This is a genomic window from Streptomyces kaniharaensis (assembly GCF_009569385.1).
In the GTDB taxonomy this organism is placed as follows: Bacteria; Actinomycetota; Actinomycetes; order Streptomycetales; family Streptomycetaceae; genus Kitasatospora; species Kitasatospora kaniharaensis.
Genome location: NZ_WBOF01000003.1, coordinates 338425 through 395164, shown reverse-complemented (window position 1 = coordinate 395164; position 56740 = coordinate 338425). Strand labels below are relative to the sequence as shown.

Here is a 56740-nt window from a genome sequence, read left to right as displayed (position 1 = left end):
CCCGCGCGCCGCCAGCGCGACCAGCGCGGCGATGGCCAGGGCGATCGGGGAGCCGACCAGCGGGATGAGGGTCGCGACGAACTCCAGCACCGTCAGCGGCAGCACCAGCGGCACCCCCAGGAGGGCGAGCGCGATGCCGACCAGGACGGCGTTGGTCGCCGCGACGATCAGCACCCCGCGGGTGTAGCCCGCGAACGTGCGCCACGCGGCACGCCCCGCGCGGTACCAGACCGGCCGCCCCCGGGCCGGGAGTTGCCGCTGCGCCCAGTGCCACATCCGGTCGCCGGAGTGCAGGAAGAACACCGAGCAGAACACCGCGAGGGCCAGCCCGGTGACCAGCTCGACGGCCCGGCTCGCCCCGCTGAGCGCGGTGCTGATCAGCGTCGACCGGTGGGCGGAGATGAACGCGCCGATCTTCGCCCGCAGGTCGGTGACGGTGCCGGGCCGCAGGTGGAAGGGGGCGCCGGTGAGCCAGTGGTCGATCCGGCCGAGGCCTCCGCGCAGCTCGGTGCCCAGGCGGCTCCACTCGTCGGCGACGGTCGTCCCCACCAGTGCGAGGACACCGCCGACGACCGCGATGCTGAGGAGAAAGGCGAGCAGGACGGCGAGCGAGCGGGGCAGCACCCGGGCCAGCAGGTCGACGGCCGGCCGCAGCACGGAGGTGATGACCAGCGCCAGGAACAGCGCGATGACCGGCAGTTCGAGCTGGGTGAGAATGGTGACGGCCAGGTAGGCGGCCACTCCTAGCAGGACCAGCCGCCAGGTGTACCCGGCGGCGGTCCGCAGCCCGGGCGGCACCCGGTCCGTGGCCGCGCCGGGGCGCGCCCGGGGTGGCATCACCCTGGGCCGGCGGCTGCCGAGCGGCCGGTGCCGCCGGTCCGGTCCGGTGCCGTTCAGTTGCACGGGCCTCCTCCTCGGCGTCGGCCGGACGTCGTCCGGTCCCGCGCGGCTGCCCGGGCGGGGTTGTGGGAAGCGGTCGCGGTCACAGCTGCGCGCCGATCGCGGCCAGCAGGAGTGCCAGGCCCACCGTGAGCCATGCCACGTAGTCGCCGAGCAGTCCGGAGTGCAGGCGGCGCAGCGGCAGGACGGTCGCCCGGTACAGCCCGCCCGTGCCGCGCCTGGGGTCGCGGCGGACGGCGGCGGTGGCGAGGCCGGCGGCCAGCAGGGCGGAGAGCAGGCCGAGGGCGACTCCGGAGGCCGTCCACCACGCCTTTGGCACGATGGCGGCGGGCGCCCCGGGCTGTCGACGCCCCGGCTGCCCGAGGACGTCGGCGAGGTAGTCGGCGCGGTCGGTGAAGGCCGCCGCCCCCGCCGCGAGTGCCCGCCCCACCCCCGGCAGGACGCCGATGGCCAGGCAGCCGGCCAGCAGGAGTCCGGGCACGAGGAGCATCGGTGCGGGCAGCCGGCGGCCCGGTTCGCGGATCTCGGGTTCCTCGCCCTCGCCGGTGGTCGCGGCCACCTCTGGGTGCTCGGTCGGCGGGGTGCCGACCCCGCCGAAGACTCGCAGGCCCGCGCGCAGCACCGCGCCGCCCGTGAGCGCGGACACCAGGACGAACACCGCTGGGAGCCAGCCGAGTTCGTGTCCAGCGGCCTCCTCGGTGATGGCCTTGCCGAGCCCGGTGCCGAGTGGTGGCAGCCCGGCCAGGGCGAGCCCGCCGAGGACGAACAGCAGCCCGGGCAGCCGGAGTTCGCGGGCCCGGCCGTACAGTCCGTGCTCGTCCACCGAGCCGTACCGGTCGAGCAGGACGCCGGTGAGGCCGAACAGGGCTGCCTTGGCGCCCGCGTGGCCGGCCACGTACACCGCCGCACCGGCCAGGCCGGCCGGGGTGAGCAGGGCCGAGCCGATCAGGAAGAGGCCGACGTGGCCGACGGTGGAGAAGGCCAGCATCCGTTTCAGGTGCCGCTGCTGCCAGCACATCACGCCTCCGATGAGGGCGGTCAGGACTCCTGCGGCCAGCAGGGTGTCGCGGACGACGGTGTCCGGCAGCCCGCCCGTGCCGGCGAACACGATCCGGTGGATCCGCGCGACGCCGTAGACGCCCAGCTCGACCATCACCCCGGACAGCAGCATGCACACCGGGCTGGGCGCCACCGCGTGCGCGTCCGGCAGCCAGAAGTGGAAGGGGGCCGTCGCCGCCTTCACCAGCGGGCCGGCCAGGACCAGGACGAACGCGACGACCACCAGGGCGTCCCGACCGTGTCCGGCGGCGGCCCGTTCGTCCAGGGCGGCCCCGATCTGGGCGAGGCCGAGCTCCCCGGTCCGGGCGTAGAGCAGTCCGATGCCGAGCAGGGAGAGGTAGGCGGCGGCCGAGTTGACGAGGCCGAAGGCGAGTGCGCCGTGCAGCGGGCGCGGATCCTCGATCCGGTAGCCGGTCACTGCGTAGGCGACGGCGCCCATCAGCTCGAAGAAGACGAAGGCGTCGAAGAGGTCGCCGGTGAGTGCGAATCCGCACATGCCGGCCTCGAAGAGCAGGAGCAGGGCGGGGAACATGCCGCCGTGCTCGCCCGACGGTTCGTCGAAGTACCGCCAGGCGTAGCAGAGCACGGCCAGGACCAGGACGGCGGCGACCAGTGCCAGTCCGCTGCCGAGGCGGTCGGCGACCAGGACGATGCCGACGCTGTGGCCGTCGTGCGGAACCCAGCCGCCGAGCCAGGACACCGCCCGGCCGTCCGGGCTCGTCCGTGCCCACAGCAGCGCCAGGCAGGCGACGTCGGCGGCGGCCCAGGCGGTGGCGAGCGCGTCGCGGCCGAAGCGGGGCAGCCACCGGCCGGCGATGGCCAGGACGGCCGCGCCCAGCAGCGGGATCGCGACCGCCAGCGGCAGCAGATCGTCGGTGTTCACCAAGCGTCACCCCCGCAGCCCGGTGAGTTCCTCCGGGTCCACCGTGCCGTGGCGCTTGCGCAGTTGGATCACGAGGGAGAGGAGCAGCGCGGTGACGGTCGCGCCGACGACGATGTCGGTGAGCGCCAGGGCCTGGACCACCGGGTCCACGACCGGGGAACCGGGTGGCAGGTCGGAGAAGACCGGTGCCGTGGCGTCCCGGCGGTAGCCGACCGCGAGCAGCAGCACGTACGTGGAGGACTGCGCGACGGCCAGGCAGCCGACCGCCTGCACCAGGTCGCGGCTGGTGACGAGGCCGTACAGTCCGGCGAGCAGGATCCACCCGGCCACCAGGTAGGGCAGGACGCTCAACGGCTCCTCCTTCGCGGGACGACCTCCACGGCCTGGTCCAGGAAGTGCGCCAGCAGCACCACCACGCCCGAGCCGACCTCCACCCCGACGGTGGCGTTGACCACCGCCACCAGCCCGCTGGAGGAGAGCTGGTTGAAGGTGCCGAGCGGCAGGGTGTTGGCGAGGTAGCCGGCGCCGGAGGCGAGGCCGATCAGTCCGAGCGCGGCGAAGGCACCGGCGGCGAGGGCGTCCGCCACGTCCAGCACGGCCAGCGGACGGATGCGCTTGAGCACCAGGTAGTCGGCGGCGACGTAGGCCAGGTGCAGCGCGGTGGCCAGCACGACACCGCCCTGGAAGCCGCCGCCGGGGCTCAACTGGCCGTGTGCCACCAGGTATCCGCCGGTCAGCAGGGTGATGGGCAGCAGCGTGGCGCCGAACAGCCGGGTGGTGGGCAGGACGGGTTCGGCGGCGGGCCGGCGCTTGCGCTCGTCCCGGGCGAGGCGCAGCAGCATGCCCGCGCCAAGCACCGAGGCGAACAGGATCGACTCCTCGCCGAGCGTGTCGAAGGCCCGCTGGTCGAAGTTGACGGAGGACACGATGTTGGCGGTCCGCTGGGCCAGTCCCGCCGCCACCGCGCGCTCCCCGTACGGGTGTTGGGGTCCGCCGAAGCCGGGCAGCTCTCCGGCGGCGGCGATCAGCCCGGCGGCGAGGACGGCGGCGGCGGTCAGGAAGAGCCGGAGCCGGGCGGTCCGGCTCACGCGGAACGGTCCGGGCGGTCGTCGGGGTGCTCTTCGCGACGCACCCGGCGGACGGTCAGCAGGATGAGCAGCGGCGTGATCGCGCTGCCGACACCGAGTTGGGAGAGCGCGACGTCGGGCGCCTGGAGCACGGTGAACAGCACGGCCAGGCAGAGCCCGAGCAGGACGAGGACGGCGGCCTGCCGGACCGGGTCGCGGGTGAGCGCGGCGGTGGTCGCGGTGACGGCGGTGAGCAGCAGGGCGATCACGATCAGGGTGTCGGTCACCGGCGCGTCTCCCGTCCGGCACGGACGGTCGCCCGGGCGACGGCCATCGTGGTGACCGTGCCGCCGGCCGCCAGCAGCAGGCCGATCACCAGCAGCTTGGCGGCCGCCCGGCCCGGTCCGGTGTCGACGGCGAGGGCGAGCGCGACCAGCGGCGCGCCGAGGGTGGCCGCGGGGGAGAGGGCGTGCAGCCGCAGGTACGGGCCCGGGAGCACGACGAGCCCGGCGGCGGCGAGCAGCAGGGCGGCCGTGCCCGCGCACAGCAGGACCAGCGCGACGACGTGACGGTCCATCAGTGCTCCTTGCCGGCGAGGAAGCGGGTGAACACCAGCGTCCCGGCGGGGGCGAGCACGGCGAGGTCGAGGGCCAGGTCGGTGTACGAGGTGCGGCTGAAGCCCTGGGCGAGCAGGAGGAGGACGGTGGAGGCCACCGTCGCGGCGAGGTTGAGCCCGGCCAGGCGCTCCTGCGGCTCGCCGCGCAGCCCGCGCAGCAGGCACGGGCCGAGCCCGCCGACGGCGAGGACGGCCGCCGCGAGCAGCCAGGCGTTCACCGGGTGCCGTCCGTCAACGCGCGCTCCAGCGAGGAGATTTCGCCGCCGCCGAGCGCGTGCACGGTCAGCGTGCCGTCCTCGGCGGAGACGACGTATGCGCCGGGCGTCGACGACAGCAGCGCACCGGCCCAGGCCGCACCGGTGTCGGCCGCGAGTTGGACGGTGCGGAATCCGCTGCCTCGCCGGTGCCGCGGCGACAGTACGGCGAGCGTCAGCCGTCCGGTGTCGGCCAGCAGGGTCCACGGGAACGTCCGGAGCGCCTGCGCCAGCCGGGCCGGACCGCCGGGCGTCGCCCCGGACGCGCGCCGGACCGCGACGGCGCCCACCGCCGCGAGCAGGGCGACACCGCCGCCGACCGCCATCTCCAGCGGCGTCGCCGAGCTGATCAGCACCGTGTTGAGCAGCAGCAACAGCCCCCACCAGAGCAGGAGTTCGATTGCCGTCCGCATCGCATCACCCCCCGTCTCGGCCGCAAGGGCAGCCCGCCGCCGTGGCGAGCGGCCCCAGGTGTACCGTCCGGCCGGCGACCGCGTCCCGCGCGCAACGCCGCCGCGCGCGGGATCGCCGCGCCGGACCACCCGTTCGTCGCAGCGGGGCGCAGGAAACTGTGATGATCGGCCCGGCCGGGTCAGTCCGGCGGCTCGTGCGGCTCCGGCTCGTGGGCGGGTTCGGTCGTCTCGTACTCCGGGCCGTCCTCCGGCCCCTTCTCCTCCTCGTGTTCGGGCGGCGGTCCGCCCTCACCGGTCATCCGGGACTCGGGCGTCTCGACGGCGACCGGCGGGTCCTTCGGCACGTGCTCGTCCTGGTTGCTCATGGGCTCGTCTCCTCAAGTCGGGAGCAGGGAAGGCGTGGTCGCGCGGTGGCCGTTCGACAGAACGGCCACCGGGCGTCGGATCAGTGCTTCCCCGCGTCCTTGACCTTCTCCGCGGCCTGCTTCAGATCGCTCTTGATCTGCTTGCCCCGTCCCTCGGATTCGATCGTGCGGTCTCCCGTGGCCCGTCCGGCGGTCTCCTTGGCCTTCCCTAGGGCCTTCTCGGCGACGTTGCGCATCTTGTCGGCGGTACCCATCGTGTGCACTCCTCTCGTCGCTGGGCGGCGTCTGCCCGGGATCCTTGGTTTCATGCCCCGGCCAGGGGAAGTCCGCCGTCGGTTGCGCCGTTGCCGCCCTGCCGGAGACCGTCAGGACGCCGTCGGCTCGTTGTGGGCCCGGCCGGCCCGGCGCCCGAAGGCGGTGAGCCGGTGGACCGGACCACCGGGCCGGTGTCGGGCGGCCGCCCGGACGCCGGGTACGCCGTGCTCGGGGGCGCCCCCGGCCGGCGGGAGCAGTCGGGCCGTCAGCGCGAGCACGCGGTCCGTGGTGGCCGGGGCGATCCCGTGGGCCAGCACGGCCGCCCTGGCGAGGGGCGTCAGCACGAGCTCGCGGCGGCCGTCCTCGACCGCTCGGACGATCCGGCGGGCGGCCCGCCCGGCGTCCATCGACACCAGCGGCAGCGACGCGGTGGCGGCGAACCAGGCGTACTCGCTCCCGGCCTGCCCGGCGAACTCGGCGGCGGTGTGCGAACCGGTGCGCATCAGCCCCGGCAGGACGGTGGTGACCCGGATCCCGTACTGCGACAGCTCCGCGCCGAGCCCTTCGGAGAGGCCGGTCAGGGCGAACTTGGCGGCCACGTACGGCAGCAGGTGCGGCGCCGGGAGCCGGCCTCCGATCGAGCTGATCATGACGATCGAGCCGGCGCCGCGGGCCCGCATCGAGGGCAGCACCGCCTGGACGAGTCGCAGCGGCGCCATCGCCATCAGCTCGTGGGCCCGACGGAAGTCCTGTTCCTGCATCGCCGCGACCGGGCCCACCTGGATCAGGCCGGCGTTGTTGACCAGCAGGTCCACGTCCGCGTGGAAACGGTCCCGTACCGCCGTGAGCAGGCGGTTCGGCGCCTGCGGGTCCATCAGGTCGCAGGCCGTCGCGGCCACCTCGCCGGGGCGGTCGCGCAGCCGCCGGAGGGCCCGTTCCAGTGCGAGCTCGTCCCGGCCGCAGAGCATCACCCGGCAGCCGCGGGTCGCGAGTTCCTCCGCGATCAGCAGGCCGAGTCCGCGGGAGGACCCGGTCACCAGAGCCGTACGTCCGGCCAGCACGCTCCTGCCGCGCATCGGCGCACCTTCCTCCGATCCGGGGAGTCCGACGCCCGGGCGTGTGTCCGCCCGGAGCACCGGCAAACGTCCGGCACGGATTCCGCCCGGTGGCCGGGTCCGTGATCAGCCGCGGGCGCCGGCCCGGCCCGCCCACGCCAGCAGCCGGTCGCGCGGCCAGGTGGTGACCACCCGCTCGGGGCCGAGGCCGAACCGGGCCGCGCGGGCGTACCCGGACGTGTGCCACTGCAGTTGCCCGGGCGCGTGGGCGTCGGTGTCGACGGCGAACAGGCAACCCGCTTCGGCCGCCAGGCCCAGCAGGTCGTCGGGCGGGTCGCGGCGCTCGGGGCGGCAGTTGATCTCCACCGCCGTCCCGGTCTCGGCGCAGGCCGTGAAGACGGCCTCGGCGTCGAAGCGGGACTGCGGCCTGCCGCGACCGGTGACGATCCGGCCGGTGCAGTGCCCGAGGACGTTCGTCTGCGGGTTGCGCACCGCCGCCACCATCCGGGCGGTCATCGGTTCCGGCTCCGAGCGCAGCTTGGAGTGGACCGAGGCCACCACCACGTCGAGCCGCCCGAGCAGTTCCGCCTCCTGGTCGAGGTGGCCGTCCTCCAGGATGTCGCACTCGATCCCGGACAGGAGCCGGAAGGACCCGGTCCGGGCATTGTAGGCCGCGACCGCGTCGAGCTGGAGCCGCAGCCGTTCGGCGCTGAGACCGTGGGCGATCGTGAGCCGGGGCGAGTGGTCGGTGAGCACGGCCCAGCGGTGCCCGAGCGCGCGGGCGGCCTCGGCCATCTCCTCGAACGGGTGGCCGCCGTCGGACCAGTCGGAGTGCAGGTGGCAGTCGCCCTTCGCCGCGGCGAGCAGCTCCCACCCGGACCGCGCGGCGGGCCCCGCCGCCGCCTCCAGCCGGGCCAGGTAGGACGGCGTTCCGCCGGCCGATGCCTGCGCGATCACCTCGGCGGTGACCGGGCCGACCCCCCGCAGGCTTCGGGCCCGGACGGCGTCGACCGGACCGGGCGGCAGGACGTGGACCGCCTCGGCCGCCGTGTGGAATGCCCGGACCCGGTAGGGCGAGGCCCCGTTCCACTCCAGCAGGAAGGCGATCCGCCGCAGCGCTTCCACCGGTTCCATGGCTCGGGCAGGCCTTTCGGTCAGGGCACCGCGGCGGTGACGGCGGCGAGTTCGTCGACCACGGCGGTGAGTCGCCCGTGCCGGCGGTAGGCACGCCGCTGCCGGGTGGCACCGGTGCCGAGACGGTGCAGGCGGGCGAGCCCGGACTCGACGGCGGCGAGGTCGCCGGCCGCGGCCAGCCCGGGGGCCGCCCGTTCGACGAGCCGGTCGGCGAGTTCGGCCATCGGGGCGCGGCGGCCGGTGAGCGGATCGACGCCGACGCCTGAGAGGCCGGTGCGGGCGGCCTGCCAGTGGGCGGCGCCGACCAGGCCGGACGGGAGCGCGGGGGCCGACCGGCCGGCCCGGATCTCCCCGAGCAGGACGGCGGCCAGTCCGCGCAGCAGCGCGGCGAGCAGAACGACCGTCTCCAGGTCCGCGTTGACGTCGGCGATCCGCACCTCCAGCGTCGGGACGTGCTCGGACGGGCGGGCGTACCAGTAGATCATCCGGCGGTCGAGCAGGACCCCGCACTCAACCAGGGCGTCCGCGAGTGCCTCGTACTGCTCCTCGTCCAGGACCGGGGCCGGGCCGACGGTGGGCCAGCGCGACCACTGCACGGTTCGCCAGCTGGCGAAGCCGCTGTCGCGGCCCGCCGTGAACGGGGAGTTGACGGCGAGCGCCTGGACCACCGGTAGCCACGGCCTCAGGTGGTTGCCCAAGGCCAGCGCCAGGCCGCGTCCCTCGGCGCCCAGGTGCACGTGGCAGCCGCACAGCGCGCCGTCGTAGCCGTCGAGCACGCCCGCGTAGCGGGCCGCCATCCGCCGGTAGCGCGGGTCGTCGGTGATGCGGCCGGGACCGGGACCGGAGAGTACGGGAGTGCCGGAGGCCACCAGCAGGCAGCCCGCGTCGGCCGCGGCGGCGGCGACCACCGAGCGCAGGCGGGCGAGGTCGGCGCGCAGCTCGTCGAGCCGCGCGGCGGGATGGCTGCACACCTCGACCTGGACGGGGAAGAACTCGGCCTGGACCTGGTCGCCCAGGACGGCCGCGGCGTCCGCGATGACCTGCGGCGCGCGCTCGGCGGGCAGTCGGTCCTGCCGGTCGACCAGCAGGAACTCCTCCTCCACGCCGAGGGTGGGCACGATCGGCGGGGCACTCGGCCTGCACATCGCGGCTCACCGCCCCCGGGCCAGCGCACCGGCCGCCGCGCCGAGCACGCCCGCGGTGCCGGCCACGAGCAGGCCGTGGTGCTGGGAGGCCCACAACTGGAGGCTCCGTTCGCGGGCCTCGGCGTCGAAGCGGCCGTGCGCGCCGTGGTCCTCGCCGGTGTCGAGCGGTGCCCAGAGATTGGACCGGTCCTCCGTGCGCTGGGCCAGCCCCTCCTGTTGGGCGTCGATCCCCGTGCGGGCGAGGTAGCGGTCGAGCAGCCCGGGCGCGACGGCGTTGGCGAGCAGTGTGGCGGCGGTGCTGGCGCCCACCCAGTACTCCCGGCGCCCGGGGTGGTCGGCCGCGTACCGCACCGCGCGGGCGGCGATCTCCGGCTGGTGGACCGGCGGGACGGGCCGGGCCCGGCCGCGCAGCCGGTTGAGCACCCAGTCGAACTGCGGGGTGTTGACCGCCGGCAGCTGCACCATGGTGACCCGCACGCCCGATCGGGCGGCCAGCAGCTCGCAGCGCAGCGCCTCGTGCCAGCCCTGGAGGGCGTGCTTGGCGCCGCTGTACGCGGTCTGCAGCGGGATGCCCCGGTAGGCGATCGCCGAGCCGACCTGCACGATGGTGCCGTGGTCGCGCGGCAGCATCCGGGCCAGCGCGGCCCGGGTGGCGTTGACGTAACCGAGGTAGGTGACCTCGGTGACGCGGCGGAACTCCTCCGGGCTGATCTCGGTGAACGGTGCGAAGACCGAGACGAAGGCGTCGTTGACCCAGACGTCGACCGGCCCGAACTCCGCCTCGGCACGGGCCGCGACCGCCTCGCAGGCCTGCGGGTCCGCGACGTCGGCCACGATCGTGCGCACCGGTGATCCGGCCGTCTCGGCCTCGGCGGAGGCGGCACGCAGCCCGGCCGCTCCGCGGGCGACCAGCACGAGGCGGTTGCCCTCGGTGGCGAAGGCCCGGACGCAGGCCCGGCCGACCCCGGCGCTGGCGCCGGTGATCACCACCGTCCGGGGTGTCGAACGCGCACGGAACGTCATGGCGGGCGTCTTTCCGGGCGGCCTTCGCCGAAACGTCGGGGGAGTTGGACGGGGGCGTCGTCGCCGGGTTCGGCGGGAGGCCGGTCCGACCGGCCGTTCTGGCGGCGCAGGTGCTGGACCGGGAGCACCAGCCAGCAGCAGACGAACCAGAGCATGACCGCCCCGGCGATCCATCCGGCGGCCGCCGAATCCGTCGCAACCCGCAGCAGGAGAAGCAGGGCCGATCCGATGGTGAGTGCCAGCAGTATCAGGCCCGTCGCGACCAACCGTGCTGCGGCATTCACGAGTTGGGGCTTGCGGCGGCGCCCGGCGAAGACCCGGTGATAGGCGACCGGGGCGGTCAGCGCACCGGTGGCGAGAGCGCCCAGGACGACGGTGGCCACGTACAGCCCGCGGTCGAAGTCGCCGAGTTCGGTGAACCGGGGCATGAAGACCACGCTCAGCAGGAATCCGAAGAGGATCTGCGAGCCGGTCTGGGCGACCCGCACCTCCTGGAGCAGATCGGTCCAGCGCCGGTCGGCCCGCTCCTCGGGTGACTCCTGCCGGCCGATCCGCGGCCGCGGATCGGGACCGCCGCGGCCGGCGTCCGGGGTCGTCATGGTGATCGCCTCCGCCTCGCACCCGTCCATGCGTGTAGCCGCCCCCGCGCCGGGCAAACGCGGAGGCATGGACGACGAGCAGGTGGTGTGCCCGGTCGCGCCCGGGACGGTTTCCGATGTTCCGGCCGTCCGCGCGACCCGACGTGCGGCGCTGCATGATGGTCGGGACGGCATGTCGCCGTTCCGAGCGCACCGGGAGCCTGCCATGCCAGGGCCAGCCGAGGACTCCACCGCCAGCAGGGGGGAGCGCGGCCTGCGCGTCACGGTGGAGCGCGAGGGGCCGGTGCGGATCCTCACCCTGGCCGGCGAACTGGACCACGACACGGCGGACGGGCTGCGCGCCGCGCTCGCCCGGCCCGCGGACGACGGCCTGGAACGGATCGTGGTCGACCTCGGGGCCCTGCAGTTCTGCGACTCGACGGGCCTCAACATCCTGCTGCGGGCACGCCTCGACACCGAGACGGCCGGAGTCCGGCTGGAGATCGCCGGCCCGCGTCCCGTCGTGGCGCGGCTGTTCGCGGTCACCGGCGCCGACGCCGTGTTGCGGATCCATCCCGATCTCGGCTCGGCGCTGAAGGCGCCGGATCCGGCGCCGGATCCCCACGGCGACGCCCCTCCCAACGAGCCCGCGTGAGGAGGCCCGTCATGCAGCTTCCCGGGAAGAGCCCGCTGCCCGTCCCCGGCCGGATGCCGGGGCCCGAACAGACCAGGCGGCTCGCACTCGGAGGCAGCGAGGGCGCAGTGCAGCGCAGCCGCGAGTTCAGCCGGGAGGCCCTGCGGTCGTGGCACTGGCTGCCCGCCGCCGACGACGAACAGCAGGCCGTCACGGAGGACGTCCTGCTCATGGTCTCGGAACTGGTCACCAACGCGTGCCTGTACGCACCCGGTGGCCCGCGCGAGCTGCGGCTGAGCTGGAACGGCCACCGTCTGCGCGTGGAGGTCGCGGACGCCAGCCCGGTGCCTCCGCGGTTGCGCCCGCACGCCGACCCGGGGCGGCCGGGCGGGCACGGCCTGCGGGTGGTGGACCGGCTCGCCCGCGCCTGGGGATCCCTGCCCGAGGGCGAGGGAAAGCTGGTATGGCTGGAAGTGCCGTCTCCGCTCGACCACCGCGGCCGCCTGCGCTGATGGCGCTGACGGCCGGCAGCCTCACTGCTGCCCCGGGTGGGGCTCCGGAGGCGGTGCCGGATCCGGGTCCGGGAAGGGCTCGGGCTCCGGGAACGGCGGGATGGGCGCGCGGCACCGGAGCGGGGCCCTCTCCGGGGCGCGGCGCCGGATTGGGGTGGGGGACCGGCTCGGTGTCCGGATCCGGGGGTGTCGGAATCGTCATGGTGGCACCTTCGTCATCGGGGGCACCTTGGTCATCTTGGTCATCGGGGACGGGGGCACGCTCAGCGACCGAGCGCGTTCGCGAGTTCGCGCTTGTTCATCTTCGAACGGCCCTTGATGTTGCGGTGCTTGGCCTCGTTGTACAGCTGGTCGTAGGACGGGCCCTCGGCTCCCTTGTGCGAACGCTGCCCGCCGCGCCGGCCTGAGGACATGTCGCGGGTGGAGGTGCGGCTCGCGCTCTTCGACTCGCCGTGCCGGGCGCGTTCCTTGTTCACCGTCCGGGCGGCGATCTCCTTGGCCCGCTTCTCGCTCTCGCCCCGGTCGAGCGCGCTCTCCTTGATGTGCTCGTACTGGCGCTCCCGCTTGGGGCTGGATCCTCGGGGCATGGCCGCCCCTCCTTCCTGGCGGAGGTTGCTGCGCGAGCTCGCCTACCCGGAGAAATCGTAATAAATCGGTGAAACACGAATTTAAAGTCGTATGTCCGGGTAGAACCAGATTGCAGCGGCCATGGATGTCACGCCAGTCGCTCCCGCACCCACCACCGGGTGCCGCCGGGATCTTCGCTTGAAGAAGCCGGGCACAGGTCCTGGGGGACGAAGCCCACGACGCGCGAGCGCGAGTTCGCCGCGATGCGGGGCGCTCACCCCGATGCCCAGGAGAAAGCAAGTGTCCACCGCTCCGGAAACCGTTCACCATGCCGACCAGGCCGGCACCGCGCCGCCCGGCCTCCCGCCCGACCTGCCCCCGCGGCCGACCGAGGCCGAGCTGCGGGCCATGGGCAAGTCCGAGGCGCGCGAACTCAGCGACGCGCTGTTCGAGCGCCTGGCCGGCCTCGGCCGCGAGACGCACGCCTACAGCTACGTCCGCGGCACGATCATCGAACTCAACATGCCGCTGGTCCGATTCATCGCGGGTCGCTTCCGGCACCGCGCCGAGGACATGGACGACATCCTCCAGGTCGGCACGATCGGCCTGATCAAGGCCGTCGACGGTTACGACCCGCGGCGCGGCGTCGAGTTCGTCACCTATGCCATCCCCACCATCGCCGGCGAGATCAAGCGGTTCTTCCGCGACACCTCGTGGCCGGTCCGCGTGCCGCGCAGCATGCAGGAGCTGTACCTGATGGTCGCCCGCGGCTCCGACCGGCTGGAGCAGGAACTCGGCCGCCTCCCGCAGACCGGGGAGATCGCCGAGTACCTGCACCTCACCGTCGAGCAGGCCTCCGAAGGGCTGGTCGCCGGCCGGGTCTACCGCCCCAACTCGCTGGACGCGCTGCGCGACCAGGACAGCGACGACAGCGGCAGCGCGATGCTCGACCGCCTCGGCAGCTGTGATCCCGGCATCGAACTCGCCGACTTCCGCACCGCCGTACGCCCATTGCTCGCCCAGCTGCCCGAGCGCGAGCAGACCGTCCTCAAGCTCCGCTTCTGGGACGGCTGGACCCAGTCCGAGATCGCCACGCGGATCGGCGTCTCCCAGATGCACGTCTCCCGACTGCTCACCGCGACCCTGACCCGGCTGCGCGAGCAGCTCGAGGACCGCGACGCCCCGGGCTGGGTCGACGAACCGGAGGAACCGGACTGAACTCTCCCTCCCGCCGGGTGTTTCCGGCCCGCCGCAGCGGATAGCCGCGCTGCGGGGGGCCGTCGGCGTGAAGGAGGAGCACCGTGTCCCCGAAGGTTTCCGACCACATCCTGGAGCGACTGCGAGCCTGGGACGTCGAGTACGTCTTCGGCTACCCCGGCGACGGCATCAACGGGCTGCTCTCGGCCTGGGGCCGGGCCGACAACCATCCGGTCTTCGTCCAGGCCCGGCACGAGGAGATGGCCGCGTTCGAGGCCGTCGGCTACGCCAAGTTCTCCGGCCGCACCGCGGTCTGCGCGGCGACCTCCGGACCGGGCGCGATCCACCTGCTCAACGGGCTGTACGACGCCAAGCTCGACCATGTCCCGGTGGTGGCGGTGGTCGGCCAGACCGACCGCAGCGCCATGGGCGGTTCCTACCAGCAGGAAGTCGACCTGCTCGGCCTGTTCAAGGACGTCGCCGCCGAGTACTGCCAGATGGTGACCGTCCCCGAGCAACTGCCCAACGTGCTCGACCGGGCCATGCGCACCGCCGCCGCCCGCCGCACCGTCACCGCCGTCATCGTCCCCGCCGACGTCCAGGAGCTCGACTACAGCCCGCCGCAGCACGCCTTCAAGATGGTGCCGTCCAGCCTGGGCAGCCCGCGCTGGACGGTCCTCCCCGACGAGACCGAGCTGCGCCGGGCCGCCGACGTGCTCAACTCCGGCAGCAGGGTCGCGATGCTGGTCGGCCAAGGCGCCCGCAACGCCCGGCGGCAGGTCCAGCAGACCGCCGAACTCCTCGGCGCCGGCGTCGCGAAGGCACTGCTCGGCAAGGACGCGCTGCCCGACGTCCTGCCCTACGTCACCGGGGCGATCGGCCTGCTCGGCACCCGCCCCTCGTACGAGCTGATGCGCGACTGCGACACCCTGCTCACCGTGGGCTCCAGCTTCCCGTACACCCAGTTCCTGCCCGAATTCGGGCAGGCCAGGGGCGTGCAGATCGACCTCGACCCGTTCATGGTGGGGCTGCGCTACCCGTACGAGGTCAACCTGGTGGGCGACGCGGCCGGCACGCTCGACGCGCTGCTGCCGCTGCTGATCCGCAAGGAGGACCGCACCTGGCAGAACACCGTCTGCGACAACACCGAGCGCTGGTGGGAGGTCATGGAACGGCGGGCCGGGGTCGAGGCGGACCCGATCAACCCCGAGTACGCCGTGCACGCCCTCGACCACCTGTTGCCCGACGACGCCATGGTCACCGCCGACTCCGGCTCCGCCGCCAACTGGTACGCCCGCCACCTGCGCTTCCGCGGCACGATGCGCGGCTCGCTGTCCGGCACCCTGGCCACCATGGGCCCGGGCGTGCCGTACGCGATCGGCGCCAAGTTCGCCCACCCGGACCGGCCCGCGATCGCCCTGGTCGGCGACGGCGCCATGCAGATGAACGGCCTCGCCGAGCTGATCACCGTCGCCAAGTACTGGCAGCAGTGGGAGGATCCGCGCCTCGTGGTCGCAGTGCTCAACAACCGTGACCTCAACCAGGTCACCTGGGAGATGCGGGCCATGGAGGGCGCGCCGAGCTTCCTGCCCTCGCAGGAACTCCCGGACGTCGACTACGCCGGCTTCGCCGCCACCCTCGGCCTCGCCGCCGAGCGGGCCGACGAGCCCGGCCAGGTGCCCGACGGGTGGCAGCGCGCCCTCGCCGCCGACCGCCCGTTCCTGCTGGAACTGCGCACCGACCCGGCCGTGCCGCCGATCCCGCCGCACGCCACCTGGGAACAGATCCAGGCCGCCGCCGCGTCCGTGCTGCGCGGGGACGAGGACCGCGCGGCGATGGTCCGCCAGGGGTTCAAGGCCAAGCTCCAGGAACTCCTGCCGTCGTTCGGAGGCCGACATGGGAACCACTGACCTGGTGCTGCGCAACATCCGCACCGGCCGGTTCCAGCGCTCGCTCGCCCTGGCCACCGCCGCCGGCTCGCTGATCACCGCCGCCGAGATCTACCTGGAGCACGACCGGGCCGGCTTCGGCAACCGCGTGATGTGGTGGCCGGTGTGGCTGGGGCCGGTGGGCGCGGTGGCCGGCGTCGCGGGCGCGCTCGACCCGCGCGCCGCCAGCACCCTGCTGCCGCTCGCCTCCGCCGCGATCACCGCCAACGGCCTCCAGGGCACGTACCTGCACGTCCGGGGCATCGCCGAGAAGCCCGGCGGCTGGGCGATGGCCCGGTACAACGTCGAGATGGGGCCGCCGCTGTTCGCGCCGCTGCTGATGAGCCTGGTCGGAGGGATGGGCCTGCTGGCCGCCGTACTGCGCCGGGAGTCCCGCGATGCCTGAGGACCGCAACCGCTTCCCCGGCTACGACGTGCTCGCCCAGGCCCCGGTACTGGGACCGCGAAACGGCCGCCGTCGTTCTCGCCCGGACCGGCCCGCAGCCACCGCTGCGGTTCTTCGCCCCCGCCGAGGAGGCCACCGCCCGCGCCCTGGTGGACCTGCTGCTCGACCACCCGGACGTCCCGCTGCTGCCGATGATCGACGCCCGGCTCGCCGAGCGGCAGACCGACGGCTGGCGCTACGCCGACATGCCGGAGGACGACGAGGCCTGGCGGCGCACCCTGCGCGCCCTGGACGATGACGCCGACGGCCCGTTCGCCGCCCTCACCGAGGTGCAGCAGCGGGCACTGGTCGGCCGGGTCCGGGAACTGCACGGCGAGCGCTGGCACGGCCTGCCCGCCCGGCACGTCTGGAGCCTGTGGACTCGCTACGCCTGCACCGCCTACTACGCCCACCCCACCGCCTGGAACGAGATCGGTTTCGGCGGCCCCGCCCACCCGCGCGGCTACCTGCGCCTCGGTGCGAGCCTGCGCGAGCCCTGGGAGGTCGCCGACGCCCACTCCCACCCGCCCCGGCCGCCCGACCACCAACCCGTCCGTCCGCCGCCGCCGGCCACCGACCCCGGACGCCACTCCCGCCTGCGGGCCGCCGCCGCCACCGTCCGGGCCAACGCCGCCGCCGAACGCGAGGTCCGCCGCACCAACTCCTCCGCCTGGCTGTTGCCGCGCGACGGGCGCGGCCTCGACCACGCGCTGCTGCGCGACATGCGCCGCTACGACGACAGGGACGAGGTCGACCTGCTGATCGTCGGCTGCGGCGCCGGCGGCGCCACCCTCGCCCAGCGGATGGCCCGCCACGGCTGGAGCGTCGTCGTACTGGAGGCCGGACCTTTCTGGGATCCGCTCACCGACTGGGTCAGCGACGAGGCCGGCTCCCACCACCTGTACTGGACCGAGCCGCGCGTCATCTCCGGCGCCGATCCGGTGCCGCTCGGCGCCAACAACTCCGGCCGCGGCGTGGGCGGTTCGATGGTCCACTTCGCCGGGTACGCGCCCCGCTTCCACCCCTCCGACTTCCACACCCACGCGCTCGACGGCGTCGGCGCCGACTGGCCCATCGACTACGCCGACCTGCGCGACTCCTACCGGCGGCTGGAGTACGAACTCCCCGTCGCCGGCCAGTACTGGCCGTGGGGCGAGCCGCACCCCTACCCGCACCCGCCGCACCCCGTCGGCGGCAACGGCGAGATCTTCCTGCGCGGCGCCGCGGCCCTCGGCATCCAGGCCCGCGTCGGCCCGGTCGCCATCACCAGCGGCCGCTTCGGACGCCGCCCGCACTGCATCTACCGCGGATTCTGCCTCCAGGGCTGCAAGGTCAACGCCAAGGCCTCCCCGTTGATCACCCACGTCCCCGACGCCCTCGCCCACGGTGCCGAGATCCGCGCCGACAGCATGGCCACCGCCGTCGAGCTGGGCCCCGACGGGCTCGCGTGCGGCGTGCGCTACCTCCGCGGCGGCCGGGAACACCTCCAGCAGGCCCGCACCGTGGCCGTCGCCGGGTACGCCATCGAGACCCCGCGCCTGCTCCTCAACTCCGCCTGCCCACGCTTCCCCGAGGGCCTGTGCAACGAGCACGACCTGGTCGGCCGCTACGTCATGGTGCAGGGCGCGCCGCAGACCTCCGGCCGCTTCGACGAGGAGATCCGCGCCTACAAGGCCCCGCCGCCCGAGGTCTCCACCGAGCAGTACTACGAGACCGGCCCCGACCGGCCGTACAAGCGCGGATTCACCATCCAGAACATCTCCCCGCTGCCCATCACCTGGGCCGAGCACGTCGTCGCCCAGGGCCACTGGGGAGCCGACCTGCGGGCCTACCTCTCCGACTACGTGCACTGGGCCACCCTCGGCGCGATGGCCGAGCTGCTGCCCCAGCCGGACAACCGGGTCACCCTCGCCGCCGAGACCGACCGGCACGGGCTGCCCGTCGCAGAGTTCGCCTTCTCCCAGTGCGAGAACGACCGGCGGCTGATCCGCGCCGCCCGCGAGGTGATGGAGGACATCCTGCGCGCGGCCGGCGCGAGCGAGGTCATCACCATCGACCGCTATGCCCACCTCGTGGGCGGCTGCCGGATGGCCGCCGACCACTGGAGCGGCGTGGTGGACCACCGCCTGCGCACCTTCGCCGTGCCCAACCTGCTGATCACCGACGGCAGCGTGCTGCCCACCCAGGGCAGCGCCAACCCCGCGCTCACCATCATGGCGCTGGTCGACCGGGCCGCCGGCCTGCTCGCGGCGGGCGCCCGCTCCGGACTGCGAGCCCCGTCATGACCGCCGTCGAACGGATCGGCGTCCACGTCTACACCGTGCCCACCGACGCCCCCGAGGCGGACGGCACCCTCGCCTGGGACAGCACCACGCTGATCCTGGCCGAGGCCGTCGGCGGCCCGCACACCGGCCTCGGCTGGACCTACGGCGCAGCCGCCACCGCCGCGGTCATCCGCGAGGAGCTCGCCCCATTGGTCACCGGGCGCGACCCGCACGACACCAGCGCCGCGTACGAGGCGATGAACCGCGCGGTGCGCAACACCGGCCGGCCCGGCCTGGTCGCGGGCGCGATCTCCGCCGTCGACCTCGCCCTGTGGGACCTGCGCGGACACCTGCTCGGCCTGCCCCTCGCCCGGCTGCTCGGCGGCGCCGCCCGGCCCGTGCGGGTGTACGGTAGCGGAGGCTTCACGACCTACTCGGCGGCCACCATGGAACGGCAGCTGCGCCACTGGACCGACGACCAGGGCATCCCCCGCGTCAAGATCAAGATCGGCGAGTCCTGGGGGACCCGGGAGCGGCGCGACCTCGAACGGGTCCGGGCCGCCCGTACCGCCGTCGGCGACCGGACCGAGCTGTACACCGACGCCAACGGCGGCTACCGGCGCAAGCAGGCCGTCCGGATCGGCGCCTGTCTCGCCGACGAGGGCGTCACATGGTTCGAGGAACCGGTCTCCTCCGACGACCTCACCGGCCTGCGCGCCGTCCGCGACGCCGCCGCGCCCGACGTCACCGCCGGGGAGTACGGCTACGACCTCGCCTACTTCGCCCGCATGCTGCCCGCCGTCGACTGCCTCCAGGCCGACGCCACCCGCTGCGGCGGCCTCACCGGCTGGCTGCGCGCCGCCGCCCTCGCCGAGGCACACGGCCTGGACGTCTCCGCGCACTGCGCCCCGCACCTGCACGCCCACGCCGCCACGGCCGTCCCCAACTGCCGCCACCTGGAGTGGTTCCACGACCACGTCCGGCTCGAGCGGCTGCTCTTCGACGGCACCCTCGACCCCACCGGCGGCACCGTCACCCCCGGCGCGGACGGCGCGCCCGGCCACGGGCTGCGCCTCGCGCCCGCCCGGGCCGCGGAGTACCGGATCGCGTGAAACCGCCCGCGAGGCCGGGCCCGGAACGAAAGGAGCCCGAAGCGATGACACACCGCCCGCCGAAAACCCAGAACGGCACCGCCGGCCAGGTGGGCAGGCTCACCGTAGAGGCCCAGCCGTGGGCCGAGGGCACCATCCTCGCCCTCTACGGCGAGCTCGACCTCGACACGGTCGCCGGCCTGCACGCGGCCCTCGACCCGGCGCTGGCCGAGCCGGCCACCGTCGTCGTGATCGACTGCGCCGGGCTGGAGTTCTGCGACTCCACCGGACTCAACGCCCTGCTCCGGGCCCAGGCCCGCGCGGCCGCAGACGACAGCCGTATCGAACTGGCCCGCCCCCTGCCACTGGTCCTGCGGATGCTCGAACTCACCGGCGCCACCGACGCGTTCCCGATCCGGGACGCCGTGCCGGGCTGAACGAAAGGCCGAACGAAAGGACGAGCCCATGACGACGACCGCAGCGGCCCTCTTCGACGTCGACGGAACCCTGCTCGACACCAACTGCTTCCACACCCTGGCCTGGTGGGAGGCCCTGCGGCAGTACGACCGCACACTCCCGGCCGCCCGGGTCCACCGGGCCGTCGGCATGGGGGCCGACCAACTGCTCGACCACCTGCTCGGCGAGCACCGCGACCACGGCGACGACGAGGCGATCGCCGCCGCCCACGACGCCCTCTACGCCCGCCACTGGCCGGCGATCACACCGCTGCCCCGTGCCGCCGAACTCCTGCGCGCCTGCGCGGGCCGCGGCTGGCGGGTCGTCCTGGCCAGCTCCGCCTCCGACCGGGAGATCGCCGTGCTGCGCCGTGCGCTCGACGCCGACGACGTGATCGCGGCAGTCACCACCGCCGACGACGTGGCCGCGACCAAGCCCGCGCCGGATCTCGTCCGGGCCGCCCTGGACCGTGCGGGCGCCTCCGGGCCCGCGCACGCGGTGTTCGTCGGCGACACCGTCTGGGACGTCGCCGCCGCAGGCCGGGCCGGGGTGCCGTGCGTCGCTCTGGAGAGCGGCGGCTTCGCCGCGCAGGACCTGCTCGGCTGCGGTGCGGCCGAGGTCCACCGCGACACCGCCGAGCTGCTGGCCGACCTCGGTGACAGTCTCCTCGCCCGGCTCCCGGGCTGAGCCCCCGTCCCGGCTGTCACCGCTTCGGCGTCCGGTGGCACAGTGGGAGAGCAGGGCGGTGGCCCGCCGCCCTGGGAGTCGGGGCGCCCCGGCGCACCCGGCGTAGTGGCGATCCGGACGGTGGGACGGATGGACGAGCACCCTGTGGCCGACTCGGCCGAGCAGGCGCTGCGGCAGTTGCTCGCCGGGCTGACGGCCGTCCGCGACGGGGACTTCCGCACCCGGCTCACCCCCGACCGGCCCGGTGTGCACGGGGAGATCGCGACGGTCTTCAACGGCATGGCCGACCAGCTGGCCCGGGTGACCTCCGAGGTGACCCGGGTGGCGCGCGAGGTCGGCACCGACGGGCGGCTCGGCGGCCAGGCCCAGGTGCCGGACGCTGCGGGCACCTGGCTGGACCTCACCGACTCGGTGAACGCGATGGCCGGCAATCTCACCTGGCAGGTGCGCAACATCGCCCAGGTGACCACCGCGGTGGCCCGCGGCGACCTCACCCAGAAGATCCTGGTCGACGCCCGCGGGGAGATCATGGAGCTCAAGAACACCGTCAACACGATGGTCGACCAGCTGTCGGCCTTCGCCGACGAGGTGACGCGGGTGGCGCGGGAGGTCGGTACCGAGGGCCGCCTCGGCGGGCAAGCCCGCGTCCCGGGCGTCGCCGGCACCTGGCGGGACCTCACCGACTCGGTGAACTCCATGGCCGGCAACCTCACCTCCCAGGTGCGCGCCATCGCACAGGTGGCCACGGCCGTCGCCGATGGCGACCTCACCCAGAAGATCTCGGTGACCGCGCGCGGAGAGGTCCTGGAGCTGAAGACGACCATCAACACGATGGTCGACCAGCTGGGTTCCTTCGCCGACGAGGTGACGCGGGTGGCGCGGGAGGTCGGCACCGAGGGCCGGCTCGGCGGCCAGGCGGACGTGCGGGACGTCTCCGGGACGTGGCGCGACCTCACCGAGTCCGTCAACGTCATGGCGGACAACCTCACCGCCCAGGTCCGTTCCATCGCCGAGGTCACGACCGCGGTCGCCGAGGGCGACCTCACCCAGAAGATCCGGGTGGACGCGCGCGGCGAGATCCTGCAGCTGAAGGAGACCATCAACACAATGGTCGACCAGCTGTCCGCTTTCGCCGACGAGGTGACCCGGGTGGCGCGGGAGGTGGGCACCGCCGGCAACCTGGGCGGCCAGGCGACCGTCCGGGGCGTCTCCGGCACCTGGAAGGACCTCACCGACAACGTCAACGTGATGGCCTCCAACCTCACCGGCCAGGTCCGCTCGATGTCCGAGGTGGCGACCGCCGTCGCACGGGGCGACCTGTCCCGGAAGATCACCGTGGAGGCCAAGGGCGAGGTCGCGGCGCTCGCCGACGCGATCAACACCATGGTGGACACCCTGTCGGTCTTCGCCGACGAGGTCACCCGGGTGGCCCGCGAGGTCGGCACCGAGGGCATCCTCGGCGGCCAGGCCCGGGTCCCGAACGTCGCCGGAACGTGGAAGGACCTCACCGACAACGTCAACTTCATGGCGCACAACCTGACGAGCCAGGTGCGCAACATCGCCCAGGTCACCACGGCCGTCGCCGGGGGTGATCTCACCCGCAAGATCGACGTCGACGCGCGCGGCGAGATCCTGCAGCTGAAGACCACCATCAACACGATGGTCGACCAGCTGGGCTCCTTCGCCGCCGAGGTCACCCGGGTCGCCCGGGAGGTCGGCAGCGAGGGCCGCCTCGGCGGCCAGGCCCGGGTCGAGGGCGTCTCCGGCACCTGGAAGCGGCTCACCGAGAACGTCAACGAGCTGGCCGGCAACCTCACCCGGCAGGTCCGCGCGATCGCCGAGGTCACCAGCGCCGTCGCCGCCGGCGACCTCACCCGCTCGATCAGCGTGGACGCCTCCGGCGAGGTCGCTGACCTCAAGGACAACATCAATGCGATGGTCGAGTCGCTGCGCGACACCACCCTGGCCAACCAGGAGCAGGACTGGCTCAAGACCAACCTGGCCCAACTCTCCGCCGCCATCCAGGGCCGGCGGGACATCCAGGCCGTCGCCGAGATGATCACCGACGAGCTGACGCCGCTGGTCGGTGCCCAGTACGGCGCCTTCTTCCTCGCCGAGGAGGGCGAGGGCGGCACCGAACTGGCCCTGAAGAGCACCTACGGGCGGCCCGCCGCGGGGGCCCTGGAGCGGCTGCGGCTGGGCGAGTCCCTCGTCGGCCAGGCCGCCCGCAGCCGGCGGACCGTCGTCGTCGACGACCTGCCGCCCGGCTACGTCACCATCGCCTCCGGCACGGGCTCCGCCGACGCCCGGTCGCTCGTCATCCTGCCCATCGCGCTGGAGGAGTGGCTGCTCGGCGTCATGGAGTTCGCCTCCGTCCGCCCGTTCAGCCAGGTCCACCGCGACTTCCTGGAACAGTTCGCCGAGGCCTGCGGCGTCAACATCGGCACCCTGCTCGCCAACGCCCGTACCGACGAACTGCTCGGCGAGTCCCAGCGGCTCACCGCCGAACTCCAGGCCCGCTCCGAGGAGTTGCAGGACGGACAGGAGGAGCTGCGGCGCTCCAACGCCGAGCTGGAGGAGAAGGCGGCCCTGCTCGCCCAGCGCAACCGTGACATCGAGGCCAAGAACCTGGAGATCGAACAGGCCCGCCAGGAACTGGAAGAACGCGCACGGCAGTTGACCCTCGCCTCCATGTACAAGTCCGAGTTCCTGGCCAACATGAGCCACGAACTGCGCACCCCGCTCAACAGCCTGCTCATCCTCGCCCAGCTGCTCGCCCAGAACGCCACCGGCAACCTCACCCCCAAGCAGGTCGAGTACGCGGGTGTCATCCACTCCGCCGGCGCCGACCTGCTCCAGCTCATCAACGACATCCTCGACCTCTCCAAGGTCGAGGCCGGCAAGATGGAACTGGCCCCCGAACCCTTCGCCGTGCGCGAGCTGCTGGAGTACGTCGAGTCCACCTTCAAACCCCTCGCGGACCAGAAGGGCCTCGCCTTCGAGGTCACCGTGCACCGGGCGGTGCCCGAGGAACTCGTCACCGACCAGGCGCGGCTGCGCCAGGTGCTGCGCAATCTGCTGTCCAACGCCGTCAAGTTCACCGACTCGGGCCGGGTCGAGCTGCGGATCGAACGCGCCCAGGGCCCGGACCTGCCGCCCGAACTCGCCCAGACCGCAACGGCGGTGGCCTTCCACGTCGACGACACCGGCATCGGCATCGACCCGGACCATCTGGACTCCATCTTCGGCGCCTTCCAGCAGGCCGACGGCACCACTAGCCGGCGCTACGGCGGCACCGGCCTCGGGCTGTCCATCAGCCGCGAGCTCGCCCGGCTGCTCGGCGGCACCATCACCGTCCGCTCTGCCACCGGGCAGGGCAGCCGCTTCACCCTCTACCTCCCGATCGCCGCGCCCGAACTCCGGGCCGTGGCACCGGCGGACGAGTCGCACGTCCTCGTCGTCGAACCCGACCCGCCGGCCCTGCTCACCCTGCTCACCCGCGCCGCCGTGGACGCGCTGGGCACGCCGACGCCGCCGGTGCGGGTGAACAGCGCCGGTGACGAATCCGGACTGCGGGCCGCGCTGGCCGAGGGCCCCTACCGCTGCGTCGTGCTCGACCTCGCCCGCTCCGGCGAACTCGCACCGACGCTGCTCGACACTCTGCCGGACAGCACCCCCGTCCTCGGATACCAGGGCGACGGCGGCGGCGCGTCCGAAACCGGCGTCGAAAGCGTCGAACTCGCCTTCGGACTGGACGATCTGCGGGACCGCCTGATCGAGCGGCTCGGTGGCCGCCGCCCGCCCGCGCCCGCCTCCACCCCGGTCGCCCCGCCCACGGACGACACGCTCGCCGGGCGGACCGTCCTGATCGTCGACGACGACGTCCGCAACGTCTTCGCCCTGGCCGCCGCCCTCGAACAGCGCGGCCTGACCGTCCTGCACGCCCCCGACGGCGCCGCCGGACTCGACCTCCTGCGGGACCACCCCGAGACCGACCTCGTCCTGATGGACGTCATGATGCCCGGCCTCGACGGCTACGCCGCCATCGAGGCCATCCGCGCCGACGAACGCTTCGCCCGCCTGCCCGTCATCGCCGTCACCGCCAAGGCGATGCCCGGCGACCAGGACAAGAGTCTCGCGGCGGGCGCCGACGACCACGTCACCAAGCCCGTCGACACCGGCCACCTGCTCGGCCGGATGCGGCACTGGCTGGAGGTGCCATGACCGCCGGACACGAGCCGCCGGACCCCACCGCCCTGGCCCTGGCCCGCACCGTCCGCCGGCTCCAGGACGCGGCCGCCCGGGTGCGGGCGCAGGCGCGCAGCCGCACCGTCGTCGACCTCGCCACCGGGATCCTGTCCGAGCGCCTCGGCGCCACGACGGCCGAGGCCGCCGCCCGGCTGGCCGGGCTCGCCCGTGAGGCCGGAGTGCCGGTGGAGGTCCTGGCCGCCGACATCGCCGGGCTCGCCGTCGCAGGGCCCGGCCCGGCCGGCGCGCCTGAGTCGACTGCGGCGCGGTCGGACCCCGTCACACCCGCGCTCGCCGCGGTCCCCGATCTCCAGCACGCCGCCGACACCGTGCTGGAACAGACGGGAGAGGCGCTCGGCGCCCACGCGGTCGTCGTCTGGCAGCGGCTGCCCGGCGGTGCGCTGGCCCTCGTCGCGTGCGCCGGGCTCCCCGCCGCCGAGGCCGCGGCCTGGAGCCGGGTCCCGCCCGGCGTCCCCACCCCGGTCCAGCGGGTCGTCGCAGGCGAGGACGAGCTGTGGCCCGACGATCCGGGCACCGAGGGCCCGTCGATCGGAGCCGGATCGGCCCGGGCCGTCCTCCCGCTGCTCGATGGCGGCCGCCGCCGGGGAGCGATCGAAGTCCTGTGGCCGAAGCCGGCCCCGGCGCTGGGCGGGCCCCAGCGCCGACAGGTCCGCGCGATCGCCGATCTCTGCGTGACCCTCCTTCCCCACTCCCAGCCCGCCGCACCACCCGAGGACGACACCGTGTTCCTCGAGGGGCTGCTCACTCCGGCCCTGCTGCTGGAGCCCGTCTTCCGGGACGGACAACTCGCGGACTTCACGCTCCTGCGGACCAACGCGCGGTTCCGCGATCCCCTCGGTCGCCCCCGGGAAGCGCTGGAGGGCGCCTCGCTGCTGGAGACCTACCCGATCGCCTGCGCCACCGGCCTCTTCGAACGGCTGCAGCGGGTGCACAGGACCGGGGACCCGCTGGCCGCCGAGCGGGTCGGGCTGGTCTTCCGGACCGGCGCACTCGCCGTCTCCGCCACCGTCCTGCTCGCGGTCGCCCCGCTCGGCGGCCGGCTGCTGGTCTGCTGGCAGACGCAGCCCGAGCAGACCGGTGAGGCCGAGCAGGCCGGCGAGGCCGAGCAGACCGCGCTGCTGCACCAGGCCCAGCGACTCGCCCGGGTGGCCGGATTCGAGGAGCAGCCCGACAACGGCCGGATCCTGTGGAGCGAGGGCCTGCGGGAGCTCTACGGACTCCCGCCCGATGCCGCGCCCGTACCGCTGGCCGACCTCGCCCGGCACGCCCACCTCGACGACGAACCCGCGATCCGGCGCCTGCTGGACACCGTCCGGAACCGCCACCGCACCGCCTCCGCGGTCGTCCGGCTCGCCCAGCCGGACGGCAGCCACCGGTTCACCCGCGTGATCGTCGAGCCCGTCCTCGACGACGCCGGCCGGCTCACCGCCGTCCGCGGCGCGTACCACGACGTGTCCGCGCAGCACCGGACCGAGGTCGCGCTCGGCGCCACCCGGGAACGCCTCGCCGACAGCGAGCAGGAGTCGGCCGAACGCGAGCGGCTGGCGCTGCGGCTCCAGCAGGCGATCCTGCCCGCCGCGCCGCCCCCGCTCGGCGTCACCGGCCTGCACGCCGCCGTGCGCTACCGCCCCGCCGCCAAACGCGACCGGGTGGGCGGGGACTGGTACGACGTCCTGCCGCTGCCCGGCAAGCGCGTCCTGCTCGCCGTTGGGGACGTGGCGGGCCACGGTGTCGGGGCGGCCACCGGGATGGTCGCGCTGCGGCACGCGCTGCGCGGTCTCGCGGTCACCGGCGCCAGCCCCGGGCGGCTGCTGGAGTGGGCCAACACGGTCGCCCTGCGCGAGCCCGGCCAGGTCACCGCCACCGCCGTCTGCGTCCTGCTCGACCCGGCGGGCGGCGAACTGCGCTGGGCCCGGGCCGGGCACCTGCCGCCGATCCGGGTCGGAGCGGACGGCGCCGAGGTGCTTCCGCTGCCCCACGGCGTGCTGCTCGGTGCCCTGGAGGAGGCCGAGTACGAGGAGTACACCGCGCATCTGGCCGCGGGCGACGTCCTGCTGCTCTACACCGACGGCCTGGTCGAGCGCCGGGACCGCCCCGTCGAGGAGTCCGTGGACCAGCTGATCCGCGACGCCGGGACCCCCGGCCCGGACCTGGAGCGCTACCTGGACCGGCTGCTGGAGCTCAGCCCGGCCGACACCGACGACGACACCTGCCTGATCGCCGTCCAGACGGAGTAGCCCCCGCCCGCGGCCGCAGCCGGTCATCGGCCGCGCGTTCGCGCTGTACCGGCTGTACCGGCTGTACCGGCTGCACGGCCCGGCGGCCCGGACTCGACGCGGAGCGTTAGGGGCGGGCTGGCCCGGGTAGGCGCGAACTGGCGGGGGCGACCGAGACCAGACGGAAAGGAACCCCCATGTTGCTGCTAGGACTCCTGTTGATCGCGGCATCCGGTGCCTTCACGGGGCTGCTGATCGCGGACAACCTCTCCGGCGGGCCCGACTACCAGGTGACGATCCTGGGCAACGACCTGGTGACGCTCAACAGCCTGGGCATCTTCCTGTCCGGCGTGGGCCTCGCGCTGGTCTTCTGCCTGGGCGTGGCCCTGCTGAGCCTGGCCCGGGGTGCCGCGCGCCCGGTCGTGGACCGTCCGGCCTACCGGGAGCGGCCGACCGCACCCGCGGAGCCCGTCGCACCCGCGGAGCCCGTCGCGCGGGAAGGCGAGGTGCCCGCCCCGCCGGAGGAACGGGCCGCCGAGCAGGGAGACCGGGAGGTCGCCGCTCCTCGCGGGGGCGGACGGATCCGGCACCTGTTCGGCCATTGAGGCCCCTGCGGCGGCGCCCGACGATCGGCGACTTCCGGAAAGGTGAGGGGAGAGGTGAGGGAGGTGCGACCGCATGAAAGAGGCGCGGCTTTCCGCCGCGCGCCCGACGCTCGCCGAACCGCGGGCGCGGTGGCTTCCGCTCTCGGCCCGGCCCGGAGCGGTCGCCGAGGCCCGCGCCCTGACCGCCGACTTCCTGGCCGATGTCGCCGATCCGACGGTGGTCGCCGACGCGATCCTGCTGGTCTCCGAGCTCGCCGGCAACGTCCTGCGCCACACCAGTGGGCCCGGAGCGCTGCTCCTGGTCCGTGTCGCCGGTGTGCTGCGGATCGAAGTCAGCGACACCAGCCCGCGCCCGCCGCTGCCCCGGCCGCCGCACGGACCGGACGAGTCGGGAGGTCTAGGCCTGTTCCTGCTGAGCCGCCTCACCCTGCGATGGGGCTGGCGCCCGCTGGGGCCGGGTGACCGGCTGGGGCCGGGTAAGACGGTCTGGTGTGACCTGCGGCTGCCCGTCGACTGAAAGGCGGGCTCAGCTGAAAGCGGCTCAGCCGAGAGGCGGCCGTGCCAGGCACGCCGCGCACTCCAGCAGCATGGCGTGCACGAACGCCTGCGGCAGGTTGCCGCGTTGCTGGCGCTGCGCGATGTCGTACTCCTCCGAGAACAGCCCCGCCGAGCCGCAGAGCCCGCGGGTGGCCTCGAACCAGCGGGCCGCCTCGACGGCGTCGCCCTGCCGGTGTTCGGCGAGGGCCATCAGGAAGCCGCACAGCACGAACGCTCCCTCGGCCTCGGCCAGGGGGCGCTCGTCGTGGCGGAACCGGTAGGCGAAGTGCCCGTCCGTGAGCTCGCGACGGCACGCCCGCAGGGTCGCGACCGTACGCGGGTCGTCCGGGGCCGGGGTGCCGCGCACCGGCGGCAGCAGCAGGGCGAGGTCGGGCGCGGGGTCGGTGGGGGAGCGCTGCCACCTGCCCGACGGATGCAGGGCGTGCCGGGCCGTGTGGGCGAGCAGCCGGTCCGCCAATGCGCTCCACGCCGCGGCGAGCCCGTCCGGCACACCTGCCGGCCCGGCAGCCTCGGGGCGGGCGATCGCGCGGAGTCCCGCGGCGCAGATCAGCCGGCTGTGCGTCCATACCCGGTCGTCCAACTCCCAGATTCCGGCGTCCGGTTCGCGCCACCGCCGGGCGATGGCGTCCGCGGCGGTGCGCACCGCGCACCGGGTCTGCGGATCCAGCCGATCGCGCCGCGCGGCCGCCGCGAACAGCAGCAACGCCTCGCCGAACACATCGAGTTGGAACTGGCGGGTGATCCGGTTGCCGACCTGGTCGTGGCCGCCCGGGTAGCCGGGAAGGTCGACCGCCCGCTGGTCGGGCACCCGCCCGCCGGTCACCGTGTAGGCCGGGGCCATTCGACTGCCGTGCTCGTCGAGCCGCTCGGTGGTGAACCGTACCGCGTCGTCCAGGAGTCGGTCCGCACCGCACGAGGCGATGGCCTGTCCGACCAGGCACTGGTCGCGGATCCAGACGTAGCGGTAGTCGTAGTTGCGGCCGGCCTCGGCCCGTTCGGGCAGGCTGGTGGTCGCCGCGGCGACCATGCCCCCGGTGGCCGGGGAGGTGAGCCCGCGCAGCACGGCGTAGGAGAACCGGGCGTCGCGCTCGTCGTAGGTGTGCCCGAGGTCCGGTACGGCGTCCCGCCAGGCGTGTTCGGTGGCCCGCCAGCAGCGCTCCGGCTCCGGCGGCGGCCCGTCGAGGCGGTGGTCGGACACCTCCAGCACGAGGTCGAGCCGCTCACCAGGGGCGAGGACGACCTGCGCCGTGAGCAGCCCACCCGGCCCCGGACGAGCCGCCTCCGCGCCCGTCCAGCGCAGGCGCAGCCCTCCGGAGCGGAGCGTCCAGCCGTTCGCCGTCCGGCGAGGGCCCCGGAGGCCGCCGGGGCCGAAGCCCGTACCCGCCTCCAGGACCACGCGCAGGCGTGCCGGCCCGTAGTCGGCGGTGATCCGGCGCAGCAGCACCAACCGGTGCGGATCGGCGGGGAGCGCCAGGACCTCCCGGCACTCCACCACACCGTCCTCGGTGATCCACCGGCTGCGCCGGATCAGCCCGCCGTCCTCGTAGTAGCCGCCGGGCGCGAACCGGCCGACCGGCGTCACCGCGTACACGCCGGTGCCGCCGATCAGGCCGGCGAACAGCGGATCGGAGTCCCAGCGGGGCGCGCAGAGCCAGGCGATCTCGCCGAACGGGCCCACCAGCGCGCCGCGTTCGCCGTCGGCGAGGAGGGCGTACTCGCGCAGGCTCCACGGCGGGAAGGGTTTCACCGTGCCTCCGGCGGTCATTCCAGCCGCGGCAGGACCTGCTCGCGGCAGAATTCGAAGAACCCCTCCTGTTCCTGGCCGATCTGGCCCACGTACACCTCGTCGAAGCCGGCGTCGACATAGCCGCGCAGCCGGTCGGCGTGCTCCTGCGGATCGTCGCCGCAGGTGACCGCCCGGGCCACCATCTCCTCGGTGACCAGCTCGGTGGCCTGCTCGAAGTGCTGGGGCGTGGGCAGGACCTGGGCGAGTTCACCGGGCAGCAGCTCGCTCGGCCAGAGCCGGTGGACGGTCTTGACCGCCCGCTCCCGGTCCTCCGACCAGCACACCTTCACCCCGCCGAGCACCGGCCCGGTACCGCCTGCCGCCCGGTAGCGTCCGAGCAGTTCGGTGTCCGGGCTCATGGTGACCAGTCCGTCCGCGAATTCCGCCGCCAGCTCGGCCGCCTTCGGTCCGAACGCCGAGACGTACACGGGCAGGCGCCCCTCCTTCGGCGGTGTGTAGAGCCGGGCGTTCTCGACCGTGTAGTACACGCCGCGGTGGGAGACCAGACCTCCGGTGAAGAGCTCACGCATGACGGCGACGGCCTCCTCCAGCATCTCGGCACGCAGCTCGAACGGCGGCCAACGGTCGCCCAGGACGTGCTCGTTGAGCGCCTCGCCCGTGCCCACCCCCAGTCGCAGGCCGCCTGCCAGCTGCACGTCCGCGGTCGCCGCCGCCTGCGCCGTCACGGCGGGGTGGAGACGGATGGTCGGACAGGTCACGAGCGTGGTCACGGGCAGCCGGGTGACCTGCGACAGTGCGCCGATCACGCCCCACACGAAGGGGCTGCTGCCCTGCGCGTCGTTCCACGGATGGTAGTGGTCGGAGATCGCCAGCCGGGTGAAGCCGGCCCGCTCCGCGAGCCCGGCCTGCTCGACCAGCTGGGCGGGGGTGAACTCCTCGCAGGACAGGAAGTAGCCGAACGCGGTCATGGCAGCCTCGGTTCGTCGGTGGGCTCTCGGTTTCCTCCGTTCCCCCGTCGGAGCGGCTATCCGGGGAGGGCACCGCGAAACCTCGACGCCGTTTGCCGGGCCCGTCACCGGGTAGCCGGGTGGGTCGCAGAGTCCAGACCCTGGAGGTGACCACCATGGACGCGCGCGAAGGCGACGGCCGGGCCGGAGCCGTCCGCACACCCGACCGACCCGAAGTGGGCGGGCCGGTACGTGCCAGCACGTCGGGCGCACTGGACGACGAGGGCAGGGAGCAGGGCGATGTCGAGACCTACGCCGTTCTCGGCGAGGACTGAACCGGCCGGGCCCGGAGGCCCTGGCATCTCAGGCCCCGGCGCCTCCACGCAGCCTTCGCGCGCCGCCCGGCGGCCGGTCCACCACCGGCCCGGCCGCCGCTGGCCGGGCGTCGGACACGGCGCCCGCGCCGCCCGTTACCCGGGCCAGGCCGGAGCCCGGTCCACCTCATGAGGAGCACACCATGGACGACGACACACCCCAGGGCGGCGCCGGCGGCGTGCCGCTGCACCACAACGGCGAGCCGCACGGGCCGCACGAACACCCCGAACCGCCCGAACGGCGGACGGACACCGTCAAGACCGTCCGGGCCGGCACACCGGTGGCCGAGCAGAAGGCCACTCCCGTACCGTCCGAACCCGACGAGCGGGACGACGCCTGACAGGTGCCTCCCGGCCTCCGTCTACCTCGCCATCTCCCGCACACGCCCCCCCGGTTGGCTACAGTGCGTCGCCGGCCTCGGGGAAGGAGTGGTGCTCGTGCGCGACCACCCAGCGCCCGTCCTCCTTGCGCAGCCCCACGGTCAGCCGCAGCCGCTGCGCCGGCCGGTCGGCGAAGTCCTGCGGCGTACCGCACCGCAGCAGGGCGTGCGCGAACGCGACGTCGTCACCGGCAGTCACGTCCAACGACTCGATCTCGAACGCAGCGCCCTGCGCCTGCCACTCGAAGAACGGCGGCCACGTCTCCCGATACGCGTCGATGCCGCGCACGCCCTCGTACGGCGGCGGCACGTCGAACATGACGATGTCCGCAGCATGACCCGCGAGCACACCATCGAGGTCGCCCGCGTGCACGGCCGCGGCCCAGTTCCGGATGAGGTTCTCGACCTGCTCTTCGTCACTCATGACCATGGTCAGGATGGTAGAGCGGATCGTGGAATCCCGGCCTCCGGGAATCCAGGGCGCGCCAGGCAAAGCCACCCAACACGCCGGCCGGGCCGCGCGCCCTCGGATGACGCGGTGTCCTCGTTCTGGAACGACCGGTCAGGGGCAGTGGTAGGCGAAGGAGGCGGCCGCGGTCCGGGTGGACGGCGAGAGGATCTCCAGGGTCGTGGTGGCCTGCAGTGAGCCCTGGCCCTCGAAGCTCCAGCGCAGCACGAGGTCGGTGCGGTGCACGCCGGAGCGGACGTCCTGGACGATCTCGTCCGAGGTGGAGCCGTCACTGCGCAGCCAGCGGTACCGGATCGTGCCGGCCCCGCCGTTGGTCTCCACCGCGGCCGTGACCACCGCGGTGCCGCCACAGCCGGGGCCCGCCGGGTCAGTGGTCACACTGACGCCGTTCACCGCCAGGGCGGGCGTGTGGAAGCGCCAGAACAGCAACGCCAGGACCACCAGCACCACGGCCACCGGCACCAGCCACCGCCACATCCGGCGGGGCCGCCGTGGCTCCGAAACGTCCGGTGCCGCCTCGCCGTGCCACACGGCGGCGGCCTGCGGCGGGACGCCGGGGCCGAACCGCCGCAACTCGCCCGGGCCGAGCGGCTGTTCGTCCGGCGAGACGTCGACGAGCGTGGCGCCGAGCGATGCTGTGGCGCCGAGCTTCACCGTGGCGGCCGCGTCCGCATCGGGTGCCGCGTCCGCATCGTGTGACGACGGGCCGAAGCCCGGGGTGCCGTGCGCCGGCGTCCCGACGATCGTGATGGCCTCCCCTGATCGCGGCGCGCCACCCCAGACCCGGGGGTCGAGGAAGGTCGCGCTCTCCACCTCGGTGCTGTCGAGCCGCACCGTGGCCTCGGGATCCACCCCGCCGACGGACGCCGCGGCGGCCCGGTCCAACCGGACGGTCCGGGCCTCCGCCGCCGCGCGGGGGTCCAGACGGACGGTCTCCTCTCCGGTACCCGCGCCCGGCCCGAGCCGGACGGTCTGGTCCGCACCCGGAACAGGGGCGGCGTCGGGGTGGGGCGTGGACATGACTTCTCCAAAACAGGGGCGGAGACGGATCGTTGACGAGCCGGCGGATGACGGACCGGCGCAGCAAGCAGGTCACGGAAAGGTGCGGGACGCCTCGGGTCCCCGGTCACGGAGGCGACCGGGGCCGAGCGGTCCGGGGATCAGCGGGGCGGGTCGCAGAGGAAGGCGGCCATCTCGGCCGACGTCCTGCCCGGCTGCGCCGCCGCCGGGGTGGTGCCGATGCGCACGCCCCAGGTCGGGAAGTTGTCGGCCGAGCCGAAGTCGTGGGTCCGGGTGACGGTGGCGCGGCCGTTCTGGACGACCACCGTGTCGGTCGCGACGGTGATCGCGCGGCCGCCCGAGCTGTGGTACCAGCTCAGCGTCAGCGTCCCGGTGGCGTTGCCCTGGGCGACCACCGTGACGGTGGCGGTCAGGCTCCAGCGGCCGCCGCAGACCAGCGAGTCCAGGTTCACCGAGCTGACCGCGATGGTGGCGGGAGCAACGGTCGGGCTCGGCGGGGGAGTAGTGGTGACGGAGGTCGGGCCGGGCGTGGTGGGGACGGGGCCGGCGGGCGGCACCGACGCCGGCCCGGCGGGGCCGGGCGGTGCGGGCGGCTGGCCGGTGGGGGTGCCGGTGCGGGGCGGCGACCCCGGCACGGTGGGCGTCTGGCCGGTCGGCGTGGCCGTGGGACCGCCGCTCGGAGTGCCCGGGGTCGCCGACGGAGTGGCCGTCGGGCTCGTCGAGGCGGAGGGTGCCGGGCTCGGGGTGCCGGCACCGCTCGACACCGGGGAGGGGCCACCCGTCGGGTCAGGTGCGCCAAGGCTGGTGGTCGCCTCCGGGGAGGCGCCACCGGCGGCCGTCCGGGCACCGCCGTCGGCGGCCCCTGCCATCGCCGCACCGGCCAGTGTGGCCAGGGTGAGGACGCCGGCCGCGACGCCGGTGAGCGCCTTGCCACGCGTCCCGAGGCGCAGACCACGGCGGGTCAGGTCCCGCTGCACGGTGGCCGCGACGGTGTCGGCGCCCACGGCCGCTGTGACGTGCGCAGCGAAGAGGCCTTCGCCGCTGCCCAGAGCGGTGTGGGCCAGCGAGGTGCCACCGGCGGCCGCGCCCCCGGCGCCGGGCAACAGCGCGAGCAGGGCGACCAGGGCCGCCAGATCGAGGCGGCCCTTCTCCTCCCACTGCGGCCCGTAGGCGGCGACCGCGACCGCCTCCAGCTCCTCGACGAACGCGGCCGCGCTGTCGGGCCGGGACTGCGGGTCCTTGGCCAGGCCGGCGAGAATCAGCGGCCGGACCGGGTCGGGGGCCAACTCGGCCGGGATCGGGGCCTCGGTGTGCTGGACGGCGAGTTCGGCGATCGTGGTGCCCTCGTAGGGACGGGCTCCGGTGAGGCACTCGAAGAAGGTGACGGTGGCGGCGTAGACGTCGCCCGCCGGAGACGCGGGCCGGCCGGCCCACTGCTCGGGCGGCATGTAGGCGGGGGTGCCGGAGACGTCGCGGTCGGCGCCGTTCGGCACCGCGATGCCGAAGTCGACCAGCTTCGACACGCCGGCGGTGTCGACCAGCACGTTGGCGGGCTTGTAGTCGCGGTGCACCACGCCGGCCTCGTGGGCGGCGGCCAGACCCAGCAGCGAGCCCTTCAGCACCACGAGGGCGGCCTCCGCGGTGGTGGCACCCTCGGCGCGGAGCAGGTCGCGCAGTGCGATCCCGTCCACCAGCTCCATCACGATGGCCGAGCCCTGTTCCCCCTCCACGTACTCGTAGAGCCGGGTGACGTGGGGGGAGTCGATGCTGGCGAGGACCCGGGCCTCCGCGCGCAGCGCGGGTGTGCCGACGGAGCCGTGGAGGTACTTGAGGGCCACCGGGGTGCCGCTCTCCCGGTGGCGGGCGAGCACGACCCTGCCGCTCGCCCCGGCACCCAGCTCCCGCTCGTGGACGTAGTCCGGGAGCTCCCAGCGACGTTCGTCCTCGGCCAACGGGGCATCGCCCACGGCGTCGGGCGCCGTGCTGCCCCTGGTCGGTCTCTCGCCCTCGTCCTGCTGCGTCCGGTCGTCCATCGCCTTGCGCTCTCCACGTCAGTGCCTACTCGGCTTCGCGGCGTCGCACCTTACGGCACGCCGGCTGCCGGCAGGGACGCGGCCCGTGAACAACGGGTTCCGCGCTCGTCGATCCGCGAGGTCACGATTCGGGTGATTCGCACAGCGTCCCAACCATTCGGCCGCGCGGAGCCGTCCTGACGCTGCGGCGCCCAGCGCCGCACTTTGGCCTCCACCGGTAGGGACAGGACGTCAGCGCCCCGACGTCATGGCCGTCACGCCGGTTGCGGCTCGACGGCCGGCGTTTCTTGAGTTCTGCCGGTCCGGCCACCTGCCTCGCCGGACACGGCGGCATCCCCGCCGCAGCGCCGCCCGTGGCGCGGGAGTGGTAGACGCCGGGCGACATGCCGACCAGTTCCGTCGCTCAGGTCGCCGCTGCACAGCAGCGCCGTCGCCCGTTCGATGCGCCGGGTCATCAGATACGCGTACGGCGACTCGTCGTACGCGAGCCGGAACTGGCGGCTGAGGCCCATTTCCTGTTGCCGCGAGATGGTTCGGGCCCACCGTTCATCCGACCGGGGCCGGGACCCAGCATCGTCATCCGTCTTCTAAACTCCTCGCCTGCGGCGGGCCGACCTGCCGACGACAGACCAGCACCGAGGAGCCGAACCACCATGCCGATACAGCCGCTGGCCGCGGGAGACCCGGCCGAGGTGGGCCCCTACCGGTTGCTCGGCGTGCTGGGCGCGGGCGGGATGGGCCGGGTGTTCCTCGCGCGGTCGGCGGGCGGTCGGACGGTCGCGGTCAAGCTGGTCCGTTCGGAGCTGGCGGACGACGCGGAGTTCCGCGCCCGCTTCGCGGGGGAGGTCGAGGCCGCGCGGCGGGTGGACGGTGCCCACACGGCGGCGGTCGTCGATGCGGATCCGGACGCCGCGCAGCCGTGGCTGGCCACGGCCTACGTGCTGGGGCCCTCGCTCAGCGAAGCCGTCCGGCGGCACGGCCCGCTGCCCGAGGCGTCGGTCCGCACGCTGGGAGCCGCACTGGCCCGCGCGCTGGTCGCCGTCCACCGGGCCGGGCTGGTCCACCGCGACCTCAAGCCCTCCAACGTACTGCTGGCCGGCGACGGGCCGCGGGTGGTCGACTTCGGCATCGCGCGCGCGGTCGACGGCGATCGCCTGACCCGCACCGGGGTCGTGGTCGGCACGCCCGGCTTCATGTCGCCCGAGCAGGCCAACGGCCAGGTGGTGGGCCCGGCGTCGGACGTGTTCTCGCTGGGCTCGGTGCTGGTGTTCGCCGCGACCGGCCGGGGCCCGTTCGACACCGACTCCGGTCCGGCCGTGCAGCTGTACAAGGTGGTCCACGCGCGGCCCGACCTGGCCGGTGTGCCGGACGGTCTGCGGTCGATCGTCGAGCACTGTCTGCTCAAGGACCCGGAGCAGCGGCCCACCACCGTGGAGTTGCGGGAGCGCTTGTCGGCCGGGGCGGCGGTCGACTGGCTGCCCGCGCCCGTCGCCACCGCGATCGCCGCGCATGCGGCCGCCGTGCTCGAACTGGAGACCCCGGTGCGCGGTCACCGGCCAGCGGCCGTGGACGTTCCGGCGGCCGGCGTGGCCACCGAAGGAGCACAGTGGGGCGGCCGGTCCCGCCGGGCCGTGCTGCTGGGCGGGGCGGCCGCGCTGGCGGCCGTCGCGGCTGGAGGGGCGGCCGCCTGGCGGCTGGGCGGGGGGACCGGTTCCGCCGCGTCCGGCCCTTCCTCGTCCGGTCCCGCCGCTTCCGGCGCGGCTTCTCCCGAGGGAGCGGTCTCCCGGCCGCCGTCGCAGAGTCCGGGGCCGGACGGTGCGCCGAAGCCGATCTGGACGTACGACGCGATCGGTGCGCTGAACGCCCGTCCGCTGGTGACCGGTGGCACCGTGCTGCTCGGCGGCGACTCGGTGTTCGCGCTGGACGGCGCCACCGGCAAGGAACGGTGGTGGGTACGGGACGCGAGCACGTACCAACTGGCCGCGGCCCACGGGACGGTGTTCTTCGCCTTCGCCGGAGACCTGGCCGGCTACGACCTGAAGTCGGGGGCACAGCGCTGGAGGTACACGGCCACCGCGACCTCACCGACCCAGCTGCTCGGTGCCGACGAGCACGGCGTGTACGCGCTGGCCGACCGCGGCGCCAACCTTCACGGGGTGGCCGGCTTCAGCCCGGAGACGGGGGCGGTGTCCTGGTTCTCGGAGCGGCGGACGGCGCCCAACCCGGGTGTCAGCTCGCTGACGGCGCCGGACCACGTGCTCTACGGCGACGACAAGGGGAACCTGGTCTGCCGCAGCACCGCCGACGGCCGCGAGGTGTGGTCGGTGAGCACCGGGGCCTCGCTCGGCTACCCGATGTTCTGCGACGGGGAGAGGGTCTACTGCGCGTACCGGCAGCGCGGGCTGCAGGCCCTTCAGCTCGCCGACGGCAAGCGGCTCTGGTCCGTCGAGCCGCCGGCGGACGGGCAGGGCGCCTACACCCCGCCGACCGTGGCCGACGGGGTGGTCTACGCGACCGTGGCCGACACCGAGGTCCACGCGTTCCGGGCGAACAGTGGTGAGAAGCTGTGGAGTTGCGGGCTCCCGGAGGGCACGGTCGCCCTGGTGCCGGCCCAGGTGGTCGCCCGCACGCTCGTCGTGCCGACCGGCGGCACGACCGGGCTGTACGCGATCGACACCGGCACGGGCCGGATCCGCTGGAACTTCCGCACCGGCTCGGACTCGTCGCACGACTGGCAGCTGACCACCGACGGAGAACGGCTGATCGCCCAACACGGCGCCACGGTGTACGCCCTGCCCCCGGCGTAGCCTCCCCGGAGACTGACGCCTGCCCATAGGGCCGAGAAGAACTCATCGGTCAGTACAAGGCTTCACCCATGGGGGAGTCGTCGCCGGTGACGTATGCGCGGATCGAGGCCAGGTACTCGTCGCGGCTGACACGACCATCGCCGTCGGCGTCCAACGCCTCGAACGCCGCGTCGGCGTTGTCCGCCCGATTGCCCAGTGCCTGGCGCAGCATCGTGAACTCCGACCGGTGCAGGCTGCCGTCCTGGTCAGCGTCGGCGAGGTCGAACAGTGCGCCGAGTGCGAACTTGCAGATGGTGTCGAACTTCTCCGCATCCACCCAGCTCGCGTACTCGTCGAAGGTCATCACGCCGTCGTTGTTGGAGTCCATCGCGGCCCAGGCCCGCTCACCGGTGGTGCGGGCGGCAACGACCATCGGATCGTCGTCCGTGCGGCCGGTCGCCTGCTGCGCCCGTTCGATCCGGACGAAGTAGTCGTGCCTGGAGGCGACTCCGTCTCCGTCGGTGTCCAGCATCGCGTAGATACGGGCCTTCGGGGTCGTGCGATCCAGCGGGGCTGCCTGCTGCCTGGCCTTGGCGAGAGACATGTCGGGCCTTCCTTCACGCGCGGGCTGCGCGCGGATCGGTAGCTCTGCTCAGTGGGTGAGGTGGAGGACGAGCGTCGAGTCGACGGCGGTCTCGCCGGCCCGGGTGCCACAGCCCGAGCCGGAGCTGATGCCGACTGCCTTGATCGTGTCCCTGGCGAAGCGTGCGCTGTCGGCGGTGACGCTGCCGGTGATGACCAGCGAGGCGGTTCCGCTCGCCTTGACGACTTCGGTCCTGTCGAAGTCGAGCGTGGAGACTGCACCGTCGGACCAGTGGACGGTGGTGGTCGAAGTGTCGCGGTGCTCCTCGCCGGTGCATTCAACGCCGGGCATGGTGACCGTGCGCTCGAAAGTTCCGGAGGCCAGGCGTGCGTTGGCGGAGTCCACGCACTCCACCTTCCCGGTCATGCGGAGCGTGTCGGGCTGAGACGTGTTGGTGGCTCCCGGATCGACTGCGGTGGCGAAGGTGCCGTGCGCGGTCTGGACACAGGTGGCGTCGATCGTCGGCCGGGCAGAGCGGGTGTGGGCGGAGTCGGCGGGGGCTGCGGCGGCGACGAGCAGCGGTGGGATGGCCAGCACGGCGCCGAGGACGGCGATCTTCATATGGTCGGTGTTCTCCTGTCGATATCCGGTTACCAGGACCGTTCGTGCATCAGTCGGCCGCTGCCGTGGACCACGGCCATGGTGGAGGAGTCCGTCGTGGCGCAACCCACCACAGGACCCCACCGGGACAACGATCCCCGGGGGCAACGGTTTCGGGCACCTGGCCGCGAGTGGCTCGGTGCCCGTCGTGGCCGTAGCCGCAACCATGCATGGTGCCCGGCCAGGTCCGTCGCATCCGAGGACGAGGAGTGCTCGGGTGAGTGTGCGGAACTGGCCGGGCGGTGTCAGCCTTGGGACGGCCCTCAGGCGTCAGGCTGAGGGACGAACCGGGCGGCCCGCTCGAGCAGGTTGGCTGCGGCGCGGGCGAGCCCGGCGACGCCGTCGAGCAGCAGCGGGTGTCCGATGCCGGGCAGGGCGGCGGCGATGCCGGGGTGGTTCGGGAGCCGGCGCCGGGCGTCCTTGCTGGTGGCGAGCTTGCGCCGGACGCCCTGGACGGTGATCCAGCGTTGCTCGTCCTCGGGCACCGGCTTGTCGCCGACCGGCCAGGCGGCGTCGATCAGGCCGGCGGCCTGATCCTCGGTGACGGCGCGCAGGACGAGCGAGCCGGCCTCGTCACGCGGCGTCAGGGCGTGCCAGTAGTCGAGCGGGAGGACGACGGCGGTGCCGGCGGCCTGCCAGCCACCGGGCTTGAGGGTGGGCAGGAGGGCGGTGCGGTCGGCGGTGCCCGCCATGTCGGGGTGGGCGAGGGCGAGCTCCCCGCCGCCTAGCACGGTGACGATCGGGCGGCCCGCGCCGGGCAGGGCCAGCCGTCCGACCGGGTAACCGTCGGCGGAGCGACCGTGCAGCGGAAGGACGATGGTGTGCCCGTCCGCGGTGCCGGTGGTGACGGTTCGGTCGTCGTCGACCCGCACCCAGCTGCCGAGCACGACGCCGTCGGTGCCGAGCGGGGTGTTCTCCAGGCCGGGCTGGAGCGGCATCAACCGGGTGTAAGCGGGGATCAGCCGGCCGGCGGCCGCGGTCGCGGCGATCCGGGGCGGTTCGGCGATGCGGCCGAGGGCACCGGTGACCGGGTCGAACTCGTGGAAGTCGGTGCCGCCGAAAGGGTCGCGCAGCGTCCAGTAGCCGGTGCCGTCGGCGAGCAGACGGTGTTCGTCGGGCATCCACGTGTCGCCGGCGCGCAGCGGACGCTCGCCGGTGGTGCGCCCGCCGCCGGGCAGCGCGAGGGACGGGGCTTCGGGTGCCAGGTAGTAGGCGTAGCCGAAGTAGGCGATGGTCTCGCCGTCGAGCTCGAAGATCTCGGCGGGCCGGCTGGACCAGTAGGCGCGCTGCTTGTCCTGGCCCCACCAGACGACGAGGAGCTCGCCGTCGACGAAGCGGAACCTGGTCCTCGCCCACTGCTCCAGCCGGTCGGGGATGCGTATGGTGTGCTCCAGCAGGATGCCCTGCGGGCCGACCACGAAGGCCTTGTCCGTACGCGCGACGATCACGTTGGGCCAGGCGTCCTCGAGGACCAGGTCCTTGGGAAAGCCGTGGAGCTCGACGTCGTCGCTCTCCCCGACGCCGAGCCGGGCGAGCGCCTCCTCCAGGGCGGGCCAGCCGAGTTCGTCGAGGATGCCGGCGCGCAGGGTTCGGGCGAGCAGGCCGGCGACGTCGAGGCCGGCGATCCGCTCGGCGGCAGCCGGGTTGAGGTCGCCGATGGTGGTGCGGTGCCGGGCCAGCTCGCGCAGCAGCTCCGCGGCACCGGCGAGGCCGCGGGCGGCGAGGAGTTCGTCGGCGCGCTCGTCGGCCCACTCGGCGTAGACCTCGCGCAGGACGGGCAGGGCGGGCGCGTTCGTCCGGACGGCGTCGTCCCAGGCCCTGGGGGCGGCGACGCGCATGAAGGGCCGGAACCGGAGGTCGGCGGCGACGGCGGCCAGAGTGGCACTGTCGGACCGCGCCTGCCCGGCCCAGTCGTCGACGCCCAGGTAGAAGCGCTCGGGCGGGTCGGCCACCGGAGCGCCGTCGGCGAGCAGACGGTCGAGCAGTTCGAGCAGGGTGGGGGTGCGCCGCACGCCGGTGAAGAGGTCGACCGGGACGCCGTCGGCGCGCAGCCGCCCGGCCATCCGGCCGGCCAGGGCGACGGTGGCGGCGCAGGCGGGGTGGTCGTCCCGGCCGCGGCCGAGGTGGTTGCACCAACGCCGGAGCCAGGCGGCGGCGGGTTCGTTGCCCTCGACGGCCGGGCCGGTCAGTAGCTCCTCGGCGCCGCTTTCGGCGAGGAGGGCGAGCCAGGAGGCATCCTGGACGGCCTGGTCGTCGACCCCGGCCGGGTCGGGCAGGAGCTCCAGCAGGCGGGCGCGGACGCTCTCGTCGCGCCGGCCGAGCTCGACGACGGCACCCCGCCAGGACTTCCAGAACGTTCCGGGCGCCTGGTCGACGGCGGGTGAGGCGAGCAGCTCGGCGAGCAACGCCTGTTCGTGCTCGGCGCGGTCCAGCCCGGCGGCCTTGATCAGCGCGCGGGCGTCCTCGGCGACGCCGGCGTAGGGGGCCAGACCGGCGGCCGAGCGTTCGGCGCAGAGCCGGCGGAAGCGCTGCCAGGCGGTCAGCGGGTCGAGCCGACTTCTGAGCTCCTTGACGTACTGGCGCTGCGCCTTGACGGTGAGTGCGCCGGCCAGGGCGAACTCCAGGAAGACGGCGCGCAGCCGCTCCTCGTCCACCGCGAGGCCGTGGGTGCGCTCGGCCTCGCGGGCCTTGCCGAAGAAGCGTGCGGCGGAGGTCCGGTTGCCCTGTTCCAGGAAGATCCTGCCGACCTCCTCGCAGTAGGTGGGAAGGAAGTGTGGCACGGTGCGGCCGAGGCGCTCGGCGAGCGCGTCGAAGCCGTCCTTGGCGGCGCCGGGCATGGACGTGACCTGGCGGGCGAGCAGCTCCATCTCCTTGACGAGGGCGAGCGCGTGATGGCCATTGGCCGGGTCGTGAACCAGCGCCCACGCGGGGAAGCCGAGCGGCTCCTGGCGGACCTGGCCGACCTCGGCCGGCTCGCCGTCAGGGATGAGTCCGAGAAGACAATCGAGGGTGAGGTCCTCGGCAGACCCGAGCGCGCCGGGCACCAGCCGCACCACCCGGCGTTCGCCGAGCGCGGGGTGGGTGTAGGCACGGGCGGTGAGCACGTCGGCGGCACTGTCTGGCCGGCCCGCGCCGAGGACGGTGCCGGCCGGCAGCACCGCTCCGGCGTCCAGCAGCTTCTCCAGTTCGTCGATGCTCGTGTCGGTGGTGCTCATGCGGCTTCCTCCCCTTCGACCGTGCGGCCGGCGTACAGCGCGGCGGCCATCCGCATACCCTCGGACCAGGCGACCGGGCCGACCCTGGCGAGCGGCAGCATCCGGCCGTCCGGTCCCGTCCAGCTGAGCGCGCCCGTCTCGCACTCGTCCCACTCCTGGACGTCGCCGACCCAGAGCCGGGCTTCTACGGTGCGGCCGCCCTCGACCACGGGCAGGACGGCGTGGCCGTCGCGCACCTGGTAGCCGAGCCGGGCGCAGCGCCCGAGCAGCTCGCGCAGCTCCTCGTAGCGGCCGCCGGCGTACGTGGTGAGTTCGGTCCCGTCCGGGGTGTCGGCTGGGTGGTGCCAGACCTCCCGGCAGAGCTGCTGGACCCGCTGGGAGACGCCGAGTTCGACAGCGAGCTCGCGCAGCTCGTCCAGGTCCGCCAGGAGGACGGGGTGGGGTATCCGGATCTCGCCGTCGGTGAGGTGGACGGTGTCGCCGTCCAGGCCGACCAGGGCGAGTCCGCGCTCCGGGTCGGCTCCGCGCAGGAAGCCGGCGGCCGTGCCGTCAGCCCCGGTAACCACCAGGTCGCGCAGCACCCGTCGCCAGGCCTCGTCGGCCCACACCCCGGTGATCGTCGCCGTGGGCACGGGCAGCGAGCGCTCCATCCACCGCTCGACGTCCTCCTGGCAGCGGCGCTCGTGCGCGCCCAGCCACTCGGCAAGCTGCCGCAGCCGGGCGACCACCGGGTCGTCACCCAGCTGCGGCGGGACGGACTCCAGCTGCTGCCCCGCCGCGTCGCGGCACACCACCCTGCCGTCCTCGCCGAGCGCGACGTGGTAGCCCCCGGCTCCCGTCTCCACCCATACCACCGTCGGTTCTCCTCCCACCTGCCGGTCTGTGATGGGAGGAACGTAGCGGGGAGTACCGACAACGCGTCCGTCGGGGGTCCGGCCCTGTGGCCTGGGGGAATCAAAACCCCGCGAAGGAGTGAACAGTTGTGCGCTCTCGCCGCGAGCCAACGGAGGCAGATGATGGGAGAGGGCCGGCCCTTGACGGCGCAGTCGCCAGAACCCTGTCGACTGCGCCGAGCGGTCCGCCGCAGCCCGGTCAGGCGGTCTTGAGGGTGCCGCCGTCGATGAACTGGTCGGCGCCGTGGATGTTGGCGGCACGGTCGGACAGCAGCAAGGCGACCAGGTTCCCCACCTCCTCGGGTTCGGTGAGGCGTCCCGAGGCGATGCCGAACTGCCCGGGCAGAGCTGCGAGCAGGTCGCCGTGGCCCACCCCGGACGCGGCGGCCACCTTGCCGCCGAAACCGTCCGGGTCGGTCCACACCGGACTGGCCGTGGGGCCCGGGGAGACGGTGTTCACCCGGACACCGCGTGGCGCCAGCTCCTCGCTGAGCCGCTTCCCGAACTGGGTCAGCGCGGCCTTGGCCTCCGCGTAGCCGACCGGCGCGCCAGTGGGCATGCGGGCGTTGATCGAGGAGATGTTCACGATCGCGCCCTTGCGTTTCCAGGATGCTCGGCAACGCCGCCTTGGTGGTCCAGATCGCGCTGAACAGGTTGAGGTCGAATATCCCCTGCCACTGCTCGTCGTCGACGTCCAGGAACCCGCCGAGGGACAGCCGTTCCGGGTCGCCGGCGCCGACGTTGTTGACGAGGAAGTCGATCCCGCCAACGGCGGTGAGCGCCTGATCGACGATCGACCGCGCCCCGTCGCGGGTGCTCAGGTCGACGGACACGGCCGCGGCGGCGACCTTCTCCAGTTCGGGAGTGACGATTCGGGCGGCACCCACCATCCGGACACCCTCCGCGTCCAGGGTCTGAGCGATCGCGAGGCCGATGCCGCGGCTCGCGCCGGTGACCAGAGCGGTCTTTCCACTGATGCCGAGATCCATGATCTAGAAGTCCGTTTTCGACTCTTCATGGGCTGCGGTGGAATGTTACGGCGGCCGTCGGGATCGGACTGCCGTAAGGAGCTCCGATCGCGGTAGCGGAATCCGTGGATCCGAACGTCGCGTCGTTTGAAGCCGCGGGCGACGGGGAGCCGGAATCGTCCGTTCGTCGGGCCGGCCGGTGGGCACTCCGAACGAGCCGTGCGCTGCCGAAATGGCTGGTCGTGCAGGGTGCGTGGCTGAACATGAATGGCCGCTCCAACGTCGCCCCATCGCGACTCAAGAACATCCGCCTAGAGTCGCCCGTGAGTCGCTCAAGGCCCCGTCCAGGATGGATTCCGGTCCATTTAGGGAACGGCTTTCGGCCACTCGTCGATTACCCGGCAGGTGCACTTCGGGTCTTTGATTCCCAAGGGGTTCACAATGTCCGAAACCACTTGCCGGGCTGAATCATCGTCACCGGCCACCGGCCTTCGGTGGCCACCGTCTCTCTAAGGAGAAGTGGATGAACGTCGACCTCGACACCACACTCGACCTGGCGGACCTCGACCTCGGTGACCTGACCGTCACCGCGATGCGGGACACCGTCGCCCTGCCGGAGTCGGGCGCCTCCCACTCGGGCAGCTCCTGCTCGTGCGGCTCGTCCTCGTGCGGCGTTCCGCGGATGCCGATGGACATGTGACCCACCACGGCCGGCCCCGTCCGGGGCCGGCCGTGCCCACTGCCGCTCCGTTCGCCTGCCGTTCCCTTCCACCTGCCGGGAGCTCCGCCATGCCGTACTCCACCGGGCCCGCCACCGCGAGCGGAGCCCCGCGCACCGCTGCCGCCGGTACGCCGCATGCCTCCGCGGGAGTTCCCGACACCCGGACGGCTCCCTACCTGCTGGTCCGCACCACCGTGCTTCCGCACCCCGCCCAGTCGCCGGTCGCGGCGGGCTTCCGCGCCCTGCTCTCCCGGCTCACCGCCACCGAGGCCGAGGCCGCCGCCCTCCGGACCGCTCTCGGTGACGACCTCTTCGTCAGCCGGGCCGGCCACAGCGAGGAGTTCCACCGCTACGTGGTGCTGCCGCTGCGCCGGGACCTGCACAACGGTCGCGAACCGCGCCGCGCCGTCCTGGACCGGCTCGGCGACCTGCCGGCCCGGGTCCCCCGGCTCGCCGCCTGGCTCGACCTGCGCGACCGGCGGGCGGCACTGCTCCGTGAACTCGCCGATGCCACGGAACCCGCGCTGGCCGCCGAACGCGCCGCGCTCGCCGCGCTCTGCCGGGAGCCGGCCCTCGCCCGGGCCGTAGCGCTGACCAGTGGCGACCTGCTGCGGGCCGTCGAGAACGCCGGCCGGGGCGGCGCGGTGGATCGCCGGGCCCGCAAGGAGGAGCCCACCGTGCTGCGCCACGTCCTGCGGGCGAGCACCAAGACCAGCCCGCTCTCCTGGTTCACCGCCGTCGGCTGGGCCCGGACGGCCGACCAGGACCCCGGTGCCGCGCTGGGGCTGCACCCGGTGGTCGAGCTGCGTCCGGTGGTCAAGGAGAACCGGACCCTGGTCGGCGCCCTCGTCGAGGCCCTGCTCGCCGAGCCGCGCCGCAGCCGCACCCTCCCGCACCGGATGACGAGCAGTGCCGCGCTCGCCGACGGCCGGGCCCGCTACGCCCGCAGCCGGGCGGGCTTCACCGGCGGGCGATACCTGGTGACCGACGAGGAGGAGGTCGAACTCGCCGCCCGCGGACCGCTCGTCCTGCTCGCCGACCTCACCGTCACGCCCGACACCCCGGCCAGGCTCACCGAGCACCTTGCCGCCGCCCTCGGCCGCCCGGCCGAGGACCCGGGCATCGCCGCCTTCCTCGACCGGCTCACCGACGCCGGGCTGCTGGTCCCCACCGATCCGGTGGATCCGCAGGACCGGGCCCCGCTGGCCCGCCTCGCCGACTGGCTCCGCCGGTGGCCCGAGGATGCCGCGCTCGTCGAGTTGATCGAGCGAATAGCCGCCGATACCGCCCGCTTTGTGACAGTCCCCGCCGCTCGGCGGCCCGCCCTGCTCGGTGAACTCGCCGCCGCCTGGCGTGAACTCCTCGCCGCCGCCGGCCGTCCCGCTCCGGCGGACGCGGCGCCGCTCACCGTGCTCACCGAGGACGTCGTCGCCCCGGAGCCGTTGGGTGGCGCGGAGAGGCGCGACCGGACCGCGACCCGGGCCGGCGACCGTACTGCGCAGCCCGGCCACCGCCCGGGCACCCGCCTGGACCAGGCCGACCATACCGCCCTGGGTGAACTCACCGCCCTCGCTCAGCTCTTCGACCTCGGCCACCTCATGCGGCGGGCCGCCCGCGACCGGTTCGTCACCCGCTACGGCCCCGGCGGCGTCTGCCGCAACCCCTGGGAGTTCGGTGCCGACATCGCCGACGCCTGGGCGGACGCCAGCCGGTACGCCGCTCTCGACCCGGCCGACCAGCTTCCCAGTGGGCTCGAGAAACTCGCCGACTTGCGAGCCGAGTTGGCCGCCTCGATCAAGTCCGCCGACCCATCAGCCGACCTGGTGCTGCCCGCCGACCGCGTCCGCGCGCTCGCCGAGCGACTCCCCGGCTGGACGGCCGCCCGGCCGCTGAGCTACTCCTTCTTCGTCCAACGCGACCGCACCGACGGGCTGTTGTGCGTCAACCACATCTACGGCGGCTGGGGCAGGTTCACCAGCCGCTTCCTCGACGCCACCGCGCCCGAGGCCGCCACCGATGTCGCCCGGCAACTGCGTCGCGGCCTCGAACCCGGCGCCCGGGCGGTCCAGATACGGCCGGTCGGCGGATTCAACGCCAATCTGCACCCGCTGCTGGTCCCCGACGAGCTCGGCCCGGACCGCCGCTGGACCTCCCTCGCCGAGGCCGACGTCGACCTCGACCACGATCCCGCCACCGACCAGCTGCGCCTGCGGCTGCGCGCGACCGGAGAACCGCTCGACGTGCTCTACCTCGGCTTCCTCGCCCCGATCATGCTGCCGCAGCGCCTCGCCCCGTTCCTCGCCGACCACCCGCTGGGCGTGGTCGACTTCCGCCTGCTGCTGCCCCGTCACACCGCCCCCGCCCCGGGCGGCGAGGTGTTGCGCACGCCCCGGCTCCGCCACCGCCACCTGGTGCTCGCCCGCCGCCGCTGGCACCTGCCGCCCGCCGTCCTGGACGCGCTGCGCTCCGACCTCGCCGCCGACGCCGAGGTTCCCGCCGCCACCGCCGCCCGCTGGCGCGCCCTGCTCGACCTGCCCGACCAGCTGTTCCTGCACCCGGCCCCCGCCGCCCCGCTCGGCCGAGCCGTCGACGACTTCATCACCCAGCTGCGCGCTCCGAAGCCGCAGGCCCTCGACCTCGGGAACGCCCTCCACCTGCGCTGCCTCGCCAAGTGGCTCGGCCGCCACGACGCGGGCGTCGTCCTGGAGGAGGCTCTGCCCGTCTTCGGCGGGCGCGAACAGCCGGGTTTCGCCGAGGAGTTGGTGGTGGAGACCTACCGCCCCGCACGGACGTACCCGCCCGCACGGCCCCGCTGAGCCCCGCGCTACCGCCACCGCCCCGTTTCCCGTAACGCGCCGAGGAGATCCACATGCCCGCCCCCGACCCGCGCGACGCCACGGCACGCGACGTGGCCGTGTACTACTACCACCCGGCCAAGGCCCGGCTGTTGCGCGAGGCCGTACTCCCGCTCGCCGACCGGGCCGCCGCGGACGGCCTGACCGTTCACGTCGACCGCCACTGGCTGTACGGCCCGCACGTCCGGATCCGGCTTACCGGCGCGCCCGACCGGGTCACCGCGGTCGCCCAGCGCACCGCCTCCGCGCTGCGCGAGTGGACCGCCGCCCACCCCTCGGTCGCCGACCTCACCGACGAACAGCTGCTGGCCCAGGCCGTCGAGGCAGGCCGCGCCGAACTGATCGCCCCGCCGTACGGGCCGCTGGTGCCCGACAACACCGTGCGGATCGAACCGGTCGAGCTCACCGCCCTGCGCGGCCTGATCGGCGAGGACGGCGTCGCCCTCCGCGACGACCTGCTCCGTCTCGGCCTGCCCGCCCTCCGCAGTGGTCTCGACTTCCTCGGCGCCCACGGCGACGCCCCGGCCGCCCGGGTCCAGCTCGCCGTCGCCGCCCTGGCCGCCCACACCACCGCCCACCCGGACGGCCTGATCGGCGGCCACTACTCCTTCGTGTCCCACCTGGAGGACTTCCTCGTCCACGACGACCCGGACGGCCGACTGCGCGCCGCCTTCGAACAGCGCTGGGAGGCCACCCACGCATCGGTGACCGCCCTGGTCGGTCGGATCGTGGACGGCGGGGCCACCGGCTGGGAGCGGGTGTGGGCCGCCTGGTCCGCCGACGCCTGGCGCCTGGCCGAGGGGCGTCTCGCGGCCGGTGCCGACCTCGGCGGTGTCCCCCTGGAGTACCGGGTCCGCGCCGCCGCCACCGGCGACCAGGCCGCGGTGGAGCGCTGGAACCAGGACATCCGCACCCGCTACAGCGAGTTCCACCGGCTGCTGCGCCGCTCGGACCCGCAGGGCGCCATGTGGAGCCGCCCGGACTACCTCGTCCACCGCGCCTGCACCAACGCCCTCTACCGCCTCTTCACCATCTGCGGCGTCCGCCCCGTCGAGCGCTACCTCGCCGCCCACCTGGTGGTCCGCACGGTCCCTTCGCTCACCGGCCACGACTGGCGCGCCCGGCTGGACGAAGTGATCGCCGTGGTGGAGCAGCAGTCATGACGGCGGGGGAGACGGTGGTTGACGCATCCGGTGTCGGCTCTGCCCCGCGATGGCGCGCCAAGTCTATTGACGATCAGTCAGTTCATCGGACACGCCTGCGTCCCGGGGTGGCCGCCACCCCGCTGCGGGAGGGGGTGCACATTCGCGGTCGTGACTCCAGCCTGACCCTGGAGGGAAGCCGCGCGCTTCCCGCCCTCTGGGGCCTGCTCGCCGCCCGGCTGGGAGCCGATCCGCAGGCCGCCGAGCGGCCCGAGGCGTCCGATCCCAAGATCGGCGCAGCCCTCGCCACGCTGACCGACCGGCTGCGCGAGCACGACCTCCTGGTGGAGCACCCCGACGGCGTCGAACTGCCGCCCTGGCTGGGCGCGGTGGCCGGCCGCCCGAGCGAGGCGGCGGAGGCGATCCGCGCCGCCCACCCCGTGGTCCGGGCCGCCGATCCCGGCGGCACGCTCGCCCGGGCCGTCGACCGCGCCCTCACCGAGGCCGGAGCCGTCCCCTCATTCGCCGCCGACGACAGCCTGCCGGCGGGCCGGGCGCTGCTCACCACCGGCTCCCCGGAGACGGCCGTCGCGGTGGCCGCGGACGCCGGGGGCGGCTTCGTCACCGCGCCCGCTCACCCCGTGCGGGCGCGGTCCGACGCGGAGGAGATCGCGGCTCGCCTCGCGGCCGCGCCCGACACGGCCGCGCCCGACACGGCCACGCCCGACGCGAGCGCCGCCCTGACCGCGCTGCTCGCCGGCGCGGCCGCCCAGCGCCTGCTCCGCGCGGTCGCCGGGCTGCCCGACCCCGCGGCGCCCGATCGCGACCCGCGACTGCTGGCCGGCCGCCCCGCGATCCTGGTCGCCCGGGCGCGGCCGCTGCGCGCCGACCACCACCCCTGGGCCGCCGGCCCGCCCCTCCCGGGCCACCCGGCGACCGCCCCAGCACCGGAGGACCTCGCCGAGGCGCTGCGGCGTATCGCGGCGCTCGGCGACCAGCGGCTCGGTGTGCTGGACGAGCCGCTGCCCGGCTCCCTCCCGCAGGTGCCCGCCGCGCTGGTGTCCTGCCGGACCCCGGCCGGTCCGCTCCTCGCCGGCGCCGCCCGGACGGACCTGGCCCGGCTGGACGCCGCCTGCCGGTCGGCCGAACTCCACCTCGGGGCAGGGCCGTTCACGTCGGGCGCCGGTGCCACCCCGGTCGTCGGCGCCACCCCGGAACAGGCTCGCGGCCTCGCGCTCCGCCGTGCCGCCCTGGCCCTTCCCGTAGGCGGTGCGTCGCCGATCGATACCAGCTGGCGGGACCATCCGCAGGTGCGGCACTGGTGGACCACGCTCACCGAACGGCTCGACGTGAAAGCTTCATTGACGGTCAATCAACTCGATGCAGACGAGCCGGTATTCCGCGTCGACCTACAAGCGCCCGGGCTCGCCGTCAGCACGGTCGAGGCAACGCCGGCCGATGCCGTGGCATTTGCGGCGCTCGCCGCCGTGGCCCAAGTCACCGCCCACCAGCACGGCCTGAGCGCCGACGTCCACACCACGCCCAGCGGCGCCGCAGCCCCGCTCGCGACAGCCGGCGTCCGCCCGGCGGCGTGGGAGGACGAGGGCTGGACCAACCGCTGGCTGACCGGCATCGCCGACCGCGAGCCGGCCCTGCAACACGCCCTCCACCGCCTGACCGGCCTGCACACCACCCCGTGGCAGTCCGCCCGCCCCGAACCGCACCCGGTCGCTGCCGCCCTGGCCGGCTGCGGCTTCACCGTCCTGGCCACCGCGCGCGGAGAGACCCGATGACGGCCGTCACCGATGCCGTGCCGGTCGTCGGTCACGGCCTGCGCCGCTCCCGGCCGCACCTCTCCGCCACCGTCCCGACCACCGCCGGAGGCCCCCGGTGACCCACCCCGACCGTGCCGCGGCCGTCCGGCCCGCCGCGCCCCCGCCCACCCTCACCGCCGAACAAGCCCTCGCCACCACGTCCGGCACCGCCGTCGTCCACCTCCCCGAATGGACCCTCGGCCTCGCCGAGCGGCTGAGCCGGCACGCGCTCGCCCACCCCGTGCGTCTGGTGCCGGTGCGGGAGGACGGGGCGCTGACCGTGATCGGGCCGGTGCTCCACCCGGGCGCGGCGGCCTGCCTCAGTTGTACGGAGTACCAACGGCTGGCCAGCGCCGGCGGGAGAGTGCCGTGGCAGAGCGAGCGGCTGGCATTCGGCGGCACCGGCACACCCGCGCTGGCCGAAGCCGCCACCCTGCTCGCCGCAGAACTGGCCACCGACGAGCCCGAGCACGGCGCCAACGACGCGGAGGACTGCGCCACGGTCCACCTCGTCCACGGTGACCGCGCCACCTGGTCCACTCACCGCGTCCGCCCGGTCGGCGGCTGCCCGGTCTGCCGGCCGCTGCCGCCGGACGACGCCGAGGCGGCCCGGCTGCCACTGACGCCCAGGCCGCTGCCGGACCCGGCCGTCCTGCGTGGCCCCAACCACCGCGCCACCACCGCCGACGCCCTGCGCGCCGAGCTGTTCGACGAGCGGTTCGGCCCGGTCCGCAGGCTGTTCCGGACGGAGGACTCGGCGTTCGCCCTGACCACCGCCCAGGTCACCGACGGTCGGCTGGTGGACGACGGCGGGTACGGGCGGGCCGGGGACTTCGCGTCCAGCGAGCGGATCGCCCTGTTCGAGGCGCTGGAAAGGTTCGCCGGAATGCGACCCGTCGGCCGCCGGACGACGCTACGGGCGTCCTTCGCCGAACTCGGCCCCGAGGCGGCCGTCGACCCCGTCCGGCTCGGCCTGCCCGATCCGGCTCACGACGGCCACCCGGCCCGCCGGACCGTCCGCTACACCCCGGACCTCCCGCTCGACTGGGTGCACGGCTGGTCTCTCACCCGGCGCCGGCCGGTGGCCGTGCCCGAACACGTCGCCTACTGGGACGTCCCCGGCGAGGACCGGCCCCGGGTGGTGTACGAGTCCTCGAACGGCTGCGGCCTCGGCAACAGCCCGCAGGAGGCGGCGCTCTACGGGCTGTTCGAAGTGGCGGAGCGGGACGCCTTCCTGATGGCCTGGTACGCCGGCACCCCGCTGCCCCGGATCACCCCGCCCGCCGACGACCCCGAGGTCGCCGCCCTCGTCGACCGTGCGACCCTGCTCGGCTACCGGCCGACCCTGCTCGACGCCACCAACGACTTCGGCATCCCGGCCGTGATCGCCCTGTGCCGCTATACCGGCACCCACCCGGACGCGCCGCGCACCTTCCTCGCCGCAGGCGCCCACCACGACCCGCGCGCCGCCATCCGCTCGGCGCTCGCCGAGGTGGTCACCAACGTCCAGCAGGCACCGCACCGGGCCACCGCCTACGGCAGCCCGCGCGATCCCGCGCGGCTGCGCCCGATGCTGACCGACCCGGAGCTCGTCGTCACCCTCGACGACCACGTCGGCCTCAACACCCTCCCCGAGGCGCAGCCCCGGCTGGACTTCCTGTTCGACGGACCGCCCCCGGTGGACTGGCGCGAGCGCTGGCCGGGCGCCCCGACGCCGGTCGCCGACCTGACCACGCTGCTGGAGACGACCGTCGAGCGGCTGGCCGCCGAGGGACTGGAGGTCGTCGTGGTCGGCCAGGACGAACCGGGCGCCCGCGACCGGCTCGGCCTGCACTGCGCCAAGGTGATCGTCCCCGGTTCGCTCCCGATGACGTTCGGCCACGTCAACCGCCGCACCCTCGGCCTGCCCCGGCTGCTGGAGGTGCCGTACCGGCTGGGCCGCACACCCCGGCCGCTGCGCCATGACGAACTTCCCCTGCACCCGCACCCGTTCCCGTGAGGACCAGATGACCCCCCGCCGGCAGACGCCAACCGTGGACGACCGGGCGACGCACGCGTGGCACAGCCTCCACCTCTCCCTGCACCTGACCACCGAGGCCACCGACGCCTTCGTCACCGAGGACCTCGCACCGCTCATGGACGGCCTGACCGCGGGCCGGCCGGGCGCCGACTGGTTCTTCATCCGCTACGGCGAGGGCGGGCCGCACCTGCGGATCCGGTACCGCGGCCTCGCCGGCGGCCCTACGAACGGGCACGACGACCTCGCCGGCGAACTCGCCCGGCTGGCCGCCGAGCACGCCCCCGTCGCCGGACCGTGGCCCTCCCGCCACGCGGACGTCGACGCCGTCCCGTACGTTCCGGAGACCGAGCGCTACGGCGGACCGGTCGCGCTGCCCCTCGCCGAGGACGTGTTCGTCACCTCCGCCCGAACCGTCGTGCACGCGCTGCGCGCCAACCCCAGCCGGGCCGCCCGGCTGCCGCTCGCCGCCGACCTCGCCCACGCGACCGCCCATGCGCTCGGCCTCGACCAGCTGGCCGCCGGGCAGTGGCTCCGCCGCCACGCGGCCTCGTGGCGCTGGATCGACGAGGTCGAGCTGCTGCCGGCCGCGGCCGTCCACGCGCAGGTGAACTCGGTCTTCGCCGGCCAGCGGCAGGCCCTCGTCCGGCGCGCGCAGACGGTCCGGACTTCCCTGGACGAAGGCACCGCCGCACCCTGGCTCGCCGCCTGGGCCGACCAGGTGCGCGCCACCGAGGCCCGTCTGCGGGCGGCCCTGGGGGAGCAGGACCAGGACCGGCTGCCCTGGGTCTGGGCCTCCCAACTGCACATGCTGTTCAACCGGCTCGGCGTCACCCCGGACGAGGAGCGCGCGGTCTGCCGGCTGGCCGCCCGTACGCTGCTGGAGACCGACGAACCGTTCACGTTCTTCCCCACCGGGCACCGCGCGGCGGACCTCCAGTACCTGGAGCGCGGCAAGTTCCAGATCGGCCGCACCGAGGACACTGCGCTGCGCGACCTGCCGCCCGCCCGGCCCCCGCTCTGGCAGCCGCCCGAGACTCCGCTCCCCGCCGACCCACTGCCCGAGGTCACGCTCGGTGCGGCGCTGCACAGCCGGGTCTCCGCCCGCGGCGCCCTGCACGGCCCGCTCGACGCGGGCACCCTCGGCGGCGTGCTCTGGTCCGCGTACGCGCCGAGCCACCGCTCCGAGCAGCCACTCGCCGACGGCACCGTCCGCCCGCTGGTCCACCGCCCCTACCCCAGCGCGGGTGCGCTCTACACCGCGCAGCTGCGGCTGGTCGCCCTCGACGTGGACGGGCTACCGCCGGGTACCTACCAGTGCGAGCCGCAACGCCGCACCCTCGGCCGGCTCGGCCCGGCCCCGGCGGTGGCGGATCTCAAAGCGCTCTGCTCCTACCTCTCCCGCCCGGCCGACGACCCGGACCACATCGGCATCGACGAGGCTCCCGCCGTGCTCGCCCTCCACCTGGACCTCGGCCGGCTGCGCCGCCGCTACGGCCTCCGGGCCCTGCGCCTCGGCCTCCTGGAGGCCGGCCACCTGGCCCAGGCCCTGCACCTCACCGCCACCGCCTTCGGCCTCGCCAGCATCCCGCTGGGCGGCCTCCACGACGACCTCGCCCACGAACTCCTCGGCCTGGACGACCTGGACCAGCCCCTCCAGTACCTCCTGCCCCTGGGCCGTCTCTGACACCGCATCGCACCGACCCAACAACTACCACCGCTGCTTCTCATTTCGCTGCGCGGCGGTTGTCGGGTTCGGGATGGTCTGTCACCAACTCGCACTGAGGTAAGTGATCTGATGTGTCGTTAGATCTTGACGTTCGGCCGACCGGGGAGGTTGCATCAACCTATCTGTTTGTCCACGGATCGGAGGCCAGACGATGAGCGCCACCACCCGCGAACTGTTCGAGCGCTACCACGCCTGCTGGGAGGCCCGTGACCCTGACCGGATTGCCGAACTCCACACGCTCGACTCGGTGTTCCACCTCCACTCGGGTCAAGCCCCCGCGCGCGGGCAGGCAGCCATCCACGAGTCGGTGGTCGGCATGTTCGAGCTGGTCCCGAACCTGACGTTCGACCTCGTCTCGCTGCGCGTCGGGGAGGACTTCTGGGTCGCCCAGTTGAAGCTGACCGGGACGGCTGCGTCCGGCGCCGAACTCGACGCCGACCTCGCGGACTTCGTCCTGGTCGAGAACGGGGCGGTGAAGGAGAAGCACTCCTACGTCGACGGAGTGGCGATGCAGGCCGCGATCGCGCCCAGCGAGCTTGCCTGAGAAGCCGTTGTCGCACCGGGCGAGATCGCTGGTTTCCTCTGGGTGAGTCGGCCAGTGCGTCCACTATGCCGCCGCCAAGGCTGCCCGTCGACGCCCTTGCCATCGGCTGTCCAAGGACGTCGCGACACCGCCCCGGAGGCCCACTCGGTGCTTCCGGGGCGGCCCTGCACTACCGCGCCCGCGCTCCAGTGACCCGCACGACCGCCCCGATGATTTCCGCGTGGGGGCGCCGCTCGTAACTGGATGTGGTCACGCAGGAGCCGGCAGGGCGCAGCCGGACGGTTCGGTGACAGCAGCATCTCAGCGCGATGGGCGGCACGGTGGTGTGTATTCGCCGGGTCGGGTCTTGACTACTGTCCGTTGGCGGGTGGAGCGGGGGTCAGGCTCAGGCGGGGGGCCCAGACGGCCTCGACGAACTCGGCGACCTCCTGCCGGGTCAGGTGCCGTGCGATGTCGGCCTCGCTGATCATGCCGACCAGCCGGTGAGCCTCGATGACGGGTATGCGACGGATCCGGTGCTCCTCCATGAGCCGCAGGACCTCGCTCTGGTCGGCGTCCGCGTCGACGGTGATCGGTTTTCCTTGGGCGAGCTCGCCCGCGGTCGTGGTCCTCGGGTCCTTGCCCTCGGCGAGGCACTTCACCACGATGTCGCGGTCGGTGATGATCCCGTGGAGCCGGTCGTCCGCGCCGCAGATCGGCAGGGCGCCGACGTCCAGTTCGCGCATCCGCCGCGCCGCCGAATCGAGTGTTTCGCTCTCCTGCACGCAAGTGGCCCCGGTGTGCATGATGTCTCGTGCGGTGCTCATGATGGCCAGCCCTTCGTGGCGTGGTCGGCAGCTTCCCTTTCAGGGTCGTCCGTGCCATGGACTCTGCGCATCCGGGCCGTGCGTCGGGACGGGGTTCGCCTCCAGGGGAGCGCGGGCCGACTCTGGAGGAGTGGGACGGTCCGCGATCGTCCGTCGGGCGGTGGGCGGACCCCTCGGGGAGGCCCTCGACGTCGAACAGGCGACTGGAAGCGGGTCGGGACGATGACGCTCACGGTGGCACTGGCCGGCGACACGATGCTCGGGCGCGGTGTCGCCGAGGTACTGCGACGCTGGCCGACGCCGCAGACGCTGCTCTCCGCGGAGGTGCGGGAGGCGCTGGCGGCGGCCGATCTCGTCGTGCTGAACCTGGAGTGCTGCGTCTCCGGCCAAGGGGAGCCGTGGCCGGACCCGGACAAGCCGTTCTTCTTCCGCGCCCCGCCATCCGCCGCCACCGTCCTCGCCGAACTGGGGGTGGACTGCGTGACGCTCGCCAACAACCACGCCCTGGACTACGGCTTCGACGCCCTCGCCGACACCCGTGACCTGCTGGAGCGCGCAGGCGTCCGGGCCGTCGGCGCCGGGCCGGACGAGTCGCGGGCCCGGGAGTTCGCCGTACTGGAGGCCGGCGGAGTGCGGTTGGCGGTGATCGGTGTCACCGATCATCCGGAGGAGTACGCGGCCGCGGCGCGTCGCCCCGGAGTGGCCTGGGCGGACCTCGGCGCGGGCGTGCCCGACTGGCTCACGTCACTGGTGGCCCGGGCCGCGCAGGAGGCCGACGTGGTGCTGGTCACCCCGCACTGGGGCCCCAACATGACCTCCCGGCCGCCGCCGCACGTGCGCGCGGCGGCTGCACGACTCCTG

Annotated in this window: 50 protein-coding genes and 1 pseudogene (2 of these 51 running past the window's edge); 24 read left to right on the top strand and 27 right to left on the bottom strand. The window is 74.1% G+C overall.

What is annotated here, in order from left to right:
- The 15 genes from F7Q99_RS32960 to F7Q99_RS32890 all read right to left on the bottom strand — a co-directional run.
- Positions 1-903 carry the 5' portion of an AI-2E family transporter gene (locus F7Q99_RS32960; protein WP_326847427.1) on the bottom strand. It extends 267 nt beyond the left edge of the window, so the window shows 903 of its 1170 coding nt (coding positions 1-903); its start codon is at positions 901-903; the stop codon falls past the left edge of the window.
- A 79-nt stretch (positions 904-982) separates the two neighbouring features.
- Positions 983-2842 (bottom strand): complex I subunit 5 family protein, encoded by a 1860-nt coding sequence (locus F7Q99_RS32955; protein WP_326847426.1) that lies wholly within the window; start codon positions 2840-2842, stop codon positions 983-985.
- A gap of 6 nt (positions 2843-2848) precedes the next feature.
- The gene (locus tag F7Q99_RS32950) at positions 2849-3193 is read right to left on the bottom strand and encodes a sodium:proton antiporter (RefSeq protein WP_153468531.1); all 345 of its coding nucleotides are present in this window, start codon (positions 3191-3193) and stop codon (positions 2849-2851) included.
- Positions 3190-3930: an MnhB domain-containing protein gene (locus F7Q99_RS32945; RefSeq protein ID WP_326847425.1), complete on the bottom strand. Its 741-nt coding sequence runs from the start codon at positions 3928-3930 to the stop codon at positions 3190-3192. Before F7Q99_RS32945 ends, F7Q99_RS32950 begins: the two co-directional genes overlap by 4 nt.
- On the bottom strand, positions 3927-4196 hold the full coding sequence (locus F7Q99_RS32940) for a Na(+)/H(+) antiporter subunit B (protein ID WP_326847424.1): 270 nt from the start codon (positions 4194-4196) through the stop codon (positions 3927-3929). Before F7Q99_RS32940 ends, F7Q99_RS32945 begins: the two co-directional genes overlap by 4 nt.
- A complete protein-coding gene (locus tag F7Q99_RS32935; RefSeq protein ID WP_153468529.1) occupies positions 4193-4486 on the bottom strand; it encodes a cation:proton antiporter in 294 nt (97 codons plus the stop codon). Before F7Q99_RS32935 ends, F7Q99_RS32940 begins: the two co-directional genes overlap by 4 nt.
- Positions 4486-4743, bottom strand: a complete 258-nt coding sequence (locus F7Q99_RS43455) for a monovalent cation/H+ antiporter complex subunit F (RefSeq protein WP_326847423.1) — start codon at positions 4741-4743, stop codon at positions 4486-4488. The genes F7Q99_RS32935 and F7Q99_RS43455 overlap by 1 nt, the downstream gene beginning before the upstream one ends.
- The gene (locus F7Q99_RS32925; RefSeq protein WP_153468526.1) at positions 4740-5192 is read right to left on the bottom strand and encodes a Na+/H+ antiporter subunit E; all 453 of its coding nucleotides are present in this window, start codon (positions 5190-5192) and stop codon (positions 4740-4742) included. The genes F7Q99_RS43455 and F7Q99_RS32925 overlap by 4 nt, the downstream gene beginning before the upstream one ends.
- 179 nt (positions 5193-5371) lie before the next feature.
- Entirely contained in the window at positions 5372-5557 is a 186-nt protein-coding gene (locus F7Q99_RS32920) for a hypothetical protein (protein WP_153468523.1), read from the bottom strand.
- 80 nt (positions 5558-5637) lie between these two features.
- A complete protein-coding gene (locus F7Q99_RS32915; RefSeq protein WP_153468520.1) occupies positions 5638-5811 on the bottom strand; it encodes a CsbD family protein in 174 nt (57 codons plus the stop codon).
- 111 nt (positions 5812-5922) lie between these two features.
- Entirely contained in the window at positions 5923-6888 is a 966-nt protein-coding gene (locus tag F7Q99_RS32910; protein WP_153468517.1) for an SDR family NAD(P)-dependent oxidoreductase, read from the bottom strand.
- Between the two features lie 105 nt (positions 6889-6993).
- Positions 6994-8001, bottom strand: a complete 1008-nt coding sequence (locus tag F7Q99_RS32905; RefSeq protein ID WP_153468515.1) for a PHP domain-containing protein — start codon at positions 7999-8001, stop codon at positions 6994-6996.
- A gap of 20 nt (positions 8002-8021) precedes the next feature.
- Positions 8022-9146 carry a carboxylate-amine ligase gene (locus tag F7Q99_RS32900; RefSeq protein WP_153468511.1) on the bottom strand — a complete coding sequence of 375 codons (1125 nt, stop codon included), beginning with the start codon at positions 9144-9146 and terminating at the stop codon, positions 8022-8024.
- A 6-nt stretch (positions 9147-9152) separates the two neighbouring features.
- Complete coding sequence (locus tag F7Q99_RS32895; RefSeq protein WP_153468508.1) at positions 9153-10169, bottom strand: SDR family oxidoreductase; 1017 nt, start codon at positions 10167-10169, stop codon at positions 9153-9155.
- Entirely contained in the window at positions 10166-10768 is a 603-nt protein-coding gene (locus F7Q99_RS32890) for a DUF6328 family protein (RefSeq protein ID WP_153468506.1), read from the bottom strand. The genes F7Q99_RS32895 and F7Q99_RS32890 overlap by 4 nt, the downstream gene beginning before the upstream one ends.
- A gap of 205 nt (positions 10769-10973) precedes the next feature.
- On the opposite strand from F7Q99_RS32890, the gene F7Q99_RS32885 reads away from it, so the two are divergent.
- Together F7Q99_RS32885 and F7Q99_RS32880 are read left to right on the top strand one after the other, a co-directional pair.
- Positions 10974-11402, top strand: coding sequence for an STAS domain-containing protein (locus F7Q99_RS32885; RefSeq protein ID WP_153468503.1), 429 nt, complete (start codon positions 10974-10976; stop codon positions 11400-11402).
- Between the two features lie 11 nt (positions 11403-11413).
- Positions 11414-11893 (top strand): ATP-binding protein, encoded by a 480-nt coding sequence (locus F7Q99_RS32880; RefSeq protein ID WP_153468501.1) that lies wholly within the window; start codon positions 11414-11416, stop codon positions 11891-11893.
- A gap of 263 nt (positions 11894-12156) precedes the next feature.
- Here the strand turns inward: F7Q99_RS32880 and F7Q99_RS32875 are convergent, their stop codons facing one another.
- On the bottom strand, positions 12157-12480 hold the full coding sequence (locus F7Q99_RS32875; RefSeq protein ID WP_153468498.1) for a plasmid stabilization protein: 324 nt from the start codon (positions 12478-12480) through the stop codon (positions 12157-12159).
- Between the two features lie 280 nt (positions 12481-12760).
- Here F7Q99_RS32875 and F7Q99_RS32870 point away from each other — a divergent pair, with 280 nt between their 5' ends.
- The 11 genes from F7Q99_RS32870 to F7Q99_RS32820 all read left to right on the top strand — a co-directional run bounded on the left by F7Q99_RS32870 (position 12761) and on the right by F7Q99_RS32820 (position 28135).
- A complete protein-coding gene (locus F7Q99_RS32870; protein WP_326847422.1) occupies positions 12761-13678 on the top strand; it encodes a SigB/SigF/SigG family RNA polymerase sigma factor in 918 nt (305 codons plus the stop codon).
- 83 nt (positions 13679-13761) lie between these two features.
- Positions 13762-15567: a thiamine pyrophosphate-requiring protein gene (locus F7Q99_RS32865; RefSeq protein WP_326847421.1), complete on the top strand. Its 1806-nt coding sequence runs from the start codon at positions 13762-13764 to the stop codon at positions 15565-15567.
- Positions 15554-15991 carry a hypothetical protein gene (locus F7Q99_RS32860; RefSeq protein WP_153468491.1) on the top strand — a complete coding sequence of 146 codons (438 nt, stop codon included), beginning with the start codon at positions 15554-15556 and terminating at the stop codon, positions 15989-15991. The genes F7Q99_RS32865 and F7Q99_RS32860 overlap by 14 nt, the downstream gene beginning before the upstream one ends.
- The gene (locus F7Q99_RS32855) at positions 15988-18315 is read left to right on the top strand and encodes a GMC family oxidoreductase (RefSeq protein WP_326847481.1); all 2328 of its coding nucleotides are present in this window, start codon (positions 15988-15990) and stop codon (positions 18313-18315) included. The genes F7Q99_RS32860 and F7Q99_RS32855 overlap by 4 nt, the downstream gene beginning before the upstream one ends.
- Positions 18312-19406 carry an enolase C-terminal domain-like protein gene (locus F7Q99_RS32850; RefSeq protein WP_153468485.1) on the top strand — a complete coding sequence of 365 codons (1095 nt, stop codon included), beginning with the start codon at positions 18312-18314 and terminating at the stop codon, positions 19404-19406. Before F7Q99_RS32855 ends, F7Q99_RS32850 begins: the two co-directional genes overlap by 4 nt.
- A gap of 44 nt (positions 19407-19450) precedes the next feature.
- Complete coding sequence (locus F7Q99_RS32845) at positions 19451-19822, top strand: STAS domain-containing protein (RefSeq protein ID WP_153468482.1); 372 nt, start codon at positions 19451-19453, stop codon at positions 19820-19822.
- A gap of 28 nt (positions 19823-19850) precedes the next feature.
- Positions 19851-20528 (top strand): HAD family hydrolase, encoded by a 678-nt coding sequence (locus F7Q99_RS32840; protein WP_153468478.1) that lies wholly within the window; start codon positions 19851-19853, stop codon positions 20526-20528.
- A 129-nt stretch (positions 20529-20657) separates the two neighbouring features.
- A complete protein-coding gene (locus F7Q99_RS32835) occupies positions 20658-24752 on the top strand; it encodes a HAMP domain-containing protein (protein ID WP_153468475.1) in 4095 nt (1364 codons plus the stop codon).
- Complete coding sequence (locus F7Q99_RS32830; RefSeq protein WP_153468473.1) at positions 24749-27034, top strand: PP2C family protein-serine/threonine phosphatase; 2286 nt, start codon at positions 24749-24751, stop codon at positions 27032-27034. Before F7Q99_RS32835 ends, F7Q99_RS32830 begins: the two co-directional genes overlap by 4 nt.
- Before the next feature lie 176 nt (positions 27035-27210).
- A complete protein-coding gene (locus F7Q99_RS40620) occupies positions 27211-27618 on the top strand; it encodes a hypothetical protein (RefSeq protein ID WP_195911356.1) in 408 nt (135 codons plus the stop codon).
- Positions 27619-27691: 73 nt separating this feature from the next.
- Positions 27692-28135, top strand: a complete 444-nt coding sequence (locus tag F7Q99_RS32820) for an ATP-binding protein (RefSeq protein WP_153468470.1) — start codon at positions 27692-27694, stop codon at positions 28133-28135.
- 24 nt (positions 28136-28159) lie between these two features.
- On the opposite strand, the gene F7Q99_RS32815 is transcribed toward F7Q99_RS32820, so the two are convergent.
- Positions 28160-29941: a glycoside hydrolase family 15 protein gene (locus F7Q99_RS32815; RefSeq protein WP_153468467.1), complete on the bottom strand. Its 1782-nt coding sequence runs from the start codon at positions 29939-29941 to the stop codon at positions 28160-28162.
- The gene (locus F7Q99_RS32810; RefSeq protein WP_153468464.1) at positions 29938-30891 is read right to left on the bottom strand and encodes a TIGR03557 family F420-dependent LLM class oxidoreductase; all 954 of its coding nucleotides are present in this window, start codon (positions 30889-30891) and stop codon (positions 29938-29940) included. Before F7Q99_RS32810 ends, F7Q99_RS32815 begins: the two co-directional genes overlap by 4 nt.
- A gap of 155 nt (positions 30892-31046) precedes the next feature.
- On the opposite strand from F7Q99_RS32810, the gene F7Q99_RS32805 reads away from it, so the two are divergent.
- Positions 31047-31205 (top strand): hypothetical protein, encoded by a 159-nt coding sequence (locus tag F7Q99_RS32805; RefSeq protein WP_153468461.1) that lies wholly within the window; start codon positions 31047-31049, stop codon positions 31203-31205.
- A 182-nt stretch (positions 31206-31387) separates the two neighbouring features.
- The gene (locus F7Q99_RS32800) at positions 31388-31585 is read left to right on the top strand and encodes a hypothetical protein (protein WP_153468458.1); all 198 of its coding nucleotides are present in this window, start codon (positions 31388-31390) and stop codon (positions 31583-31585) included.
- A gap of 58 nt (positions 31586-31643) precedes the next feature.
- Here the strand turns inward: F7Q99_RS32800 and F7Q99_RS32795 are convergent, their stop codons facing one another.
- From F7Q99_RS32795 to F7Q99_RS32785, 3 genes are all read right to left on the bottom strand, one after another.
- Positions 31644-32048 (bottom strand): nuclear transport factor 2 family protein, encoded by a 405-nt coding sequence (locus tag F7Q99_RS32795; RefSeq protein WP_230211121.1) that lies wholly within the window; start codon positions 32046-32048, stop codon positions 31644-31646.
- Between the two features lie 138 nt (positions 32049-32186).
- Positions 32187-33113, bottom strand: a complete 927-nt coding sequence (locus F7Q99_RS32790) for a hypothetical protein (protein WP_153468452.1) — start codon at positions 33111-33113, stop codon at positions 32187-32189.
- A gap of 140 nt (positions 33114-33253) precedes the next feature.
- Positions 33254-35146 carry a serine/threonine-protein kinase gene (locus F7Q99_RS32785; protein ID WP_153468449.1) on the bottom strand — a complete coding sequence of 631 codons (1893 nt, stop codon included), beginning with the start codon at positions 35144-35146 and terminating at the stop codon, positions 33254-33256.
- 653 nt (positions 35147-35799) lie between these two features.
- Here F7Q99_RS32785 and F7Q99_RS32780 point away from each other — a divergent pair.
- Positions 35800-37953, top strand: coding sequence for a serine/threonine-protein kinase (locus F7Q99_RS32780; protein ID WP_153468446.1), 2154 nt, complete (start codon positions 35800-35802; stop codon positions 37951-37953).
- Positions 37954-38002: 49 nt separating this feature from the next.
- On the opposite strand, the gene F7Q99_RS32775 is transcribed toward F7Q99_RS32780, so the two are convergent.
- The 5 genes and pseudogenes from F7Q99_RS32775 to F7Q99_RS32755 form a co-directional block, all read right to left on the bottom strand.
- Positions 38003-38536 (bottom strand): EF-hand domain-containing protein, encoded by a 534-nt coding sequence (locus tag F7Q99_RS32775; protein ID WP_230211120.1) that lies wholly within the window; start codon positions 38534-38536, stop codon positions 38003-38005.
- Positions 38537-38584: 48 nt separating this feature from the next.
- Complete coding sequence (locus F7Q99_RS32770) at positions 38585-39136, bottom strand: hypothetical protein (RefSeq protein ID WP_153468443.1); 552 nt, start codon at positions 39134-39136, stop codon at positions 38585-38587.
- A gap of 302 nt (positions 39137-39438) precedes the next feature.
- Positions 39439-42390 (bottom strand): hypothetical protein, encoded by a 2952-nt coding sequence (locus F7Q99_RS32765; RefSeq protein ID WP_153468439.1) that lies wholly within the window; start codon positions 42388-42390, stop codon positions 39439-39441.
- On the bottom strand, positions 42387-43244 hold the full coding sequence (locus F7Q99_RS32760; protein ID WP_407697899.1) for a DUF4132 domain-containing protein: 858 nt from the start codon (positions 43242-43244) through the stop codon (positions 42387-42389). The genes F7Q99_RS32765 and F7Q99_RS32760 overlap by 4 nt, the downstream gene beginning before the upstream one ends.
- Before the next feature lie 238 nt (positions 43245-43482).
- A pseudogene (locus tag F7Q99_RS32755) lies at positions 43483-44272 on the bottom strand (SDR family oxidoreductase).
- 502 nt (positions 44273-44774) lie between these two features.
- On the opposite strand from F7Q99_RS32755, the gene F7Q99_RS32750 reads away from it, so the two are divergent.
- The 7 genes from F7Q99_RS32750 (at position 44775) to F7Q99_RS32720 (ending at position 55073) form a co-directional block, all read left to right on the top strand.
- The gene (locus F7Q99_RS32750; protein WP_153468436.1) at positions 44775-44951 is read left to right on the top strand and encodes a thiazolylpeptide-type bacteriocin; all 177 of its coding nucleotides are present in this window, start codon (positions 44775-44777) and stop codon (positions 44949-44951) included.
- An 89-nt stretch (positions 44952-45040) separates the two neighbouring features.
- Positions 45041-47788 carry a lantibiotic dehydratase gene (locus tag F7Q99_RS32745; RefSeq protein ID WP_153468433.1) on the top strand — a complete coding sequence of 916 codons (2748 nt, stop codon included), beginning with the start codon at positions 45041-45043 and terminating at the stop codon, positions 47786-47788.
- A 53-nt stretch (positions 47789-47841) separates the two neighbouring features.
- Positions 47842-48990 carry a lantibiotic dehydratase C-terminal domain-containing protein gene (locus tag F7Q99_RS32740; protein ID WP_153468430.1) on the top strand — a complete coding sequence of 383 codons (1149 nt, stop codon included), beginning with the start codon at positions 47842-47844 and terminating at the stop codon, positions 48988-48990.
- A 107-nt stretch (positions 48991-49097) separates the two neighbouring features.
- Complete coding sequence (locus F7Q99_RS32735) at positions 49098-50762, top strand: hypothetical protein (RefSeq protein ID WP_153468427.1); 1665 nt, start codon at positions 49098-49100, stop codon at positions 50760-50762.
- 97 nt (positions 50763-50859) lie between these two features.
- Positions 50860-52782, top strand: coding sequence for a TOMM precursor leader peptide-binding protein (locus tag F7Q99_RS32730; RefSeq protein WP_326847418.1), 1923 nt, complete (start codon positions 50860-50862; stop codon positions 52780-52782).
- Positions 52783-52789: 7 nt separating this feature from the next.
- Positions 52790-54487, top strand: coding sequence for a thiopeptide-type bacteriocin biosynthesis protein (locus F7Q99_RS32725; protein ID WP_153468424.1), 1698 nt, complete (start codon positions 52790-52792; stop codon positions 54485-54487).
- A gap of 193 nt (positions 54488-54680) precedes the next feature.
- Positions 54681-55073 carry a nuclear transport factor 2 family protein gene (locus tag F7Q99_RS32720; RefSeq protein WP_153468421.1) on the top strand — a complete coding sequence of 131 codons (393 nt, stop codon included), beginning with the start codon at positions 54681-54683 and terminating at the stop codon, positions 55071-55073.
- A 350-nt stretch (positions 55074-55423) separates the two neighbouring features.
- Here F7Q99_RS32720 and F7Q99_RS32715 read toward each other — a convergent pair whose 3' ends face one another.
- Entirely contained in the window at positions 55424-55879 is a 456-nt protein-coding gene (locus F7Q99_RS32715; protein ID WP_153468418.1) for a CBS domain-containing protein, read from the bottom strand.
- Positions 55880-56101: 222 nt separating this feature from the next.
- On the opposite strand from F7Q99_RS32715, the gene F7Q99_RS32710 reads away from it, so the two are divergent.
- A protein-coding gene (locus F7Q99_RS32710) for a CapA family protein (RefSeq protein ID WP_153468415.1) crosses the window boundary here: on the top strand, positions 56102-56740 show its 5' portion. The gene runs 345 nt beyond the window's last position; the window shows 639 of its 984 coding nt (coding positions 1-639); it begins with the start codon at positions 56102-56104; its stop codon lies beyond the right edge, outside the window.

Coding starts and splice junctions, on each gene's coding strand:
- F7Q99_RS32935 (WP_153468529.1), bottom strand. CDS start 4,486: ATGGACCGTCACGTCGTCGCGCTGGTCCTGCTGTGCGCGGGCACGGCC.
- F7Q99_RS32925 (WP_153468526.1), bottom strand. CDS start 5,192: ATGCGGACGGCAATCGAACTCCTGCTCTGGTGGGGGCTGTTGCTGCTG.
- F7Q99_RS32920 (WP_153468523.1), bottom strand. CDS start 5,557: ATGAGCAACCAGGACGAGCACGTGCCGAAGGACCCGCCGGTCGCCGTC.
- F7Q99_RS32915 (WP_153468520.1), bottom strand. CDS start 5,811: ATGGGTACCGCCGACAAGATGCGCAACGTCGCCGAGAAGGCCCTAGGG.
- F7Q99_RS32910 (WP_153468517.1), bottom strand. CDS start 6,888: ATGCGCGGCAGGAGCGTGCTGGCCGGACGTACGGCTCTGGTGACCGGG.
- F7Q99_RS32905 (WP_153468515.1), bottom strand. CDS start 8,001: ATGGAACCGGTGGAAGCGCTGCGGCGGATCGCCTTCCTGCTGGAGTGG.
- F7Q99_RS32900 (WP_153468511.1), bottom strand. CDS start 9,146: ATGTGCAGGCCGAGTGCCCCGCCGATCGTGCCCACCCTCGGCGTGGAG.
- F7Q99_RS32895 (WP_153468508.1), bottom strand. CDS start 10,169: ATGACGTTCCGTGCGCGTTCGACACCCCGGACGGTGGTGATCACCGGC.
- F7Q99_RS32890 (WP_153468506.1), bottom strand. CDS start 10,768: ATGACGACCCCGGACGCCGGCCGCGGCGGTCCCGATCCGCGGCCGCGG.
- F7Q99_RS32885 (WP_153468503.1), top strand. CDS start 10,974: ATGCCAGGGCCAGCCGAGGACTCCACCGCCAGCAGGGGGGAGCGCGGC.
- F7Q99_RS32880 (WP_153468501.1), top strand. CDS start 11,414: ATGCAGCTTCCCGGGAAGAGCCCGCTGCCCGTCCCCGGCCGGATGCCG.
- F7Q99_RS32875 (WP_153468498.1), bottom strand. CDS start 12,480: ATGCCCCGAGGATCCAGCCCCAAGCGGGAGCGCCAGTACGAGCACATC.
- F7Q99_RS32860 (WP_153468491.1), top strand. CDS start 15,554: ATGGGAACCACTGACCTGGTGCTGCGCAACATCCGCACCGGCCGGTTC.
- F7Q99_RS32850 (WP_153468485.1), top strand. CDS start 18,312: ATGACCGCCGTCGAACGGATCGGCGTCCACGTCTACACCGTGCCCACC.
- F7Q99_RS32845 (WP_153468482.1), top strand. CDS start 19,451: ATGACACACCGCCCGCCGAAAACCCAGAACGGCACCGCCGGCCAGGTG.
- F7Q99_RS32840 (WP_153468478.1), top strand. CDS start 19,851: ATGACGACGACCGCAGCGGCCCTCTTCGACGTCGACGGAACCCTGCTC.
- F7Q99_RS32835 (WP_153468475.1), top strand. CDS start 20,658: ATGGACGAGCACCCTGTGGCCGACTCGGCCGAGCAGGCGCTGCGGCAG.
- F7Q99_RS32830 (WP_153468473.1), top strand. CDS start 24,749: ATGACCGCCGGACACGAGCCGCCGGACCCCACCGCCCTGGCCCTGGCC.
- F7Q99_RS40620 (WP_195911356.1), top strand. CDS start 27,211: ATGTTGCTGCTAGGACTCCTGTTGATCGCGGCATCCGGTGCCTTCACG.
- F7Q99_RS32820 (WP_153468470.1), top strand. CDS start 27,692: ATGAAAGAGGCGCGGCTTTCCGCCGCGCGCCCGACGCTCGCCGAACCG.
- F7Q99_RS32815 (WP_153468467.1), bottom strand. CDS start 29,941: ATGACCGCCGGAGGCACGGTGAAACCCTTCCCGCCGTGGAGCCTGCGC.
- F7Q99_RS32810 (WP_153468464.1), bottom strand. CDS start 30,891: ATGACCGCGTTCGGCTACTTCCTGTCCTGCGAGGAGTTCACCCCCGCC.
- F7Q99_RS32805 (WP_153468461.1), top strand. CDS start 31,047: ATGGACGCGCGCGAAGGCGACGGCCGGGCCGGAGCCGTCCGCACACCC.
- F7Q99_RS32800 (WP_153468458.1), top strand. CDS start 31,388: ATGGACGACGACACACCCCAGGGCGGCGCCGGCGGCGTGCCGCTGCAC.
- F7Q99_RS32795 (WP_230211121.1), bottom strand. CDS start 32,048: ATGAGTGACGAAGAGCAGGTCGAGAACCTCATCCGGAACTGGGCCGCG.
- F7Q99_RS32790 (WP_153468452.1), bottom strand. CDS start 33,113: ATGTCCACGCCCCACCCCGACGCCGCCCCTGTTCCGGGTGCGGACCAG.
- F7Q99_RS32785 (WP_153468449.1), bottom strand. CDS start 35,146: ATGGACGACCGGACGCAGCAGGACGAGGGCGAGAGACCGACCAGGGGC.
- F7Q99_RS32780 (WP_153468446.1), top strand. CDS start 35,800: ATGCCGATACAGCCGCTGGCCGCGGGAGACCCGGCCGAGGTGGGCCCC.
- F7Q99_RS32775 (WP_230211120.1), bottom strand. CDS start 38,536: ATGTCTCTCGCCAAGGCCAGGCAGCAGGCAGCCCCGCTGGATCGCACG.
- F7Q99_RS32770 (WP_153468443.1), bottom strand. CDS start 39,136: ATGAAGATCGCCGTCCTCGGCGCCGTGCTGGCCATCCCACCGCTGCTC.
- F7Q99_RS32765 (WP_153468439.1), bottom strand. CDS start 42,390: ATGAGCACCACCGACACGAGCATCGACGAACTGGAGAAGCTGCTGGAC.
- F7Q99_RS32750 (WP_153468436.1), top strand. CDS start 44,775: ATGAACGTCGACCTCGACACCACACTCGACCTGGCGGACCTCGACCTC.
- F7Q99_RS32745 (WP_153468433.1), top strand. CDS start 45,041: ATGCCGTACTCCACCGGGCCCGCCACCGCGAGCGGAGCCCCGCGCACC.
- F7Q99_RS32740 (WP_153468430.1), top strand. CDS start 47,842: ATGCCCGCCCCCGACCCGCGCGACGCCACGGCACGCGACGTGGCCGTG.
- F7Q99_RS32725 (WP_153468424.1), top strand. CDS start 52,790: ATGACCCCCCGCCGGCAGACGCCAACCGTGGACGACCGGGCGACGCAC.
- F7Q99_RS32720 (WP_153468421.1), top strand. CDS start 54,681: ATGAGCGCCACCACCCGCGAACTGTTCGAGCGCTACCACGCCTGCTGG.
- F7Q99_RS32715 (WP_153468418.1), bottom strand. CDS start 55,879: ATGAGCACCGCACGAGACATCATGCACACCGGGGCCACTTGCGTGCAG.